This window comes from Flavobacterium bomense (assembly GCF_003970355.1).
Genome location: NZ_RYDJ01000010.1, coordinates 57672 through 115342 on the forward strand (window position 1 = coordinate 57672; position 57671 = coordinate 115342).

General features: G+C 34.2%; 46 protein-coding genes and 1 other RNA gene (1 of these 47 only partly in view). 16 read left to right on the top strand and 31 right to left on the bottom strand.

Annotation, left to right across the window (positions count from 1 at the left end; genetic code table 11):
- Positions 1–239: 239 nt before the first annotated feature.
- From EKL98_RS09860 to pyrR, 6 genes are all read right to left on the bottom strand, one after another.
- Positions 240–743 carry a CAP domain-containing protein gene (locus tag EKL98_RS09860; RefSeq protein WP_126562183.1) on the bottom strand — a complete coding sequence of 168 codons (504 nt, stop codon included), beginning with the start codon at positions 741–743 and terminating at the stop codon, positions 240–242.
- Between the two features lie 165 nt (positions 744–908).
- Entirely contained in the window at positions 909–1553 is a 645-nt protein-coding gene (gene pdxH, locus EKL98_RS09865) for a pyridoxamine 5'-phosphate oxidase (RefSeq protein ID WP_126562184.1), read from the bottom strand.
- Between the two features lie 96 nt (positions 1554–1649).
- Positions 1650–2555, bottom strand: coding sequence for a ribonuclease Z (locus tag EKL98_RS09870; protein WP_126459916.1), 906 nt, complete (start codon positions 2553–2555; stop codon positions 1650–1652).
- Between the two features lie 95 nt (positions 2556–2650).
- Positions 2651–2983 carry a ribonuclease Z gene (locus EKL98_RS09875; RefSeq protein ID WP_126459918.1) on the bottom strand — a complete coding sequence of 111 codons (333 nt, stop codon included), beginning with the start codon at positions 2981–2983 and terminating at the stop codon, positions 2651–2653.
- A 77-nt stretch (positions 2984–3060) separates the two neighbouring features.
- Positions 3061–3987, bottom strand: a complete 927-nt coding sequence (locus tag EKL98_RS09880; RefSeq protein WP_126555712.1) for an aspartate carbamoyltransferase catalytic subunit — start codon at positions 3985–3987, stop codon at positions 3061–3063.
- Positions 3988–4033: 46 nt separating this feature from the next.
- Positions 4034–4573, bottom strand: coding sequence for a bifunctional pyr operon transcriptional regulator/uracil phosphoribosyltransferase PyrR (pyrR, locus tag EKL98_RS09885; RefSeq protein WP_126555710.1), 540 nt, complete (start codon positions 4571–4573; stop codon positions 4034–4036).
- Between the two features lie 210 nt (positions 4574–4783).
- Between pyrR and EKL98_RS17870 the strand changes: the two genes are divergently transcribed.
- The gene (locus EKL98_RS17870) at positions 4784–4957 is read left to right on the top strand and encodes a hypothetical protein (protein WP_199739574.1); all 174 of its coding nucleotides are present in this window, start codon (positions 4784–4786) and stop codon (positions 4955–4957) included.
- Positions 4958–5051: 94 nt separating this feature from the next.
- Here EKL98_RS17870 and EKL98_RS09890 read toward each other — a convergent pair whose 3' ends face one another.
- From EKL98_RS09890 to nagB, 3 genes are all read right to left on the bottom strand, one after another.
- The gene (locus tag EKL98_RS09890; protein ID WP_126453416.1) at positions 5052–6671 is read right to left on the bottom strand and encodes an ABC-F family ATP-binding cassette domain-containing protein; all 1620 of its coding nucleotides are present in this window, start codon (positions 6669–6671) and stop codon (positions 5052–5054) included.
- Between the two features lie 186 nt (positions 6672–6857).
- Complete coding sequence (locus EKL98_RS09895) at positions 6858–8885, bottom strand: beta-N-acetylhexosaminidase (protein ID WP_126459927.1); 2028 nt, start codon at positions 8883–8885, stop codon at positions 6858–6860.
- A 24-nt stretch (positions 8886–8909) separates the two neighbouring features.
- Positions 8910–10847 (bottom strand): glucosamine-6-phosphate deaminase, encoded by a 1938-nt coding sequence (gene nagB, locus EKL98_RS09900; RefSeq protein WP_126562185.1) that lies wholly within the window; start codon positions 10845–10847, stop codon positions 8910–8912.
- 346 nt (positions 10848–11193) lie between these two features.
- Here nagB and EKL98_RS09905 point away from each other — a divergent pair, with 346 nt between their 5' ends.
- The gene (locus tag EKL98_RS09905; protein WP_126562186.1) at positions 11194–12855 is read left to right on the top strand and encodes an MFS transporter; all 1662 of its coding nucleotides are present in this window, start codon (positions 11194–11196) and stop codon (positions 12853–12855) included.
- A gap of 120 nt (positions 12856–12975) precedes the next feature.
- On the opposite strand, the gene fsa is transcribed toward EKL98_RS09905, so the two are convergent.
- The 3 genes from fsa to ffs all read right to left on the bottom strand — a co-directional run bounded on the left by fsa (position 12976) and on the right by ffs (position 14785).
- Positions 12976–13632, bottom strand: coding sequence for a fructose-6-phosphate aldolase (gene fsa, locus EKL98_RS09910; protein WP_126562187.1), 657 nt, complete (start codon positions 13630–13632; stop codon positions 12976–12978).
- Between the two features lie 140 nt (positions 13633–13772).
- The gene (locus tag EKL98_RS09915; RefSeq protein WP_126562188.1) at positions 13773–14576 is read right to left on the bottom strand and encodes an SDR family oxidoreductase; all 804 of its coding nucleotides are present in this window, start codon (positions 14574–14576) and stop codon (positions 13773–13775) included.
- A gap of 111 nt (positions 14577–14687) precedes the next feature.
- An RNA gene (gene ffs / locus EKL98_RS09920) (signal recognition particle sRNA small type) lies at positions 14688–14785 on the bottom strand.
- Between the two features lie 86 nt (positions 14786–14871).
- Here ffs and EKL98_RS09925 point away from each other — a divergent pair.
- On the top strand, positions 14872–15948 hold the full coding sequence (locus EKL98_RS09925) for a glutaminyl-peptide cyclotransferase (RefSeq protein WP_126562189.1): 1077 nt from the start codon (positions 14872–14874) through the stop codon (positions 15946–15948).
- 11 nt (positions 15949–15959) lie between these two features.
- On the top strand, positions 15960–17198 hold the full coding sequence (gene hutI, locus EKL98_RS09930) for an imidazolonepropionase (RefSeq protein ID WP_126562190.1): 1239 nt from the start codon (positions 15960–15962) through the stop codon (positions 17196–17198).
- 48 nt (positions 17199–17246) lie between these two features.
- Here the strand turns inward: hutI and EKL98_RS09935 are convergent, their stop codons facing one another.
- The gene (locus EKL98_RS09935; RefSeq protein WP_126453393.1) at positions 17247–18131 is read right to left on the bottom strand and encodes a hypothetical protein; all 885 of its coding nucleotides are present in this window, start codon (positions 18129–18131) and stop codon (positions 17247–17249) included.
- A gap of 100 nt (positions 18132–18231) precedes the next feature.
- On the opposite strand from EKL98_RS09935, the gene EKL98_RS09940 reads away from it, so the two are divergent.
- Both EKL98_RS09940 and EKL98_RS09945 read left to right on the top strand, forming a co-directional pair.
- Positions 18232–19269, top strand: a complete 1038-nt coding sequence (locus tag EKL98_RS09940) for a formimidoylglutamase (protein WP_126453390.1) — start codon at positions 18232–18234, stop codon at positions 19267–19269.
- A gap of 111 nt (positions 19270–19380) precedes the next feature.
- A complete protein-coding gene (locus EKL98_RS09945; RefSeq protein ID WP_126515627.1) occupies positions 19381–20634 on the top strand; it encodes a DEAD/DEAH box helicase in 1254 nt (417 codons plus the stop codon).
- Positions 20635–21172: 538 nt separating this feature from the next.
- Here EKL98_RS09945 and EKL98_RS09950 read toward each other — a convergent pair.
- The 3 genes from EKL98_RS09950 to aroC form a co-directional block, all read right to left on the bottom strand.
- Positions 21173–22459, bottom strand: a complete 1287-nt coding sequence (locus EKL98_RS09950; RefSeq protein ID WP_126562191.1) for a dicarboxylate/amino acid:cation symporter — start codon at positions 22457–22459, stop codon at positions 21173–21175.
- Between the two features lie 79 nt (positions 22460–22538).
- Positions 22539–23819, bottom strand: a complete 1281-nt coding sequence (locus EKL98_RS09955; protein ID WP_197037191.1) for a dicarboxylate/amino acid:cation symporter — start codon at positions 23817–23819, stop codon at positions 22539–22541.
- 109 nt (positions 23820–23928) lie between these two features.
- The gene (aroC, locus tag EKL98_RS09960) at positions 23929–24990 is read right to left on the bottom strand and encodes a chorismate synthase (protein ID WP_126453382.1); all 1062 of its coding nucleotides are present in this window, start codon (positions 24988–24990) and stop codon (positions 23929–23931) included.
- A gap of 183 nt (positions 24991–25173) precedes the next feature.
- On the opposite strand from aroC, the gene EKL98_RS09965 reads away from it, so the two are divergent.
- Both EKL98_RS09965 and EKL98_RS09970 read left to right on the top strand, forming a co-directional pair.
- Positions 25174–26013, top strand: coding sequence for a UDP-2,3-diacylglucosamine diphosphatase (locus tag EKL98_RS09965; RefSeq protein ID WP_126459977.1), 840 nt, complete (start codon positions 25174–25176; stop codon positions 26011–26013).
- A 103-nt stretch (positions 26014–26116) separates the two neighbouring features.
- Positions 26117–26626 carry a hypothetical protein gene (locus tag EKL98_RS09970; protein WP_126459978.1) on the top strand — a complete coding sequence of 170 codons (510 nt, stop codon included), beginning with the start codon at positions 26117–26119 and terminating at the stop codon, positions 26624–26626.
- Between the two features lie 47 nt (positions 26627–26673).
- Here EKL98_RS09970 and EKL98_RS09975 read toward each other — a convergent pair whose 3' ends face one another.
- From EKL98_RS09975 to EKL98_RS10025, 11 genes are all read right to left on the bottom strand, one after another.
- On the bottom strand, positions 26674–27105 hold the full coding sequence (locus EKL98_RS09975) for a protease complex subunit PrcB family protein (RefSeq protein ID WP_126562192.1): 432 nt from the start codon (positions 27103–27105) through the stop codon (positions 26674–26676).
- Positions 27106–27151: 46 nt separating this feature from the next.
- The gene (gene bshA, locus EKL98_RS09980; protein ID WP_126459984.1) at positions 27152–28285 is read right to left on the bottom strand and encodes an N-acetyl-alpha-D-glucosaminyl L-malate synthase BshA; all 1134 of its coding nucleotides are present in this window, start codon (positions 28283–28285) and stop codon (positions 27152–27154) included.
- A gap of 77 nt (positions 28286–28362) precedes the next feature.
- Positions 28363–30375: a heavy metal translocating P-type ATPase gene (locus EKL98_RS09985; RefSeq protein ID WP_126562193.1), complete on the bottom strand. Its 2013-nt coding sequence runs from the start codon at positions 30373–30375 to the stop codon at positions 28363–28365.
- Between the two features lies 1 nt (position 30376).
- Positions 30377–31558: an MFS transporter gene (locus EKL98_RS09990; protein ID WP_126459990.1), complete on the bottom strand. Its 1182-nt coding sequence runs from the start codon at positions 31556–31558 to the stop codon at positions 30377–30379.
- A 46-nt stretch (positions 31559–31604) separates the two neighbouring features.
- Positions 31605–32225, bottom strand: a complete 621-nt coding sequence (locus tag EKL98_RS09995) for a phosphatase PAP2 family protein (RefSeq protein WP_126459993.1) — start codon at positions 32223–32225, stop codon at positions 31605–31607.
- 144 nt (positions 32226–32369) lie between these two features.
- Entirely contained in the window at positions 32370–35366 is a 2997-nt protein-coding gene (locus tag EKL98_RS10000; RefSeq protein WP_126562194.1) for a glycoside hydrolase family 3 N-terminal domain-containing protein, read from the bottom strand.
- 13 nt (positions 35367–35379) lie between these two features.
- Positions 35380–35862, bottom strand: a complete 483-nt coding sequence (locus EKL98_RS10005) for an ABC transporter ATPase (protein ID WP_126459999.1) — start codon at positions 35860–35862, stop codon at positions 35380–35382.
- A gap of 90 nt (positions 35863–35952) precedes the next feature.
- On the bottom strand, positions 35953–36744 hold the full coding sequence (locus tag EKL98_RS10010; RefSeq protein ID WP_126562195.1) for a (Fe-S)-binding protein: 792 nt from the start codon (positions 36742–36744) through the stop codon (positions 35953–35955).
- A 111-nt stretch (positions 36745–36855) separates the two neighbouring features.
- Positions 36856–38187 carry a (Fe-S)-binding protein gene (locus tag EKL98_RS10015; protein ID WP_126562196.1) on the bottom strand — a complete coding sequence of 444 codons (1332 nt, stop codon included), beginning with the start codon at positions 38185–38187 and terminating at the stop codon, positions 36856–36858.
- Positions 38188–38192: 5 nt separating this feature from the next.
- A complete protein-coding gene (locus EKL98_RS10020) occupies positions 38193–39158 on the bottom strand; it encodes an MlaD family protein (RefSeq protein WP_126562197.1) in 966 nt (321 codons plus the stop codon).
- Between the two features lie 563 nt (positions 39159–39721).
- Positions 39722–40879: an N-acetylmuramoyl-L-alanine amidase family protein gene (locus EKL98_RS10025; protein WP_126562198.1), complete on the bottom strand. Its 1158-nt coding sequence runs from the start codon at positions 40877–40879 to the stop codon at positions 39722–39724.
- Between the two features lie 83 nt (positions 40880–40962).
- Between EKL98_RS10025 and EKL98_RS10030 the strand changes: the two genes are divergently transcribed.
- Both EKL98_RS10030 and EKL98_RS10035 read left to right on the top strand, forming a co-directional pair.
- Positions 40963–43713, top strand: coding sequence for a putative LPS assembly protein LptD (locus EKL98_RS10030; protein ID WP_126562199.1), 2751 nt, complete (start codon positions 40963–40965; stop codon positions 43711–43713).
- Between the two features lie 49 nt (positions 43714–43762).
- Positions 43763–44143 (top strand): RidA family protein, encoded by a 381-nt coding sequence (locus EKL98_RS10035; RefSeq protein ID WP_126460017.1) that lies wholly within the window; start codon positions 43763–43765, stop codon positions 44141–44143.
- A gap of 155 nt (positions 44144–44298) precedes the next feature.
- Here the strand turns inward: EKL98_RS10035 and EKL98_RS10040 are convergent, their stop codons facing one another.
- From EKL98_RS10040 to EKL98_RS10055, 4 genes are all read right to left on the bottom strand, one after another.
- Positions 44299–45150: an N-acetylglucosamine kinase gene (locus EKL98_RS10040; protein ID WP_126460020.1), complete on the bottom strand. Its 852-nt coding sequence runs from the start codon at positions 45148–45150 to the stop codon at positions 44299–44301.
- Between the two features lie 140 nt (positions 45151–45290).
- Positions 45291–46295: a type I glyceraldehyde-3-phosphate dehydrogenase gene (gap, locus tag EKL98_RS10045; RefSeq protein ID WP_126460023.1), complete on the bottom strand. Its 1005-nt coding sequence runs from the start codon at positions 46293–46295 to the stop codon at positions 45291–45293.
- A 75-nt stretch (positions 46296–46370) separates the two neighbouring features.
- On the bottom strand, positions 46371–47357 hold the full coding sequence (gene pfkA, locus EKL98_RS10050) for a 6-phosphofructokinase (RefSeq protein WP_126460027.1): 987 nt from the start codon (positions 47355–47357) through the stop codon (positions 46371–46373).
- Between the two features lie 377 nt (positions 47358–47734).
- Positions 47735–52204: a translocation/assembly module TamB domain-containing protein gene (locus tag EKL98_RS10055; protein WP_449404008.1), complete on the bottom strand. Its 4470-nt coding sequence runs from the start codon at positions 52202–52204 to the stop codon at positions 47735–47737.
- 166 nt (positions 52205–52370) lie between these two features.
- On the opposite strand from EKL98_RS10055, the gene tsaD reads away from it, so the two are divergent.
- From tsaD to EKL98_RS10085, 6 genes are all read left to right on the top strand, one after another.
- Complete coding sequence (tsaD, locus tag EKL98_RS10060) at positions 52371–53393, top strand: tRNA (adenosine(37)-N6)-threonylcarbamoyltransferase complex transferase subunit TsaD (protein ID WP_126555958.1); 1023 nt, start codon at positions 52371–52373, stop codon at positions 53391–53393.
- A 3-nt stretch (positions 53394–53396) separates the two neighbouring features.
- A complete protein-coding gene (locus EKL98_RS10065) occupies positions 53397–54101 on the top strand; it encodes a 16S rRNA (uracil(1498)-N(3))-methyltransferase (RefSeq protein ID WP_126460036.1) in 705 nt (234 codons plus the stop codon).
- A 77-nt stretch (positions 54102–54178) separates the two neighbouring features.
- Positions 54179–54817, top strand: coding sequence for a DUF4159 domain-containing protein (locus tag EKL98_RS10070; protein WP_126460039.1), 639 nt, complete (start codon positions 54179–54181; stop codon positions 54815–54817).
- A 509-nt stretch (positions 54818–55326) separates the two neighbouring features.
- Entirely contained in the window at positions 55327–56274 is a 948-nt protein-coding gene (locus tag EKL98_RS10075; protein ID WP_126460042.1) for a zinc metalloprotease, read from the top strand.
- A 260-nt stretch (positions 56275–56534) separates the two neighbouring features.
- Entirely contained in the window at positions 56535–57479 is a 945-nt protein-coding gene (locus EKL98_RS10080) for a zinc metalloprotease (RefSeq protein ID WP_126453317.1), read from the top strand.
- Between the two features lie 75 nt (positions 57480–57554).
- A protein-coding gene (locus EKL98_RS10085) for an AI-2E family transporter (RefSeq protein WP_126460045.1) crosses the window boundary here: on the top strand, positions 57555–57671 show its 5' end (the start). 975 nt of this gene lie beyond the right edge of the window; only the first 117 of its 1092 coding nucleotides appear in the window; its start codon is at positions 57555–57557; its stop codon lies off the right edge, out of view.

Genomic DNA, 57671 nt, shown 5'->3' on the forward strand with positions numbered 1-57671 from the left:
GGACGTAAACCAAAAATGAAAGAGCTACTTTAGAATAAAATTAGTTGTTTTTTTTATAAACGAATAAAAATTCCGTAAGATTACACAAATACAAAAAGTCCAATGAAAGTAGATTCATTGGACTTTTTGTAAATAAAAAAATAGCACTAAACCTTTTTAAAAATAATTGGCTATTCATAAAAAATAAAAGGCCGTCTTTTGGGGGAAGACAGCCTTTTAATTATAAAAAAATACTCAACTTAAATTTTTGCGAAGATATTTGTGTAATATTTTTTACCCGTTGCAGGATCCTCTTTTATTGCAATTCCAAAATGGGTAAAATTACCCTCTATATTTTCTTTATGACTAGGACTGGCTAACCAAGCATTTAAAGCCGCTTGTGGTGTATTGTAATTATAAGCAATATTTTCGCTCACGGATGTGGCTCCTAATGTTTTCATTATATTTTCGGAACGAGCCACAAAATCATTATGATTCACTACATTATTTGCAATCATATAATGATCATGTTCTTCTGATTTGTAAGACATGTGATTAATTTTTTCTAAAGGTGTTAAACCCTTGCGAACTCTGTGAGCATTAATCAAATTCATCGTTTCTATTTCGATCGAATTGTATGAATAAACAGTTACTTTCTTTGCTACGGCATCAGCTGTTTGAGTATCAGAAGAGTCTGAAGAACAGGAATTCATAGTGCATATTACAGTCACGAGCAATAACGCACGAAGTAATTTTAGCTTCATAAGAGTAGTAGTTTAAGTGTAAAGTAAATTGTGGGGCAAAAAACTTTAAGAATAATTAATAGATGCTTTTTATTATTAATTAAAATTACATCTTTTATCGTTAAACTACCAAAAATAATCGACTAACTACATTATAAAGATATTTATATATGTATATTTCCTACTTTAAGGAGAGAGTCTGTCCATTTTCCAAGAATAATCGTGTTGACTTGTATAACGAATTCTATCATGTAATCGATTGGGCCTTCCTTGCCAAAACTCTACTTCTAAAGGAGTTACTAAAAATCCGCCCCAGTGTTTGGGTCTCGGAATTACAACACTCTCAAAATCTTTTTCTAACTGCTTCAGGTTTTCCTCTAAATAGCCTCTGGAAGGAATCACTTCACTTTGGTTAGAAACTATTGCGCCTAATTTACTGCCATCAGGTCTGGATTCAAAATAACTATCAGAAGTCATTTCCGATGTTTTTTTTGCAATTCCTTTAATGATTACCTGACGCTCCATAGTATGCCAAAAAAAAGACAGGCACACATTAGGATTTTCAGCAATAGCCTTACCTTTTTCTGAATTGTAATTGGTATAAAAAATAAAACCTTCTTCAGTAAATTTTTTCAATAAAACAACTCTAGACTTGGGAAAACCATCTAAACCTATTGTAGCAACCGTCATAGCATTTACTTCGCTTTCGCCACCATAATCTTCTACTTCATGAAACCAGCGATTAAACAAATTTATTGGGTCTTCCGGAATATTCGATTCTAATAATTCACTCTTTTCGTATGATTTTCTGTAATTACTTAAGTCGTTCATATTTCATTGTTTTAAAAATGTTTGATTGTTGAATGATTTGATAAAAATTATCAAAAAATCCAAATACTATTTTATACTCTAAATTGATTTCTGTATTTAAAACTCAAAGCTTTTTCCATCATCTGCTAAGAGTACTGAGGGGAAAATAGTTTCGGCTTCTTCTTTAAACAATCCGATATTTTCATATCGGGTGGAATAATGTCCTAAAACTAATTGTTTAGCATTTGCTTTCAAAGCTATGGTTGCAGCTTCTTTAGCTGTAGAATGTAATGTTTTTTTTGCCAGATTTTCCTCCGATTGAAGGAAAGTAGATTCATGGTACAACACATCTATATTTTCAATTATAGGAAGTATCTCCTCATTGTAAGCAGTATCTGAGCAAAATGCATAATTCTTTGCCGGAATAGGATCAAATGTCAATTTGTCGTTTGCTATGATTCTTCCGTCTTCCAACGCGATGTCTTTCCCATTTTTTATTTTTTGGTAATAGCAACTCTCTATTTCATAATTTTGAACGGCATCCAAATTCAGTTTTCGGTCTCCTAATTTTTCTTGGAACAAAAAACCATTAGTATACACGCGGTGTTTTAATGGAATGGTTTTCACCAAAACCTTGTCGTCTTCAAAAATAATTTCGCTTTCCAGCGATTCCAATTCATGAAAGAACAAACCGTAATTGGTCCAAGAATTAGACAATCGCAATTGTAACTTGATAATTTCTTTGATGCCCTTTGGACCATAAATATGCAAATCCGTAGTTCTGTTGAGCAAAGTAAATGTGGATACTAAACCCACTAATCCAAAGAAGTGGTCTCCGTGCAAATGGGAAATAAAAACATGGTTTATTTTAGAAAATCGTATTTTATTCTTCCGCAATTGCACTTGGGTTCCTTCTCCGCAATCAATCAAAAAAAGTCTGTTTTTTATGTCTAAAATCTGGGAAGTAGGATTGGTAAAGGTTCGTGGAGTGGCTGCATAGCAACCGAGGATTGTTAGTTTCAAGTTTAATTTATTCGGTTATTTGGTTAACTGTTTAATCGTTATTTCATATTTGTTTAAATAAATTTGGCGGTTAAAAAGTAACCGAGTGTTCTAACTTAAAAACCTAAATCTCTTTCAATCTCCTCCATTTCAATAATATCATGAGACTCTAATAGTGAAGGCACCACAGTTAATTTCTCAGGAATGGCATTGTAATCAAAATCAGAAGTGACAATTACAAAAGATTTTTTAGCTTTTTTATGTTGTTTTGACAATGGCATAAATAATTTAACATCATTTGTTGACAAATCGTTATGCAACAAAAGATCAATTATTATGTTGTGTTTTTCGAATGTTTTATATTGATGGGTAACCTTCATTAAAAAAGAAGTAAAATCACCCTGAGTATCCCTAATCGTTATCGTATGTCCTTTTTGATCTACTTTCATTGTATTAAATTTCAGAGACTGCATCTTTAATAGCAGTATGGTTTATAAGTAGCTAATTTACAAAGTTTTAAATTAGTTTATTGAATTTTTGAAGCCAAAAGATAAATAACCGCCATTCTAATTGCTACACCATTTTCTACTTGGTTCAAAATCACGGATTGATGGGAATCAGCCACTTCACTTGTAATCTCTACACCGCGATTAATAGGTCCGGGATGCATAATTATAATTTCTTTATTAAGAGAATCCAAAAGTGGTTTATCAACTCCATATAGTTGTGCATATTCCCTTGTGGATGGGAAATAATTGACATCCATACGTTCATTTTGCACACGTAACATATTGGCAACATCACACCATTCTAATGCTTTTCTTAAATTAGGTTCCACAGTAACGCCAAGCGATTCAATATGTCTTGGAATAAGTGTTTTAGGCCCGCAAACTTTGACCTCAGCGCCTTGCATTTGCAACGCATAGATGTTGGACAAAGCGACTCTGGAATGCAAAACATCACCTACAATGACCACTTTCTTTCCGGCTACTTCACCTAGTTTTTCTCGAATGGAATAGCTGTCTAACAACGCTTGTGTAGGATGTTCGTGTGCACCATCTCCTGCGTTGACGATGCTGGCTTTTACGTTTTTGGACAAGAAATAAGCAGCGCCTGGATTCGCGTGCCGCATCACCACCATATCTACTTTCATCGAAAGGATATTGTTTACGGTATCTATTAATGTTTCTCCCTTTTTGACAGAAGATTGTGCTGCCGAAAAGCTAATAACATCTGCAGACAACCGTTTTTGTGCTAATTCAAAAGAAAGTTTTGTTCTGGTACTGTTTTCGAAGAAAATATTGGCAATGGTAATATCTCGTAACGAAGGCACTTTCTTAATTGGTCGATTAATGACTTCTTTAAAATGATCGGCAGTTTCAAAAATCAGGTCAATATCATTCTTGTTGATGTATTTTATCCCTAATAAATGATTTACGCTTAATTCTTTCATTTTTATTTACGATTATAGTTTTTAATAGGTGGCTTTTGTTTTAAATCTAACTTGTAATTAAATACACACCATCTTCTCCGTCATTTTCTTTCCAGCTCACTTTTACTTTTTCATCATTTATTGCGTCTACCTGTCTGCCTCTATAATCCGGTTGAATGGGTAAATTGCGACTGAAACGTCTGTCTATCAAAACCAGCAGTTCAATTTCCGAAGGTCGCCCAAAAGATTGTATAGCAGTCAAAGCTGAGCGTATGCTTCGTCCGGTGAACAGGACATCATCTATGAAAATGACTTTTTTATTTTCAACAATAAAATTAATCTTGGTTTTATTGGCTTCTAATGGCTTATCTGTTCTTCTAAAATCATCTCTGAAAAAGGTAATGTCCAGATAACCTAATTGAATTTCAGGAGTTTGATATTCTTTTTCCAGAATTTGTTTCAATCGCTCCGCCAAAAAAACACCTCTTGGTTGGATTCCAACTAATATTGTATCTGAAAAATCTAAATGTTTTTCTATTAATTGACAGGCCAAACGATGTAATATGATAGTAACTTCTTTTGCAGTAAGTAATACTTTTTGACTCATAGTAATTGTGTAGTTTGGTTTGGCAAATATACAAATTCCAATTTATGATTTTATAATTAAAAAGAGAGAAAATGCTAATTCAAATAATTCAAAAAAAACAGTATATTTATAGTACTTAATTTTACAAGAAAGAATGAAAATTATGTAATAGCGACCAGAAGTGATACCCTAATTTTACATTTTAACATTTAACATAAAAAACACAAAATCATGCAAAAAGGACTCACCAGATTATTGATGCTTTTTATAGTACTAATATCATTTTCAAGTTGTTCAATAATAGGAGGAATATTCAAAGCTGGAGTAGGTGTTGGTATATTTATAGTTGTTGCCGTTATCGTTATTATCATTTTTATCATTAATAAGATTTTCGGTAAGAAATAATGATCGTTTAATTAAGATTGACAATTAAAAACTTCTTTTAATAAAAATATCCCGCAATTGCGGGATATTTTTAATCTTAAATATAAATTACTTTTTATACAATATACATTTTAGCTCTCAATTCCTGAACTTTTTCATCATCTAGGTAATCATCAAAAGTCATGTAACGGTCAATCGCTCCATTAGGCGTTAATTCAATTACTCTATTAGCAACCGTTTGCGAGAATTCATGATCATGAGTGGTGAAAATCACAGAACCTTTGTAGTTTTTTAATGAATTATTAAAAGCTGTAATGGACTCTAAATCCAAGTGATTGGTAGGTTCATCCAGCATTAAAACATTCGCTCGTTCCATCATCATTCGAGACAACATGCAACGCACTTTTTCTCCTCCGGATAATACTCTGCAGGTTTTTAAGGCTTCTTCTCCTGAAAAAATCATTTTTCCAAGAAAACTACGAATATTTACTTCATCACGCTCCTCTTCAGTTTTTACCCATTGACGCAACCAATCTACAAGAGAATAATCGTTTTCGAAAAACGAATGATTATCTCCTGGTAAATACGCTTGGTTTGTTGTAACTCCCCAATCATAAGTTCCGGAATCCGCTTTTTGATTTCCATTTAGAATTTCGTAGAAAGCGGTAGTGGCACGTGAATCTTTGGAGAAAAGAACGATTTTATCGCCTTTGGCCATATTCAAATCTACGCCTTTAAATAAAATATCTCCATCAACAGAAGCGCTTAAATTTTGCACATTCAAAATTTGATCTCCTGCCTCACGCTCTTGGTCAAAAATAATTGCCGGATAACGACGACTTGATGGTTTTATTTCGGAAATATTCAGCTTGCTAATCATTTTTTTACGAGAAGTAGCTTGTTTTGATTTGGCTACATTCGCACTAAAACGACGAATAAATTCTTCTAATTCCTGTTTCTTTTCTTCTGCTTTTTTGTTTTGTTGCGCGCGTTGTTTTGCTGCTAATTGACTTGATTCATACCAGAATGTATAGTTTCCGGAATAATGATTTATTTTACTGAAATCTATATCCGAAATATGTGTACAAACGGAATCCAAAAAGTGTCTGTCGTGAGAAACTACAATTACGGTATTTTCATAATTGGCCAAGAAATTCTCTAACCAGGCAATGGTTTCAAAATCCAGATCATTGGTAGGCTCATCCATAATAAGTAAATCCGGATTTCCAAAAAGCGCTTGTGCCAAAAGGACACGAACTTTAATTTTTCCCTCAAGATCTCCCATTAAAGTATAATGATGTTCCTCTGTAATGCCTAGATTTGATAACATCGATGCCGCGTCGGAATCAGCATTCCAACCGTTCATCTCTTCAAATTGCACTTGTAGCTCGCCTATCCTGTCCGCATTTGAATCATTGTAATCTAAATATAAAGCATCCATTTCTTTTTTGATCGCATACAAGGTTTTATTCCCCATCATAACGGTCTCCAATACGGTGCTTTCGTCAAACATATTGTGGTTTTGGTTTAAAACCGACATACGTTTTCCTGGTTCCAAATGAATATGTCCCGAAGTTGGGTCCATTTCCCCGGCGATTATTTTAAGAAAAGTAGATTTTCCAGCGCCATTGGCTCCGATAACTCCGTAGATATTACCGTGAGTGAAGGTAGTATTTACTTCGTCAAACAAAATTCGTTTGCCAAACTGAACTGATAAATTATTTACTGTTAACATGAATATTTATTTTATAAAATTTTTGCAAAAATACGAAAAAAATAACGATTTACTGAATTCCAAAAAAATCCATTTTTAACGGTTTTAATTTACGGATTAGAACAACAATTAACAGAAAAAAATCCTGACACAAATTATCAGGATTTCAAAATTCTTACTTCATAAAGCCAATGTTACTTTTCTTGTTTACAACAATTTTTTTAAACTGCCGTAAACTGCTAATTCTACATCGGCGGGACTTCTGGTATTGCATTTCTCTAATAAATCTTCCAATACAGTTTGACTTACTTTTTGTTTTTTATCTATTAAAAGCAATAGCTGCTGGGATACATCACTCAAACTTTTAGACAAGGGCAAAAGAGGTTGCACCAGCGGCGCATTGGCACTTAAAGCAATTAAATCGGAATTTAGGACGATCCACTTCTTAAAAAAGTCAGTCACTATCCCTTTATTCTCCTTGCTTTTATTTGCTAAATATGTATTGACTGCAACATTAAAATCTAGTGCTTCCGAAGCATCCGCATTACAAGCATCCGCAAATAAGGTCAACGGAGAATGCATGCGGTATTTCTTTCCGCCACCATTACGTTTGTAATTTTTCAGTGGTTCACAAAGGTTTGAAAAATCATTCAATGCACGCGTATCTTGATTGTTGCTGATGTTTCTTAAAATCACTTCTTTGTTTCTAATGTGAGTAATTCCGAGTTCTTCTAATCGAAAAGAAATCGTTTTCAACCTTTTGCGTAAGCTGTTCATATCGGTAACAGATTCATCAGACCATAATCGCTCGGCTATCGCAGCGGTTCGTGGCCAAATTCTGGAATCTATATTTAATGGCGTTACGAGTTCACTCCACATCGCTGCTTCTCCTCCTAAAACCCTTGCTTTTTCCTCTGGACTAAGAATTATCTTTTTGGGTATGGGATCATTCAAATAATGACTTTCAATACCAAGCATCAAATCAATATAATATCCATTTGACAACACTGTATTGTAACCGCTTTTTGCAGCTTTGATCAATGCTCCACCGGCTTCTTGCCCTTCGTTAGTTCCTCGCCAAGCATGAATTATGGCGTCTTTAGACATGTTTTCAGTCATTATTTCTTCCCAACCCATTAATTTTTTGTTGTATTTTTTCAAGATTGGAATCAACTTCATATTAAAATAAGTTTGCAAATCATGATTACTGGCCAGATTATTATCCTTTTTAAATTGCTGAATAGCAGGATTTGCATTCCACTCCTTCCCATTGTTTTCGTCACCTCCAATATGAAAATAACTACTTGGAAATAACGGGCACACTTCATCAAAAATCGAACTTAAAACTTCGTAGGTTTTTGGATTTATAGGGTCTAAAGTCGCATTAAAAATTCCTGAATTTCTTTGTACTTCATACGTGATTTCCCCCTCACCTACTTTACTTCCTATTTCAGGATAGGCAGTCAGCAATGCCGATGCATGTCCAGGAACATCTATTTCAGGAATAACCAGAATCCCTCTTTCATCAGCATATTTTACAATATTTTTAATTTCTTCCTGAGTATAAAAATTTCCATCTGAGGCTAATTCTGTCAATTTTGGATGATTTTTTAATTCAATTCTCCAACCTTGATCATCGGCTAAATGCCAATGGAAAACATTCATTTTCATCGAAGCCATAGCGTCCAGATTTCTTTTGATAACATCTACCGGTTGAAAATGTCTTGCCGCATCAATCATCAGGCCTCTCCAGGTAAAACGTGGCGAATCCGAGATTTCAACAACCGGAAAGTAAAATGACGTACTATTATTCTGAAGCAATTGTAATAACGTCTCCAAACCATGCAAAGCCCCTAAATCACTTGTGGCATTAATGGTTATTTGATTAGAAGCAATTTTCAATTCGTAACTTTCATCTTCATTTATTTCTATTTTTCCGTTGCGAACACAATTTATCTGCAATTCAGCTTCCGGACTTTCGTTGACTTCTGTCAAAAAACTTTGTTCGAGAAACAATCCCGTTCTGCCATCTAATCGTCGCAGGAAATTGGTTGCGCCTATAAAAATTCTGGGATTAGGATTCCCGGTAATATTCACTTTAAATTTTTTGCTTAAAGCAAAAGTGCCAGCGGTCAACTTTATATTTTGTGGCCAAGGCATCAGGTTTAATTGCTCGGTGGTAATTTGTGCATTCGAAACAAAACTTACTAATAATAGGATCAAAAAGTATTTCATAGTTTATAGGTATTCAATATGTTTTTAATAGTCAAAACGTTTAAAAGCTTCGATGGCTTCATATTCTGCCAGTCCTAAATCATCATATAATTTTGCTGTATGTTTATTGCGGTCTTCGGCACGCACCCAAAATTCTCTGGAATCATTACCTTGAAACATCACGCGGTCTTTTTGCGATTGATGGTATAAAATTGCGTGTCTTTTTAGCATTACTTCTTCTGGACTTAATGGTACTGCCATGTCTATTTCATGAATTTCCCATTCATGCCAAGCACCACGATATAACCACAGCCAGCAATCATTCATAAACGATTGTGGTTTCAACGCTGCCATAGCAGTAAAAACAGCATTAAGACAAACTTCATGCGTTCCGTGCGGATCCGCAAGATCACCAGCGGCAAAAACCTGATGCGGTTTTATTTTTTCGATAATCGCTTTTACAATAGCAATGTCATCCGCGTGGATTGGGTTTTTCTTTATTAGTCCCGTCTCATAAAAAGGCATATCCAGAAAATGGATATTCGATTCATTTAACCCAATGTATCGAACGGCTGCATACGATTCTCTGCGTCTGATAAGTGCTTTAAGTTTCCGAACTTCAAGAGAATCTATTTGATTTTCTGACTTATTATTCAAAAAATCAATAACGGATTGAAAATCAATTTTAGTTTTAGCATCTCCAATGAAATCAGTACAAACCTCAGCAAATTTTAAGGCTTCGTCATCTGTAACAGCGATGTTTCCTGAAGTTTGATACACTACATGAACATCATGTCCTTGCTTTATTAATTTAGAAAAAGTTCCTCCCATGGAAATCACGTCATCATCTGGATGCGGACTAAAAAGAATCACTCTTTTCTTATCAGGATTAGCCCTTTCCGGTCTATGGGAATCATCAGTATTAGGTTTACCTCCTGGCCATCCGGTTATGGTGTGCTGCAACACATTGAACATGTTTATATTCAAGTCGTAAGCTGAACCTTCTAATGCTAAAAGATCAGACATTCCATTATTATTGTAATCTCTGTCGGTCAATTTCAAAATAGATTGATTGGTACTTTGACACAGCCAAACAATTGCTTTGCTTTTTAACTCTTGAGTCCAAATACATTCGCCCACTAACCACGGTGTTTTGAAACGGGTTAATTCTGAAGCTGCCAATTGATCTAAAACGAACGTAGCATTAGCATGATTTTGCAAAAATGTCGCAGGAACTTCAGAGCTAATATCGCCTTGAATTGTTCTTTTTATTATATCTGCTTTGTTTTGGCCCCAGGCCATTAATACAATTCTTTTAGATCTGAGAATCGTAGAAACTCCCATGGTAATTGCTCTTTTAGGAACATTGTCAATCCCATTAAAATCAGATGAGGCATCGACTCTTGTAATGTGATCCAAAGTAATTATGCGAGTGCCCGAGTTGATATGGGATCCTGGTTCATTGAACCCAACGTGACCCGTACGACCAATTCCTAATAATTGAAAATCAAGTCCGCCAGCATTTTTAATATTCATTTCATAATCAATACAGTATTGATTCAGCTCTTCAATAGCTATCGTTCCATCCGGTATATTTATATTTTCCGGTTTAATATCAATATGATTAAAAAGATGCTGATGCATAAAATAATGATAGCTCTGATTGTTCTCTTTAGTCATCGGATAATATTCATCCAGATTAAAAGTGACTACATTGCTAAAACTAAGTCCTTCTTCTCTATACATTCTAACTAGTTCTTCATACACTTTAATAGGTGAAGAGCCAGTAGCCAAACCAAGAACACAAGATTTATTTTGCTTTTCTTTTGATTTAATCAATTCAGCAATTTCCTGCGCTACAATTACAGAGGCTTCTGTTGAGTTTTTGAAAATTTCATTATGAATTTTTTCAAATCTAGTTTCTTCGAATTTACCGGCACTTTTATAACTGATATCTTTTTTTCTTCTTAAATCACTTTTCATATCGTGTTTTTCATACTGAATTATAAAGATAGTTTTTTTAAAAGAGTAAGGAAAATAAAAAATACCATAAATCAGATTGCTTCGAGTATCCAAAAAAATGGAGATTATGAAAATCTTAAACTATTTCTATAGATAAAGTACATTTAATCCCAATTTCAAAGTTACCGTCGTTTTAGAATTAGCAAAAAGGTTAAAAAAAAAGCATCATTTTTTAATAAAACGTGGTGATTCAATAATTATAACAATATTTAGTCTAAATTATTTTTTTTTAATTTACTTAACAAATATATTTACGGTCTTACAGCTATAAAAGTATTTAGTTTTAATCATTAACCAATGTATACTTATGAATTCAGAACAAACAAAGTCTAACAATTCCGCGCTTTACACGCTCATAACCGTATTTTTCTTTTGGGGTTTTATTGGAGCATCAAACGGAATTTTTATTCCATTTTGCAAAGCTAAATTTGGCTTAGACCAATTTCAAAGTCAACTTATCGATTTTGCTTTTTATGGGGCTTATTATATCGGAGCTTTATTGCTTTTTATTTTTAGCAGTATCGCCAAAAAAGATATTTTAAACGGTTGGGGATTCAAAAAAGGAATTATTTACGGATTATTGATAAGTACGTTTGGAGCTCTGCTTATGATTTTAGCGGTAACACAAGGAAGTTATTTGTTTATTCTTGGTGCATTATTCATTGTAGCTCTTGGTTTCTCACTGCAACAAACATCGGCACAGCCGTTTGCTGCTTCACTGGGCGAACCACATTCAGCATCAAGCAGACTAAATCTTGCTGGTGGAATCAACTCATTGGGCACCACAATAGGACCGATAGTGGTTTCTATCGCCTTGTTTGGTGTTATTGCAGGAGTTAATATCGAAGAATTTGCTCAAAAACCAGATTCATTAGATTCTATGAGAATCCTTTATGTATTTGTTGGCGCACTCTTTTTATTGGCAGCAGCCTTATTCCATTTTTCTAAAAAGTTACCGGCCGGAAAAAGTGATTCTACTTTTGAAACGGCGAATAAAGCAATGAAAACGCTAATTGCGATCACTGTAATTTTGGTTGCTATTTTTGCCTATATCTTTTCTCGTTATGAAGATGCTGAATTTATTACTCGTTTTATCGAGAACAAAGAAAAAGATTACTTAGGATTAGCCTTAACGGTTTCTACACTTTTGGTAGTTGTTATTGGATTATTTTTCGCCAATACAACGGCTCAAAAAAATCCTGAAGGATGGGGAGCCATGAAATACCCACAATTAGTTTTGGGAATGTTAGCCCTTTTCGCTTACGTAGGTGTCGAAGTAACTATAGGAAGTAACCTTGGTGAATTATTGGTGACTGCTGATTTTGGTTCAATAGCTGGACCTGCTTTAGCGCCCTATATGTCTATGTATTGGGGAAGCTTAATGATTGGGCGTTGGGCTGGAGCCATTACAGTTTTCAACCCGTCATCTCAACTAAAGAAAATTTTACTTATCGTAGTTCCTTACATAGCTTTTGGAGTCGTATTAGCCGCTAACGCTATTTCCGGACAAGATGTAACACCTTTATATGCTTATGCATTTGTAATTTTGTTCCAAATCGCTGGTTTCTTTTTAGGAAAAGATCAACCGTCTAGAACCTTAATGATTTTTGGTTTAATGGGAATGACAGCCATGCTTATTGGTTTATTCACTACGGGTACAATCGCTATTTTTGCTTTCATGAGCGGTGGATTATTCTTAAGTATCATGTGGCCTTCTATTTTCTCATTAGCAATTGCAGGTTTAGGAAAATATACCTCCCAAGGTTCAGCCTTCTTGGTGATGATGATTTTGGGTGGTGGTATTATCCCGCCATTACAAGGAAAACTAGCAGATATTATAGGAATTCATGCTTCTTACTTCATTCCTGTTTTATGTTTCGCATTCATCGCATTCTACGGATGGAAAGTAATTGGAATTTTGGAAAAACAAGGAATCGGAAAAGAAGTAGAAGTTGGTGGCGGACACTAATCAAAAATATAATACCAAACCATATTGAAACCAAACCAATAAAAAAAATCCCATTTCAAATTTGAAATGGGATTTTTTTATTCAATTCGCTGAGACTCAAAATGGCTCACCGAGCATTTTTTATTTATTTCCTTTCTCGAAATCAGCCACAAACTGCGCCAATCCAATATCCGTCAATGGGTGTTTTAATAAGCCGTAAATGGCAGAAAGTGGTCCGGTGATCACATCAGCACCAATTTTCGCACAGTTTACAATGTGCATCGTGTGACGCACTGAAGCAGCCAGAATTTGAGTTTCGTAACCGTAGTTATCATAAATTAATCTTATTTCTTCGATCAAAGCCAAACCGTCTGTAGAAATATCATCTAAACGACCAATAAACGGAGAAACATAAGTAGCTCCCGCTTTAGCAGCCAATAAAGCCTGACCAGCCGAGAATACTAAAGTTACATTTGTTTTTATACCTTTATCCGAAAAGTATTTAGCAGCCATCACTCCCTCTTTAGTCATCGGCAATTTTACCACGATTTGCTCGTGTAAATCCGCCAACTCTTCACCTTCTTTTACCATTCCGTCGTAATCCAAAGCATTTACTTCGGCACTAACATCACCATCAACAAGATTACAAATGTCAACATAATGTTTCAAAATGTTGTTTTTTCCTGTGATTCCTTCTTTTGCCATTAATGTTGGATTAGTTGTAACACCATCCAAAACGCCCAACGCCTGTGCTTCCTCAATCTGAGCTAAATTAGCCGTGTCAATAAAAAATTTCATATTATCTAATTTAATTGTGTGTTTCTAATTCTTTGGGCGTGACCCAAGGGTCGGGCTTTCCGCTTCAATCTTTTATTTTTTAAAGAAAAAATAAAAGGATTTTCACTGTAATCCCTCACGCTAATAAATTCGGTGCAAAATTACAACTTATAATGGCTCATCAGCATTTTTTCATATACTTTATCTGGTAAAATTCTTTTCAAAACAATTGAAAATTTTTGCATAAAAACGCCCACTTTATAATGAATTTTAGGTTCTGGAGTTTGGATAATCTGATAGACCGCTTCGGCCATTTCATTTGGATTACTGCCGCTGTCCACATGTTCATCCATCGTTTTCAAGGTGTTTCCGTACGGAGTTTCGTAAGCGGAACCCTTTAGCACCGGAGCATGAAAACGTCCCGAAGCAATATTTGTCGCAAAATCTCCCGGTGCCACATTCGTAATATGAATACCAAAGGATTTCACTTCCATTCGCAACGCTTCAGTGATGAGTTCAAGGGCACCCTTTGAAGCAGAATAAACACTTCGATACGGCAAACCCATATATCCCGCAATAGAAGTCACGTTGATGATTAATCCTGATTGTTGTGTACGCATTTGTGGTAACACTGCTTTCATTACTTCAATTGGGCCAAAAAGATTAGTCTCAAAATTATTCTTAATTTCATGCATCGGAATTTCTTCCAATGGTCCCGTAATCCCAACACCAGCGTTGTTAATGACAACATCAAGCCTTCCGGAGGTCGCAATCACTTTGGCTACAGCTGCATGAATCGAATCCGAATCCCGAACATCTAAAGCAATTAGAGGAAAAACCGAATTTAAAATTCGTTCCGGATTTCTACTAGTTCCGTACACAACAAAACCTTTATGGTGTAAAAATTCGCCAATAGATTTCCCTATTCCTGAAGAACCGCCTGTTATTAAAACTACTTTATTCATGATTATTGATGTTTATTGTACGAAAGATCCAAAAATAAAAAAATCCTCCCGAAGGAAGACTACTTATTTGTGTGAATTTAGAAAAGAATCTGAAATAAATTTAGATTAAAAAAATGGCAAGCGACCTACATCGCACCGCTCAACCACGTACCCTTGCTATGTTCCCATCCTGGGGGAGTCTGCAGGAGCTGGTCGTGTAGGACTTGCCGGTGCAAATATACAATCTTTTTATATTTTTACAAGAGCTTTAATCATTAAAAAATAACGTTATATTGGGGTATCAAAAATTCAAACAATGAAAAATCATAACTTCCTATCTATCATTTTATTAGGAATCACTTTAGCAAGTTGCAACGAGGAAAAAAAAGGCCAAAACACTTTATTTACCTTTGATAATTCTAAATTTTCAGCATTATATACCCCACAAGAAGTCCTTTCTTTAGCGGTTTTGAATCCCAATTCAAAAAAAGTAGATAGCATTATTTACTACGTCAATGATAAAAAAATTGCTTCTAAGAAAGGTCTTGATAAACTATCATTGGAATTAAAAGATCAAAAATTAGGAAACCAAGACCTGAAAGCCCTTGTTTATTATGAAGGACAAACCGCTGAGGCTACTGGAAGAGTAGAATTAGTTTCCGGCATTCAACCAAAACTATTAAAATATACCATTGTAAATACCTATCCGCACGACATTCAAGCCTACACGCAAGGATTAGAGTTTTACCGTGACACGCTGTATGAAGGAACTGGAAACGGTTCTGGAAACAGTTCTGGAATAAAAGGGATTTCGAGTTTAAGAAAAACAAACTATAAAACTGGAGAAGTATATAAAAAAGTAGAACTGGCTGACAATTATTTTGGGGAAGGAATTACGATTCTCAACAACAAAGTATACCAACTGACTTGGCAAAACAATGAAGGATATGTGTATAATGCTGATACTTTCAAAAAAGAAAAAACGTTCCCCTATTTCAAATCAATTGAAGGTTGGGGATTGACAAATGACGGAACTTATTTATACCAATCAGACGGAACCGAAAAAATTTGGATCATTGATCCAATCACATTCAAAGAAGTAGATTACTTGAACGTATATTCCTTTGAAACAAAAATAAAAGCAATCAATGAACTCGAATGGATTGATGGTAAAATTTATGGAAATGTGTACCAGAAAGATGCCATTGCAGTCATCAATCCTAAAAATGGAGCCGTTGAAGCAATTATCAATCTTGCTGATTTGAAGAAAAAAATTACCCAATTACCTGATACAGATGTCCTAAACGGAATTGCCTACAACCCAAAAACCAAAACCATTTTTGTGACCGGAAAAAACTGGGATAAAATGTTTGAAATCAAAGTTTCTGAATAATTTTATATAAAATGACAACGCTACTTATCAATATCAAAGAATTACTCCAGATTAGGGAAACTGCTATTGCTAAAGTTTCCGGTGCTGAAATGGCAATTCTTCCCACCATCAAAAATGCCTTTTTGGTCATTAGTGACAACCTGATTGCTGATTTTGGATCAATGGATAATTTGCCGGAATTACATGCTGACAAAATAATTGATGCCACTGGCAAAATAGTTTTACCTTCATGGTGTGACAGTCACACGCACATTGTGTATGCGGGAAATAGAGAACAGGAATTTGTAGATCGGATTAATGGCTTGTCGTATGAAGAAATCGCCAATTGTGGTGGTGGAATTTTAAATTCAGCTACAAAACTTAACGAAACTCCCGAAGATGAAATTTATAACCAATCCAAGGTGCGTCTGGAGGAAGTCATGCAACTGGGAACCGGAGCTGTAGAAATCAAATCAGGATATGGCTTGACGCTGGATGGAGAATTGAAAATGCTTCGCGTGGTTCAGCGGCTATCAAAAAATTATCCCATTACTATAAAAGCAACTTTTCTGGGTGCTCACGCTTTTCCATTGGAATATGCAACAAACCATCAAGGTTATATCGATTTAATTATCAACGATATGCTTCCTGAAATTGCCAAAAACAAACTGGCAGATTTCATCGATGTGTTTTGTGAAGCGGGTTATTTTACTGTTGAAGAAACCCGAAAAATTATGGAAGCCGGAATTAAATTTGGCTTAAAGCCAAAAATTCACGTCAATCAGTTCAACTCAATTGGCGGAATTCAAGCAGGAATTGAATACAACGCGTTATCAGTAGATCATTTAGAGGTTATGAAACCGGAAGATATCAAAGCGTTGAAAAATACCGACACAATGCCTGTTGCATTGCCTTCTTGCTCATATTTTTTAAGCATTCCTTACACTCCCGCACGAGCAATGATCGCGGCAGGACTTCCTATTGCCCTTGCAACGGATTACAATCCGGGCTCTACTCCTTCAGGAAATATGAATTTTGTTGTAGCAACGGCATGCATCAAAATGAAAATGACTCCCGAAGAAGCCATCAATGCTGCCACAATAAATGGAGCTTACGCCATGGGAATTTCTGAAACTCATGGAAGCATTACTATTGGCAAAAAAGCAAATCTAATTATTACAAAACCCATTACATCCTATTACCAGCTTCCATACGCTTTTGGCAGTACTCTAATTGAAACGGTACTGATTGAAGGTGAAATTATTTCATAAAAAAAGAGGAACAGCATGTTCCTCTTTCCTAATTATTTCAATTTTTGATTATCTCAACACAAAACTTGTTTTTGAAACTAAAACATCTTTATTAAAAATATTGATAAAATACGTTCCTTTAGCAAAATCTTTCCCTTTTAAATCCTCAGAAACTAGAATTGTTTTGTTTTCATATTTCACATTAGTTGCAAAACTGTATGTTAACGTATTCTCACCAAAATTTTCCGTTTTCTTGTCTCCTAATACATTATTTTTGCTGTCAATTACTTGTACGTAATACATTTTGTCACCGGACATAGCAATTTGATTTTCAGCAATCGTAAAATTAACTCTTAAAACATCGGCTCTACTTGCTTTGTCTGTCTCAATTTGTTTTCCAGAACTTCTTAATTTAAAAGCTGTTCCTCTAGTATTTAAAACCGTTAATTTAGATCCTTTTTCAACCGCTTTAGATAATTCTTCGTTTTGTCCAACTAATACTTCGTTGTATTTTTTAGATTCTCCCAAGACCACTACAGTACTGTCTCGTTGTGTAGTTAAGGTTGTGTTTTCTTTTTTCAACCCTTCATTTTCAGCCATTAAAACTTTCATATTTCCCTGCAAAGCATTGAATTGAGTTCTGTATTTAGATAATGAAGCTACATCCCCTTTGGACTTACTCAAATCATTCATCAAGTTTACTACTTTATCTCTTTCTTGAATTAACTCATCAGACATGGATGTGTTTTCAGCAATTGCGGCATCATACGTTGATTTTAATTCCTGCAAATCTTTCATAACCGATTCTTTTTCGGTCAATGTAGTTTTCAATTCTGTTTTAACGGTATCTGCGTCGGAAGTCATTTTAAAAATGTAAACCAAACTCCCCACTAATAAAATAGCCAACACTGCTATAACCGCCTTAAGACTTGAACTGCTTTTTTGATTTTCCATCTTTTAATTAATTTAATTTTTACAAATTTAACAATATATAACTAATGAATAACGCAAGTTGATACATTTATATTATTTTTGGGAAAAAATATTTTTTTTAATGGAAAAAATTATACGCTTTACAATTCATGATCTTGCAAAAATTACGAACCACAGAAGTGGCGAGATAAAGTTTGGAGAAAAAATGATAACCATCCCAAAAGATGTTGATTCAATTGATTTTCTAACAACCTGTGAGGCTAAATATGTATTATTTGGTATTCCCGAAGACATTGGAATAAGAGCTAATTTTGGCCGACCCGGGGCGGCTTCAGCTTGGGACAGTGCCATAAAAAGTATTGCTAATATTCAGCACAATCGTTTTTGTAAAGGAAGTCAGTTAATTATTTTAGGGCAATTAGACGTAAGTGACAAAATGCAGGAAGTAGAACACCTTGATTTTAATGATATTGATGATCGTTTTAAATTAAGCCAATTAGTTGAAAAAATAGACAAAGATGTCTCTCATATCATTTTTAACATTATAAAATCAGGTAAAACTCCAATAATCATTGGTGGCGGACACAATAATTCATACGGAAATATAAAAGGAACTGCACTCGCCAAAGGCAAACCTATTAATGCAATCAATTTTGATGCGCATTCTGATTTTAGGATTATAGAAGGACGTCACAGTGGCAATGGTTTTTCGTATGCTTATGAAGAAGGTTTTTTGAAAAAATATTTTATTTTTGGACTACATGAAAACTACACTTCAAAAAGTGTGTTGGATATCATTAAGAAAATAGAGGATCGAGTTCGTTTTAACACCTATGATAGTGTAAGTATTAGAAGAGAAAAAAACTTTGATCAGGAAATGGCGCTCGCTTCGGAATTTATAAATGATGATTTTTTTGGAATAGAGATCGACTTGGATGCGATTCCTAATATTGCCTGCAGTGCCATGACTATGAGTGGATACTCTGTGGAGCAACTTAGGCAATTTATATACTATTTTGCCAAAAATAAAAATGCTGCCTATTTACACATTTGTGAAGGCGCACCGGATTTAGGCGAAGAAAAAAACAATCATTTAATAGGTAAACTGATAGGCTATCTGGTGACTGATTTTATTAAATCGAACCAGCAGATTGTCTAACTGGTTAAATGATAAATTGCTTAAACGAATACCTATTAACCTAATCGATAAATAACACTACCTTTGCAGCACTATCTATGTACTTAATACATGATATTTAATATTTAAAATATGTTATTCGAAGATTTACCACTTTCAAAAAGTATACAAAAAGCCGTATTTGAACAAGGCTATTTAGAAGCAACTCCAATACAAGAACAAGCCATTCCAATCGTATTATCAGGTAGAGATATGATTGGTTGTGCCCAAACCGGTACCGGAAAAACGGCCGCATTTGCCATTCCTATTATTCATCAATTGCATAGAATAGTAGGGTCCTCTAAAAAAGCAAGTCCAATCCGTGCTTTAGTCATCACCCCAACCCGAGAATTGGCCGTTCAAATTGGACAAAATTTTGACCAATATGGAAAATACACAAACTTAGTGCAACTTACTATTTTTGGTGGCGTTTCTCAAGTGCCACAGGTAGAAATGCTGAAAAAAGGAATTGATATCCTGATTGCTACTCCAGGACGTTTGCTAGACTTAGTCAAACAAGGTTTCATCGATTTAGACCATTTGCATACTTTAGTCCTTGACGAAGCGGACCAGATGCTGGATATGGGATTTGTAAATGATGTCAAAAAAATTGTAAAACTGACCCCTAATAACAGACAAACCTTATTTTTCTCGGCTACAATGCCAATGGCCATAAGAGAATTAGCCGAAATGTTTCTGAAAGATCCTGCAACAGTTACCGTATCTCCTGTTTCTTCTACAGCTGAAAACGTAGAACAACGCGTATATTTTGTTGAAAAAGCAGAAAAAAGAAATTTGCTGTATCATTTAATTAAAAACGAAAAACTGTCTAATGTTTTGGTTTTTTCAAGAACAAAACACGGAGCTGACAACGTTGTAAAAGCATTGCGCAAACACGATATTGCTGCCGAAGCGATTCATGGTGACAAGTCTCAAAATGCCAGACAACGCGTTTTAGAAGGATTCAAGAATAAAGAAGTGAATGTTTTAGTGGCTACTGATATTGCAGCCAGAGGAATTGATATTGATCAATTACCATTTGTCATTAATTTTGATTTACCCAATATTCCCGAAACGTATGTACACCGAATTGGCAGAACCGGTCGTGCCGGAAATGAAGGTGTTGCAATTTCTTTTTGTAGCAAAGATGAGCACCAATATTGGAAAGACATTCAGAAATTAATAAAAGTAGATGTAAAAACCGTAAGTGATCACCCATACGGTTGGCATTCAGGAAGTCCTGAAACCGCTCCCGCGGGAACTCAAAAGAACTCAAACCGCAGTGGTGGAGCTCATAAATCAAGAAAATCAGAGGTTTCCAAACAAAATAAAAAACGCTGGTATTAAATTCGTTATACTGACTTACATCTGTAATAAATCACTTTTTAACTGTCGTTAAAAAGTGATCTATCGTTAACATGTTGTTTTTAAGTGTTTTAATGAAAATATTATTTGAATTAAATGACCTTAATCTTCTTGAATTTCAATACTATCTATTTTTGTCATGTACTAAAGAAATTACTATAGAAAATTTATCCTTTTGAGTAATGGCTTTGTACAAGGCAATTTTCGAAATTTTAAAGGATTTTTTGAAATCAGCATTCTTCAGGTATTGTGACGCGTGATCCGTTAATTTTACGATCTCATTGTTTCATGCCGTTTACGTTTGTGCAAGTACGTCATCACTGAAAAAGTTAAATACAAACACTATTAATAACACAATATACACCTGATTCATAAGTGATTAAGTTTAATTAAATATAAATTTATGCGCCAATAAATAATAATTTATTTTAATCAATTAAGTGTCAAAAGTGAACTATTTTGAAGTCTCATGAATTTCAAATATATTAAATCCACTTCATGGTGTACAAAGAACTATTAGTTAAAAATTAATTTCTTTTGGTTTATTTAATTTCCCTACAGATTTGGCGACAATAGTTGCAATAGTTGCATCACTTGTTACATTGACTACAGTTCTGCACATATCCAAAGGTCTGTCAATAGCAAAAATAAGCGCTAGCCCAGCTTCTGGAATTCCAGCTTGACCAAGAACAATAACAAGCATCACCATTCCGGCACTAGGAACCGCTGCTGATCCTATAGAAGCCAGTGTTGCAGTAACAACTATCATCAATTGTGTATTGAGGTCTAAAGCTTCCGGAAGCATTGCTTGAGCTATAAATATCGCAGCTACTGCTTGATACAAGCTAGTTCCATCCATGTTTACTGTTGCTCCCAGAGGCAAAACAAAACTAGAAACCTCTTCATCAACTCCTAAACGCTCGGTAACACATTCCATGGTAACGGGCAGTGCAGCTGCACTTGAACTTGTTGAAAAAGCCAATAATTGGGCGGGCGCAATGGCGTTAAAAAACTGTATTGGATTTACTTTTGCAAAAATCATTAATAAGCTTGGATAAAACACAAACATCATCAAAAACAAGCCAAGCAAAACCGTTAATCCATAGATTCCCAGCGCTCCTAATGTTGAAAAATCTGGAATTTCGACCATCAGTGCGGCCATCAGTGCGAAAACACCAACTGGTGAAAAAAGCATGATAATGTCAATAATTTTCAGAATTACATCATTCAATCCCTTAAAGAAATCAACGACAGGTTTTGATTTTTTTTCTTCAATTAAAATGAGACCGATCCCAATTAAAATAACAAAAAAAATGACTTGCAACATACTTCCATTATCACTTAAAGCTTTAAAAAAATTATCTGGTACAATATCTATCAAAGGTTGCAGTGGCCCACTATTTTTAGCTTTTACCGCCAATTCAATTTTTTGAGAAGCATCAACCGAAAAATTTTCAAGTAAGCTTATTCTGGATTCTTCGTTAATGTAAGTTCCGGGCTTAATTAAATTGGCTAACAACAAACCAATAATGACTGCTATTACTGTGGAACATAAGTAAAAAAAGACTGTCCTTCCTCCTAATTTAGAAAGTTTAGAAATATCTTTTAAATCTGCTAATCCAACAATCAATGAAACCACAATTAAGGGAACAGCAATCATTTTGAGTAAGTTTATAAAAATAGTTCCAAAAGGTTTTATCCAGTCAATTACGATTCCTTTTTGTTCTAAGTTTTTCATTACTAATCCAAAAAGGAGTCCTAGAATCATTCCTAAAAGAATTTTCCAATGTAAAGCAAGTTTTTTCATAATTTTAAATTCATTTGAATCAGACAAACTGATATTTTACAAAAAAAAACTCCTCATTATTTGAGGAGTTTTTTATTATTTAGTCTAATGAAACCGGTTCGGAATCCTCGTCTTTTTCCCAGCTTCCAACTACCGATGTTGCTAAAGCATTTCCTAACACATTGGTTGCGCTACGAAACATATCACAAAAATGGTCAATAGGTAAAATTAAAGCAATTCCTTCGATTGGAATGTCAAACATACCACAAGTTGCAGCAACAACCACTAAACTCGCTCTTGGTACTCCTGCAATTCCTTTACTGGTAAGCATCAAAACTAAAAGCATGGTCATTTGCGTACCCAAATCCAAATCAATTCCGTAGGCTTGCGCAATAAAAATACTGGCAAAAGTCATGTACATCATACTTCCATCCAAGTTAAAAGAATACCCGAGCGGCAACATGAAAGAAACAATTCTGTCCTTGACTCCAAAACGTTCTAATTCTTCGGTCAATTTTGGAAAAACAGCTTCACTGCTGGTTGTTCCAAAAGCAATAATCAATGGACTTACAATTCTTTTTAGCAAAACGGTCATTCTGCTTTTTAGAAATACATACCCCACAACAATCAACACGACCCAAAGTGAGGAAATTCCAATTAAGAAAGAACCAAAGAACTTGAAATAGGTAATTGCCAATTCCTGAAAATCTCTAACCGCAAATACTCCTGCTATAGCACCAAATACTCCTATTGGGGCAAACTTCATAACGTAGTTTACCATTTTCAGAACAATATGAGATATTTTATCCAAAGCATTTGTCACTGGCTTCACATAATCACCTAATGCAGCCGCTGCCAGACCAAAGAAAATCGAAAATATTACAATTTGTAAAATTTCATTAGTAGCCATTGCTTCAAAAATACTTTTAGGTACTATATGCTCAATAAAGTTTTCAAAAGATATGTTTTGTGTTTTCGCTGTGACTTCTGAAACTGATCCCATATCAACATTTGATAAATTAAGGCCAACTCCCGGTTCTAGTATGTTTACAAAAAACATCCCCAATAACAAAGAGATAAATGAAGCTGTAAAAAACCATCCCATCGCTTTTCCTCCAATTCTCCCCACCGCTTTGATATCCCCAAGTTTCGCAATTCCTACCACCAACGTCGTAAATACCAATGGCGAAATAATCATTTGAACCAGTCGAATAAAAATAGTAGCCAGAATTTTAATTTTGTTACTAAAATTTTGAGCTGCTTCCGGTGAAATAGAATTATGAATGATAATGCCTAAAATAGCACCCAAAACCATAGCTATTAATATTTGCCCTGTTAATCCTGAAAAAAAGGACGGCTTTTTAGTTGTATTCATATTCATTAAATTGGTTATAAGATTGTAGGATCAACCTTGATTATAAAAAATAATTTTTTACTCGCAGTCAGGTAAAAAATGGTATTGTAAAAAACATAAAAAGTATCAACAATTACTACTGATATGTTTTATTTATCAAATAAAAATCAGCTAATACAATGGCTGCCATTGCCTCAACAATAGGCACAGCACGCGGTACTACACAAGGATCATGACGCCCTTTTCCAGTCATTTCTGTAATATTGCCTTTATTGTCCAGTGATTCTTGTTTTTGCATAATGGTGGCCACAGGTTTGAAAGCCACGCGAAAATAAATATCCATTCCGTTACTGATTCCTCCTTGAATTCCACCTGAAAGATTGGTTTTTGTCGTTCCGTCAGCATTGTATAAATCATTATGCGCACTTCCTTTCATCTTAGCGCCTTCAAAACCACTTCCAAATTCAAATCCTTTTACGGCATTAATAGAAAGCATTGCTTTGCCAAGTTCTGCGTGAAGCTTATCAAAAACGGGCTCTCCTAAACCAATAGGTACATTTTGAATCACACAGGTTACGGTTCCGCCCACAGTATCCCCTTGTTTTCGGATATCACGAATATATTCTTCCATGATTACCGCTGCCTGTTCATCTGGGCAACGAACCGGATTATTTTCGGTTTTCGAAAAATCTAAATCTTGGTAGGGTTTGTCTAAAAAAATAGGTCCTACAGAAGAAACATACGCATTAATTTTTATGTCTGGCAACATTTGTTTTGCTACAGCTCCCGCCACAACTCTACTGGCAGTTTCCCGCGCAGAACTGCGCCCACCGCCACGATAATCCCTAACCCCATATTTTTTTTCATACACATAATCCGCATGACTGGGTCTGTAATTGTCTTTTATATGAGAATAATCATCTGATTTTTGATTGGTATTAGGAATAATAAAACCTATGGGTGTACCGGTAGTTTTACCTTCAAAGATTCCGGAAAGAAATTGAACGTCATCCGGTTCTTTGCGTTGAGTAACTATTGCTGATTGGCCTGGCTTTCTGCGGGACATTTCAAATTGAATTGCTTCTAAATCTATTGTTATTCCGGGAGGACAACCGTCTATTATCCCTCCTAAAGCGTCACCGTGAGATTCTCCAAAAGTTGTTATTCTAAATAGTGTTCCGTAGCTATTTCCTGCCATACTGATTAGTTTTGAACAAAAGTAGTATTTTAGTTTAAAGTTCAAAATTTTAACCACTAAACTTTTGAATAGCAATATCTATTTATTGACTTTAAATTAATATTGAAAACTATTTATTAACCTTTAATCGCATTTCAATTCAGTAGAATTCCATTAATTTGATAAAATTCAAATTCAAATACCTTGAAAAAAAGAAAAGTCGAGTTAGTGGTGATTTCTGATGTACATCTGGGGACTTATGGAAGTCATGCTAAAGAACTTTATAATTATTTATCTGCAATTAAACCTAAAATTTTAGTCTTAAATGGAGATATTATTGATGTATGGCAATTTAGAAAATCCTATTTTCCCAAAGCGCATTTAAAGGTTATCCAAAAAATCATCAGTTTTGCTTCAAAGGGAACAAAAGTCTATTATATTACTGGAAATCATGATGAAATGCTCCGAAAGTTTAGCGATATGAGTATGGGTAATTTTGCATTGGTGGACAAGTTAGTCTTGGATCTTGATGACAAAAAAGCCTGGATATTTCACGGTGATGTCTTTGATGCTTCCGTACAACACTCAAAATGGATTGCAAAATTAGGCGGTTTAGGATATGATTATCTGATACTTTTGAATCGATTTGTAAATTGGTGCTTATCAAAAATAGGGAAAGAGCCCTACTCTTTTTCTAAACAAATAAAGGCTGGTGTAAAAAAGGCAGTAAAGCACATTTCGGATTTTGAAAAAACAGCCACGGAACTCGCCATCGAAAACAACTACGATTATGTAATTTGCGGTCATATTCACGAGCCAAAAATAATCAAAAAAGAGAATAAAAACGGAGCTACTTTGTATTTGAATTCCGGGGATTGGGTGGAGAATTTAACCGCATTGGAATACAATAAAAAACGTTGGAAATTATTTCACTACTCAGAAACTAATTATGCTGAAGATGAAAATCTTTTTGAGATGGAGGATTTAATCAGTACTCAGTATGTTACACCTGCTATTTTCTTTAAAAAAACTATTTTAGATTAATGGTGGTTTTATATCAAAAGTGTGAATTATGAAACATTTACAATTAATTTTGTAAATTTAATCACAAAGTTAGTAATATCTTTGTATTTATAAAAATTTACTTATGAAAAAAATTATTTTATCGGTTATAATGCTAATTGGATTAGCATTCACCTCACAAGCACAAGAGATTTCAAAAAATGCACTAGGCCTTCGTTTTGGTGACAGTGGTGGTTTTGGTACTGAGATCACCTATCAAAGAGGTTTAGGCGATAACAATCGTTTAGAATTAGACTTAGGTTGGAGAAACAGAAATAATTATAACAATGATAATTATGATGACAATGCCATCAAATTAACTGGTTTGTATCAGTGGGTATGGAACATTGATGGTGGATTCAACTGGTATGCAGGTATTGGTGGTGGTGTAGGAAACTACAATAGAGATTATTATGATAATAGAAATTATAATAATGGAACTTTCGCATTTGTTGCCGGAGATATAGGTATCGAATATAATTTTGATATTCCATTGTTAATCTCTTTAGATTTCAGACCAGAGTTTGGTGGTAGCGATTATTACAGAAACAATTACGGTTCTGATGTAGCTTTAGCTCTTAAATACCAATTCTAATATTTCAAAAAGAATAAAAAAAATGCCACTAGAAATAGTGGCATTTTTTATTTTATAAGAATCTCTTTCTTGGAATTAATTTTCACAATACAAAAAGGAGTCGTAAAAGCTTGTGTCACCATACTACCCGGCTCAGGATTTGTTTCTTGAACTGTTATAATTATATTTTTATCCGTTTCAATTACCTTATCAATTCCTATGGCATATCCGCCAGTGGTTTTCTCTCCCATATTCAAAACAACAAAATTAGCATTCAGAATATCATTAGCATTAATCTTATTTTTTAAGTTTTCATCATTCTGCAGCATTTTAATTTCGCTTGGTTCAGAAAGAATCTCAAAAAAACGGATACTAGCTCCACCATTAGTTTGCTGAGTCAAAACTTCAAATAGCGCTGTAGTGGCATCTGTACTTTTTAAAGAAACGCTACCGCAGGAAACGACAGTTATAGCAAGGAACGACAGCATTACTTTTTTCATTTTTATGTTTTTACATTTAATAATTTCAAAAATAATTCCTGTGTGTCTATAAGTATTTATTAATGGCTTTTTGATATAACTCTTCGTAAAGGGGCAAAATATTTTTTATGTCAAATTGTTTGGCAACAGCTAATGCGTTTTCTTTAAATTTAGCAAGCGTCAAATCATCTTTTAGAATTTTCAATGCGTTTTGAGCCATTTCCTCTGTATTTCCTACATCACTTAAATAGCCGGAAATGCCTTCAAAATTAACTTCGGGTAAACCGCCTGAATTACTAGAGATAACAGGAACTTTACACGCCATAGCTTCAAGGGCTGCCAAACCAAAACTTTCTGTTTCAGATGGGAGTAAAAACAAGTCAGTTAAGCACAAAATCTTATCAATTTCGTTGCTGTTACCAAAAAAGATTACCTTGTCTAGTATACCCAATTCCTGACATAAATATTCTGCTTTTTCTTTTTCAGGGCCATCACCAACCATCATCAATTTAGCCGGAATCTCTTTTTGAATATTATAGAAAATTTTAATGACATCCGGAATTCGTTTTACTTTTCTAAAATTACTGATGTGCGTTATAATTCGTTCATTTTCCTTGGCCATGACTGAACGTTGACAAGGAATGTTCAGGTTATTTGTATTTTTATTCAATTCAATAAAATTAGGAATAACCTCAATTTCATTTTTTATATTGAATAATTTAAGCGTATCGTCTTTTAAACTTTGGGATACTGAGGTAACAAAATCTGATTTATTGATACTAAAAGTGACTGCTGGCTTATAAAACGGGTGATTCCCTACCAAGGTGATATCTGTTCCGTGTAATGTTGTCACCATTGGAATATCAATGCCTTCGTCTTTCAGCATTTGTTTTGCCATATAGCCCGCATAGGCATGAGGAATAGCATAATGTACATGAAGCAATTCTATTTTATATAATTTTACCATATCGACTAATTTGCTCGATAAGGCCAATTCATACGGTTGGTAATGAAACAATGGATATTCAGGCACATTTACTTCGTGGTAATGCACATTTGGACTTAAAAGTGCCAAACGTACGGGCTGACTGTAAGTTATGAAATGTATTTCATGCCCACGACGAGCCAATTCCAGTCCTAATTCTGTAGCGACAACACCACTACCTCCAAAGGTAGGATAACAAACTATTGCAATTTTCATGTATTTAATTTAATGAAACGAAATTAAGAAAAATAGGAATGTGTTTTATGGAATTTTAAGTTAAATGCAATACAAATTTAAAATTTCATTCGCTGAATTCGAACGGCATTTAAAATCGCCAATAAGGCCACCCCCACATCTGCAAAAACCGCCTCCCACATAGAGGCAAGTCCAGCAGCTCCCAGAATGAGAACTATTAGTTTTACGAAAAAAGCCAATCCAATATTTTGCCAAACGATTTGTTTTGTTTTTTTTCCAATGGTGATAGCGGTAAAAATCTTAGTGGGCTGGTCATTTTGAATGACAATATCAGCCGTTTCAATAGTAGCATCGCTTCCTAAACCACCCATAGCAATTCCCGCATCTGCCAGAGCAATGACTGGAGCATCATTTACTCCGTCTCCAACAAATGCAACTTTTAATTTTTGGTTTAAAAGTGCGGTTACTTTATTGACTTTATCTTCTGGCAACAAATTTCCGTAAGCTTCATCAATATTTAATTCTTTGGCTACAGCCAAAACTACCGCTTGATTGTCCCCAGAAAGTAATATTGTTTTGATATTTATTTTATGTAAACTTTCAATAGCCACTTTTGCATCTTCTTTTATTTCATCGGCAACAAGAAAATAACCTGTATATTTTTGATTGATGGCAACTACAACAATAGTGTACGGAATAGCATCAAGATCCGTGTCATAATCAATATGGAATTTTTTCATCAGTTTAGGACTTCCCACCAAGATTTCATTTCCATCTACAACACCTTGCAAGCCAAGGCCTGGAATCTCAGTGAAATTAGAAACAACAATTTCATTTTTAGGATTTTTGGCAAATTCTACTATTGCGGAACCAACCGGATGCGTCGATTTAGCTTCAATTACTGCAGTATAGTTAACTAAATCAGACTCCAGAATTCCTATCGACACTACTTTCTGAACTTTAAAAACGCCTTTGGTTAAAGTCCCTGTTTTATCCATCACCACTACCTGAATAGCTGCCATAGTATCCAGAAATGTAGATCCTTTAAACAATATTCCGTTTTTACTTGCGGCGCCAATTCCGCCAAAATACCCTAACGGAATGGAAATCACCAAGGCACACGGACAGGAAACCACCAAGAACAGTAAGGCTCTGTACAGCCATTCCTTAAATATATACGTTTCTGCAAATAAGATTGGCACTACACATATAGCAATAGCGAGATACACTATTATTGGCGTGTATATTTTAGCAAACTTCCTAATAAATAATTCTGTTGGTGCTTTTTTAGCAGTGGCATCCTGCACCATCTGGAGGATTTTAGATAATTTGCTGTCTGTAAATGCAGTAGTCACTTCTACTTGAGCAATAGAAGTGCCATTGATCATTCCGGCAAGAATTGTATCTCCTTTTGACTTAGAATCCGGTTTGCTTTCGCCTGTTAATGCAGCAGTATTGAAAGTGGCATAATCCGAAAGCAACATTCCATCTAATGCTAATTTTTCTCCGGGTTTTAATTCTATGACAGCTCCAATAGCCACTTCCGAAGCTTTAATTGCAATCACATTTTGTCCCATTACAACGTTTGCAACATCAGGTCTTTGATCCAGTAATAATTTTATATTTAATTTTGCTCTTTTAACGGCGAGCATTTGGAATAATTCACCAATGGAGTAAAATAACATGACAGCCACTCCTTCGGCATATTGACCAATTCCAAACGCACCTAATGTAGCTATTCCCATTAGAAAAAATTCAGAAAAAATAGCTCCTTTACCAATGCTATCGTAAGCTTCTTTCAAAACTGGAAGCCCTACCGGAATGTAAGCTGCAACATACCAAACGATTCGAAACCAACCATTAAACCAAGATTGAGGAAAGTAATTATCAAACAATAAAGCAATCAGCAATCCTATAAAACTAATTATAGATGGTAAAAACATTCTGAGGGTGCTTTCATTTCCGTTAGAATGATCGTGATCTTCCTCATCGTGATTTTCTGACTCACTGTGAGAGGAACAACATCCTGCATCTTGCTCTGCTTTATTTACTTTTTTTTCTTCTACTGCGCAACATTTGTTGTCAGGTAAAGTTTTATGTTGGGATGCCATTTTAAATTGTTTTATATTTAATGAAAAACGAAAAATAAATAATAATAAGTAATGTGGTTATCCCAGTAATAAAAAATGTAGTATTCGCACCAAATTGATACCAAAGGACCCCGGCAAAAGAACTGGCCAATAAGGCGCAAATACTTTGAAATCCAGAATAAGTTCCAATAGCAGTCGCAGTATCTTTTTTATCAGAAATATTACTGATCCATGCTTTCGAAATCCCTTCGGTTGCAGCAGCATACACACCGTAAATTAAAAATAATCCACCAATAATATAACTGTTTTTAGTAAATGCCATTCCAAAATAGACAATTGCAAATAGAAAAAGTCCAAAAGTAAACATTTTCTTCAATCCAATTTTATCAGCAAAAATTCCTAATGGAAATGCACAAAGAGCATAAACCAAATTGTAAAAAATATAAATCTCTATTACCACAGTATCATTTAAACCTGCTTGCTTCGCTTTTAAAAGTAAAAAAACATCGGAACTATTGAATAAGGCAAAAGCTAATAGTCCTGTTACTACTCTTCGATATTGTGCAGGACTTGTTTTCCAATAGCTAAGAAACGAGAAAAACGAAATCTGTTTTACCTCCTTTGCCTGTACCTTAAGTTTATCGTTAAGCAAAAAAGAAGCAAATACCGCTAGTAAACCTGGAATAAAAGCAACATAAAAAAGCATTTTATACTGTTGTGGATAAAAATGCAGATAAATCAAAGCCATAACAGGTCCTAGAACGGCACCAAACGTATCCATTGATCTATGAAATCCAAATATCTTTCCTTTCGTTTCAGCAGTTGCTTCATCAGATAAAATCGCATCTCTTGCACCAGTACGAATTCCTTTTCCGAAACGATCAATTGCTCTGGCAAAAAATATCCAAAGAGGGAAGACGAATACCGCCATCATGGGTTTTGAAATAGCACTTAAACCGTAGCCCAGACGCACAAATGGAACACGTTTACCTGAACTATCAGATAACTTACCAAAATATCCTTTACTTAATCCAGCTAAAGCCTCGGCAAAGCCTTCTAAAACACCAATTAATACTATCGAGAACCCAATCGATTTAAGGTATATAGGCATTATTGGATAAAGCATTTCGCTCGCTGTATCCGTAAATAGACTAACCAGTGATACTATCCAGACTGTTTTTGAAATATAATTTAATCTTTTCATTTTGAATTATTTTACGTTTTCATAGAACAGTAAACAGTATAAACCGTTATTTTTCCATTCTTGATCTTTTCTTGTTAAGCCATTTATTAGCCTTATAGGTTAGGTAGGCCGACCCACTTCCTAAAACGGCTCCTGCCACTACATCGCTTGGATAATGAACGCCTAAGTGCATTCGAGAATATCCCACGGCACTTGCCCATACAAAAGACGGTGCAATAACATACCATTTATGATACGCTAAACTAAGTGACGTTGCCGTTGCGAAAGCTGACGAAGTATGTCCCGAAGGAAATGAATAACCCACGGTCGACGCTGCTTGATCAATATCAGGATAGGTTTTAAATGGTCGCTGTCTTTTTATAGTATGTTTCAAAGCGGTAGTAATAAATGCATTTACTAAGAATGCTTCTCCAACAAAAATTGCCTGTTTCTTGGCGGCATTATCTTTCTTTAATAAACCAACCGAATATATAATAATAGGAGTAACAAGACCGATGGGAACCGCACTATTCGTTATTAATTTAAAAGTAGGATCTAAATTCTTATTTCGATCAACATTGATATCTCGTAGAATATTTATATCATTATTTTGAGCATTTACAAAAGTCATGCAAAAAAGCCATACAATTAAATTGATTTTTGCAATTACAGTATTCTTATTTTTCATCCTATTGTTTTTATCTCAAATATACTATAATACAGGTGAACTTTGTAACGAAACACTTCTAACAAAATCATTTTAAAAAAAATAGTTCAAATGAAATTGACTATAATTTCATTTGAACTATTTTATTATTACGTTAACGTTTGCTTAGTTTATAATCGCTTCATAAATTACCCTTTGGATATCTTCCCGAATATTTTCTTTCGATAATCTATTTTCACTTGCAATTGGGAAAGTTCTATTAGATAAAAACACATAAACAATTTGCGTTTCAGGATCAGCCCAAGCCATTGTACCTGTATAACCAGTGTGACCAAAACTCGTCATTGAAGCACAACCGCACGTAGGTCCTACAGCACCTAATTGTGGTTTATCAAAGCCCACTCCTCTCCTATTTCCGGCGGCACAAAAATAGCACGTATTGAAATCATCAAATGTTTTTTCAGAAAAATATTGCCGGTTTCCATAATTTCCTTTTTGTAAATAAAGTTCCATTATTTTAGCCACATCCATAGCATTCGAAAAAACACCTGCGTGACCTGAAACCCCACCTTCTAAAGCAGCGGACAAATCATTGACATATCCTTGTAAAAGTTGACGACGGAAATAGGTATCTGTTTCCGTTGGCGGAATTCTGTTTTTATCAAATTTAGTCAATGGATTGAAACTTGAATTGTTCATCCCGAGTGAACGATAGAAATTTTCTTGAATTAAAACATCTAATGGTTTACCCGTTGTCTTTTCTAAATAATCCTTCAGAATCATAAAAGTAAGATCACTGTATTTGTATTCTTTTTTTAATGACAGTTTACTCTCAACAATCATTTTCATAATTGTGTCACTAAAATCATTTCGTATAAAAAGACTGTCTCCTAGTTTTTTCGAAAACTGCTCTTCAGCAATTTTTCTAAAATAAACATCAGAAGGAGATTGCGATTTATTCATTGTAGCCTTGTAAAATGGTATTCCTGCTGCTAAACCTGCATAATGCGACAATAAATCCTTGAAATTAATATTTGCCTTATTGGAATCTTTAAAAATAGGAGACATTGATCCTAATGTTGTTTCCAAATTTATTTTTTGCTGGTCGTATTGCTGCATCACATTAGGCAATGTAGCTATAATTTTCGTTAATGAGGCAACATCATAAATATCGGAGTCTTGCACTTTAATCGTTCTATCATACGTATGATGACCGAATGATTTTTGATAAATAACTTTTCCTTTTCTGGCTACCAATACCTGAATTCCAGGAGTCATTTTAGCGTCAATTGCTTTAGTAGCAATACTGTCAATTTTTGATAAAATCGTTGAATTCATCCCAACATTTTCTGGAGTTGTGAATCCCAGCCGATTCAATTTTTCTGTTGGCAAACCATCATTTACATTAAAACTAGTATTAATAGAAACCGGTAGTTTCCCTTTGGCTTCAATAGCCCCAAAAATTAGTTCTGCCGAAACGACCTGTGCAACTGCACTATTTTGATAAGAAACAACTAAACCTTCAATATCTTCAAAATTTATAATTGGTAATAAAGCGTATGGTTTTGCAAAAACATCCAGAATTACAGTATTATTTTGGGCTAGAAATTTAATTTTTGCCAACTCATCCAATCTTAGATCATGATTACTAAAAGCAACATCTGATTTGTGATAACCAATGATTACGGTTGTAAAAGGGTGTAATTTCACTTGAAGACTATCCAAATTCACATCTGAAATCACAGTTACTTCAGTGTATTTTTTTAAAGTTGAAACAAAAACATCATTGTTGTCATCTCCCATTTTTACATAAGCGATTTTTTGTTTGTCCAAATTTTTAATCGGCAAAACAGCAGCCGTGTTTTTTAGAACGGTAATTGCATTTTCATACAACTCATAGTGTAAAGCTTCATTTTCAACTGAATTCAAATCGGTGTATAAATTTTCAGTGGCAATTGGTTTAAAATTATTCAAATTCGCTTTGTACTTGAATTTCAGAATTTTTTTTACGGAAAAAGCCAATCGTTCCTCCGTAAATAAATTTAGAGAATACGCAAATTTAAATTTCTCAATAGCAGCAGGAACATTTTCAGGAAACAGCAGCACGTCATTACCGGCTATAAAAGCTTCAAAATTAATTTCACTGGGTAATTTAAATTCGCTTACACTTTTCATATTCAAAGCATCTGTAAAAATAAGTCCTTTGAAACCCAATTCTTTCTGAAGAATATCAGTAACCACATTATAGGAAATTGAGGAAGGAAAATTAGGTCTTGGTTCTATGCTGGGAACGTTTAAATGGGCTACCATAACGGACGAAAGTCCTTCATGAAACATTTTTTTGTAAGGATAAAACGCTAGGTTTTGTAATTGTTCTTTTGAGGAATTTATGGTCGGTAATTTTTTATGAGAATCCGTATCCGTATCGCCATGTCCCGGAAAATGCTTTCCTGTTGAAAATATGCCTTGACTTTGCACCCCTTTCATCAAAGCAATAGCATGTGCTGTAACCTTGAATTTATCTTCACCAAAAGAACGAAAACCTATGATAGGATTTTTAGGATTGGAGTTGATGTCAAGAATTGGAGCAAAGTTAAATTGCAATCCCAATCGCTTGCTTTGTTGTCCTATTTGAACACCTACTTTCTCCAATAATTTCATGTCTTGGATGGCTCCAAGAGTCATATTCCAGGGATAACTGTAGGTAGAGTCCAATCGCATGCCCAAACCCCATTCCGCATCACTACCAATAAACAATGGAGTTTTTGACTTGGATTGAAAACGGTTGGTTAATTTTGCCTGACGAACAGGTCCACCTTGAAAGAAAATTAATCCTCCAATTTTATGATCTGTTATGAGTGTATCAATAGCTTTAATATGCGTCGAATCTTTATTGGAATAAGCGGCAACCATAAACAATTGTCCAAATTTTTCCTCTAAAGTCATTGCACTGTAAACACTATCAACCCATTTGTTGCCTTGAGGAGACAACTCAAAAAGTGTGGGCATATTACTTAAAGCAATACTGTCTAAATTTTCAATTTTGGACGGAATGTTGGTTACAATTACTTTATTCTTATTTGTTTTTGTACCAACACAACCAACAGCAATAAAAAGAAATAAGACATAAAAAAAACTATTTCTGATGCTTATCTTTTTCATCTGACTATTTTGTTTAAAAAAAACGACTGTGCCAGCTATCAATGGCAGGAACTTCCCAGGATTCATTGTATTCTTCTATATTATTAACTAAATTATTGAAAACGATGGTATTTTCAGTAACCGCTTTATCTTTTACCATTTTCTTGAAATCAATCAACGGCTTGTGTGCTATATGTTCTCCAAGTTTGAAGGTAACGTTCATTTTATCCAATAAATCTACGGTATATTTTTGTTCTAAATTTTGAATAAATTCTACAGAGGAATCTATAGAGCATCCTGTTGCAGCTTGTACATCCTGATTTACGGCAATAATGATAAACCGGTTGTATTTTAATTGGTACGAGGATTCTAGACTAGTACCATGCGCAGCCCAACCTTCCAGAAAAGATTGCAAGGCGCTTTCTATTTCAGAAAATTCGGCATCCGAAAATTTTCTGTTTGATTGATAAATCCAGATTTTAGATTCTTCGGGTAAATTTTCAAATGGAACGTACATACGATTTTAGATTTGTGATTTTAGATTGTAGATTTATGAAGTTAGGTGTAATAAATTATAGAGCATTGCTGATTACTTAGACACTGTACACTAAAGATCCTGCGCATTAGCAATTAGTTCCGCAATATCCATCACTTTTACTTCGCCTTCTTTTTCTTTATTTTTAATACCGTCCGTCATCATGGTATTACAAAAAGGACAGCCTGCGGCAATAATTTCTGGTTTTGTTTCTAATGCCTCCTCGGTTCTTTCTATATTGACTTCCTTATTTCCAGGTTCAGCATCTTTAAACATTTGGGCTCCACCTGCACCGCAACATAAACCGTTAGCTTTAGAACGCTTCATTTCAACTAATTCAGCATCCAATTTAAGAATCAATTCTCTTGGTGCTTCATACACATTATTAGCTCTGCCTAAATAACAAGGATCGTGAAAAGTAATTCGTTTACCCTTGAATTGTCCACCTTCAATAGTCAGCCTTCCGTCATCTAACAAGGATTTCAAAAACTCCGTGTGGTGAACCACTTCGTATTTTCCGCCTAATTCCGGATATTCATTTTTTAGTGTATTGAAACAATGTGGACAAGCGGTAACAATTTTTTTTGCTTCGTATGCATTCAAAACCTCAATATTCATCATGGCCTGCATTTGAAACAAAAACTCATTACCAGCTCTTTTGGCAGGATCACCTGTACAGCTTTCTTCAGTACCTAAAACGGCAAAAGAAACATTAGCCCGATTTAAAATCCGAACAAAAGCCTTCGTTATTTTCTTCGCTCTATCGTCAAAACTTCCTGCACAACCCACCCAAAATAAAACTTCTGGTTGTTTCCCTTGAGCTAACATTTCGGCCATGGTAGGCACTATTAAATTCTCTGACATACTATCTTGTTGATTCGGTTATTTGCTTATTTGGTTAATGACAAAATCTTCATTTGTAAATCGGTTATTCGTTAAACAAATAGCCTATTAAACAGTGACGCGATTTAACGCCTATTCGTTTTTCCAATTCAATCGGTCTTGCTGATTGTATTGCCATGGCGCACCGTTATTCTCTATATTAGTCATCATGGCGTTTATTGGCAGTGGGGCCGCACTTTGTTCCATTACTAAATAGCGACGCATATCCATAATAATTGAAAGCGGGCTAATGTTTACAGGACATTCTTCCACGCACGCATTACAAGAAGTGCATGCCCAAAGCTCTTCTGGTGTGATGTAATCGTTTAATAATGTTTTGTTGTCCGGAATAAAAACACCTTTATTGGCATCAATATTTCTTCCTACTTCTTCCATTCGATCTCTGGTATCCATCATAATTTTACGTGGAGACAATTTTTTTCCTGTAATATTGGCTGGACAAGCTGACGTACAACGACCACATTCTGTACAGGTATACGCATTCAATAATTGAACCCAGTTTAAGTCCTGAATATCACTGGCACCAAATTTACTTGGAACCGCATTCTCATCCACTGGTGCTGCCGCAAAAGGATCAGCATTAGGATCCATCATTAACTTCACTTCTTTAGTAACGGATTCTAAATTATCAAATTGTCCTTGCGGATTTAGATTTGCAAAATACGTATTTGGGAATGCTAACAGAATATGTAAATGTTTTGAAAAATACAAGTAATTCATAAAAATTAAAATACCCACAATATGCAACCACCAGAATATCTCTGAAAGCAACATTACCAATTCATTTGACATTCCGTTAAAGATAGGTTCAATAAATTGACTGATCGGAAACCAACCGGCTTTTATAAAATGAGAAAAACCTCCGGAGACATTTTGTAAATGCAAATCAGAAGCGTTCATCAATAAAAATAATGTCATAAGAACCACCTCAAAATACAAGATATAGTTTGCATCATTTTTTGGCCAGCCTTTTAAATCAGAGCTCACAAATCTTTTCAATTTGATGGCATTTCTTCTGCTCCAAAAAGCAAAAACTGCTACTAAAACTAAAAAAGCTAAAATTTCGAAAGAAGCAATCAGCACATCATACGTAGTTCCTAAAAAAGCAAAAACACGATGTGTCCCAAAAAGTCCGTCGATAATAATTTCTAACAATTCAATATTTATAATTATAAAACCCACATAGACAATAATATGCAATGCTCCAGCGATAGGTTTTTTGACCATTTTTGATTGACCAAGAGCTATCATGGCCATATTAATCCAGCGCGCTTTAGGATTATCAAAGCGATTTACATCCGTTCCAAGATTGATATTTCGTCTGATTTTTTTAACACTGTTGAAAAAATAACCAAAACCAATTACCAATATAACGGCAAATAAAATGTTGTCTAAGTAGCTCATAATTGCTATTTTATTTCATTAGATATAGAATCATTTACAGGACCTACATACGGTTTATTTTTCTTTCCAAATAAAGAAATATTGACATATCGAGTGGGATAAAGTCTAATATCTTGTAATAATAATTCTAATTCTTTTGTGGCGTTTTTTATGTTTTGGTAGAAAGCCTCGTCGTTTAGCAATTTACCCATAGAACCTTTCCCAGATTCTAAACCACTCATAATACCATCAACTCTTCCTAGAGTTGCATTGAGATTTTTTACCGTTTTTCCAAGATCGGCTTTATTCAAGGAATCTGATATTTTAGAAAAATTACCCGATATTTTAGAAAAATTGCTAACGACTCCGTTGATTTGTGCTTTATTCGTTTCTAATAAAGTATTGACATTTAAGGACACTTTATGAAATTGTTCAATGGTTTTGCTCAATTCAGCTAGAGTGAGTTTTAAATCCCGCTGCCCTTTTTGATCCAGAACGTTATTAAAACCGGAAATTAATTTATCCGTGCTTAACAATAGTTTTTCTAGTTTTTCCTGAAGAGGTGCTAATTGATCCCCTACTTTATCAGTAAGTCCTAATTTCACTCCGCCTTGCAATTTCTGACCATCAAGTGCCAAGCTTTTATCTTTAAAATTAGGGATAATTGCAATTTGTTTTCCTCCAATAAATCCTGGCTCATAAATAGAAGCCCTACTGGATTTAGAAATAGGAAAATCAGTTTTCAATTGCAATTCGACTAATAATAGTCCTGTGTTTTCATTTATGGTAATACTATTTACTTTACCAACCACCAAACCGTTCAAGGTAACAGGTGAGGATGTGGCTAGGCCTTCAACACTTTTATATTCTACATAAAATGTTTTATAATTTGTGAAAAGATCTCTTCCTTTCAAAAAACTATAGCCCCAAATAAATAATAAAATAGAAGCAATTACTAAGATAGCAGTTTTAATTTCTCGTGTTATTTTCAAAATTCAAGTATTTTTTACAAATTTAATGTAAAATATTTTAAGTTGTTGTTATTATTTAAGAGCTTAATTCTACACTTATTTTTTCTCCAACATTAAATGCAATTAAGTGTCCGGACGTATCTTTTTAGGTTTAACCATATCGATTTTTTTTTGCTAAATAATAATCTGATATTTAGATTTATAACTAATACTAATGATCCTGTCATCCGCTATCAGTAGAAGCTCTTCAGACACTTTGAAATTAGATACATTTAACTTTTTATTTAATAAAACCAGTTATAGTTTAACAAATATGTTGTTTTGGGATAGACTACTTGAACATCGTACGCATCTTTAGATCTGTTTTTTTAACTTTAATATTGTCGTAAGCGCATTTGCTTTTCAACAAAACTATTGTGCAAATTTACTGGGTTTTTACCGCCGTGACCACATTAAAATAAAATAAATCGGTCTGAGAAAAAAAGTTCAACAAGACCAATAAAAATACTTTTAGAATTGCGAATTCGCTCGTATTATTTTCGAAATAAAACTTATTTTTTTAATCAATACTACTGTAGCACTTGTTATTTAATCGCTTCTTGAATGCTTATTTTTTCTCCATTTTTAAAAGCGATCAAAAAAGCAGTATCATATCCTTTCTCTTTTGCCTCTGTTAATTGCTTTCTTGCTTCATCGTAATCCGTTGTTTCTCCATACATATATTTGTAGACTCTATTTTCATAGGCAACAGAGATATTTTTTAATCCTTTAAAATTTCTAGGCAGGAGCGCTACTTTTTTGATACTAGCCAAAAGTTGCACTTTGAATGAGATTTTAGTATTATCGATTGCTTTTTTAGTTTCAATAACTTGAAGGTTTGTTTTTGATTTTAAAGGCGTTGCAGTATCCTTAACTTGTTTTTCAATAATTTTTTGCGAAGGCTTTACTTCAAATGCTTCCGATTCTCCACTTCCAAAATATTCTTTTTTATAATCGATTATAGCTCCTGCAATGGCTTTGGCAATTTCGTTCTGGCCTTCTTCTGAATTTAATCTATTTCCTTCAGTCGGATTAGAAATAAACCCCATTTCTATCAATACTCGTGGCATGTAGGCTTTATGAAGCACCATAAATGGCGCTTGTTTAACTCCTCCTCCACGTATTTTTTTTCCTAAATCTGCAAAAGCATCTTCTACCTTACTGGCCAGTGAAATACTGTTGTCTAAATATTCTTCCTGCATCAAGGTCATCCCAATCATAGTTTCCGGAGAGTTTGGATCAAATCCTTCATATTTTTGTTTGTAATCTTTTTCAAGAGTGATTACAGAATTCTCTTTTTTAGCCGCTTCTAGGTTAGAGGCTATCTTACTTAAACCCATCACGTAGGTTTCTGTGCCATCGGCAGCGGTATTTCTGTTGGCATTACAATGAATTGACACAAAAATATTAGCATTAAATCTGTTAGCAATATTGGCTCTTTCAATTAAGTCAATAAAAACATCTGTTTTTCGTGTAAAATTCACATCAATTTGTGGAGTAGCTTCTAATAACTTACCAACTTTTAGAACGACAGCCAAAGCTATGTTTTTTTCTATTCGTCCTTCATATACAGCACCAAAATCATGATCGCCATGCCCCGCATCAAGTGTTACTTTAAAAACATTAGATTGACAAAAGGCTGATAGCGATATTATCGTCATCAAAAAAGTTATTGTAATTTTAATTTTATAGGTGTTGTGCATAAAGCTATAAGTTAATTTAATTAGAAGACTAAGGGTATAAATTTATTTATTTGACTATTTTTGACAAAAATTTATATGTAAGTTTGACATCTCAAAAAACAGGCCATAATTTTACAAAAATAGCATTTAAACCTTTGCATACAAACTTATTTAATATCGTTTTATTATCAATCTTCCTATCCTTAGGGTCTGGAAAATTATATTCTCAAGATATATCAAAAAAAAAGACGGCGATTTCCGTTAGTAAACAAATAGATAGTACTACTTTAGGAACTATCAAAAAGGTTCCTACTGTTGCAACTACTACAAAAGAGAAGGATTCAATACAAAAAGACAGTATAAAGCCTACCAAAGCATTCCTTGACGGAAAGGTAAAATACAAAGCCGATCAATATGCTAAAATTGATCAAAAGAAAAAGCTCATTACTTTGTATAATAACGCAGAATTGTATTATCAAGACATTGAATTGAAGTCTGGTATAATTGTAATGAATTATGAAAAAAATGAAGTTTATGCCGGTCGCATCAAAGATTCTACAGGAGCATATACACAGTTTCCAAATTTCAAACAGGGCACTAATGTTATTGAACCTGATTCTATCCGATTTAATTTTAAAACAAAAAAAGCTTTAATTTGGAACTCACGATCAGATCAAGGCGAATTTAAAATAAAAGCAACGCAGACCAAAAAAGAAAATGATTCTGTTTATTTTCTAAAAGGAGCCCGTTTTACTACTTCAAAAGATGTAGACAATCCAGAATATTATTTTCAAACCAGCAAAGTAAAATTCATCCCAGGCAAAAAAGTAGTTACGGGATTGACTAATATGGTTATTGCAAATGTTCCTACTCCAATTGCATTGCCTTTTGCTTTTTTTCCAATGAGCCAAGAAACCAGCATTTCAGGATTAATTTTACCAAGCTATAACGACTCCAACAACCGAGGGTTTTCGTTGCAAAATTTAGGGTATTATTTTGCCATGAGTGATAATTATGATTTAACCGTATTAGGCGATTATTATACTAATGGCAGTTACGGGTTGCGTTTTGAATCCAGTTATGCCAAAAGATACAATTATAGAGGAAACTTAAACATTCGATTTGAAAACTTAATTACCAGCGAAAGAGGCTACCCTGATTACTTAAAACAAAATATTTATAACATACAATGGTCCCATTCCAAAGACTCTAAATCGAATCCTAATTCTAGTTTTTCGGCCTCTGTGAATCTTGGAAGTAGTAAATATTTTCGACAATCTATCAATCAGATAAATATTGGTTCAAATCTAAATAATACCTTAAGTTCTTCTGTGTCGTATTCAAAAACATTCACTTCAATTCCACAAGTTAGAATGTCATTGACTGCAACTCACTCGCAAAACACACAAACCGCAGAAATCAATATGACACTACCTACACTACAACTGAGTGTGGATCGGATTTATCCTTTTGTGGGGAAAGACGGCGTAAAAAAAGGGTTTTTCAAGAACATCAATTTACAATATAATCTGAATGGCCGAAACAGCATTGTTACTACCGATTCTTTATTCTTCAAGCCACAAATGTTCCGGGATGCAAAAATTGGTTTCCAACACAGTATTCCGTTAAGCACCAATTTTAAATTATTTAAATATTTCAGTGCGTCTACATCCGTAAATTATGAAGAAATTTGGTATACCAAAACAATTGAAAGAAGTTTTGACCAAAACCAAAGCACCGTAGTCGATAAAACGGTTAATGGCTTTGATGCCTTTAGAACCTATTCCTTCTCTTCAAGTCTGGGAACCACTATTTATGGAACTTTTAACTTTGGTGAAAACAAAAAGATAAAATCAATTCGGCACGTCATGAGACCATCTGTTTCGTATGGGTATACCCCAAGTTTCGAAAAATATTATGACACCTACGCATCCGATGCAACCGGGACAATGACAAAACAATATTCCAGATTTGAAAGCGGGATTTTTGGAGCCCCAGGATTGAATAATTCGAATTCGTTAGGATTTGATTTGAGCAACACTATTGAAGCAAAAGTTACTGATAGCGATAGCACCAAGGTTGAACCTAAAAAAATAATGCTGCTGAATAACTTAAACCTATCTACCAGCTATAATTTAGATGCAGATGGTGTCAATTCATTAGCTTTTGCGCCGATACGAGTTAGTGGTGGTACCCAACTTTTTCAAAATAAAATGAATGTCAATTTTGGCGCAACGTTAGATCCCTATGCGATTGATAACTCCGGAAACCGAATTAATGTCTTTAATATTAACAACGGCGGCAGCCTTTTTAGAATGACAAGTTCTAATATGACTTTAAATTACTCTATTTCCAGTAAAGGAAATGATAAAAAAGAAAAAGACACAAATGAACAAAGTCGAAGAAATGGGGGCCGTGGAGATGATCTGTTCGGTACCAATACGGACTTAGGAGACAACAGGAAAAGTCAGTTTGACGAAGAAGAGGAAGATGATGGAGAAGATAAAATTTCTGAGTTTTTTAATTCAAAATTACCATGGGATATGACCTTTGCCTATTCTTTGACCTATGGAAACAATAATAGAGAGAATCAAATAATTGGTAACTCGATAATGATTTCAGCTAATGCTGATATCACTCCAAAATGGAAAGCAGGAATATCAACCGGGTACGATTTTGTTCAAAAAGGAGTTACCTTTACTCAGCTTCGTTTTGAAAGGGATTTATTAAGTTGGAGAATGGATTTTAACTGGTCTCCATTTGGTGATAATGCAAACTGGGGATTCTTCATTGGAATAAAATCAGGCGTGCTCAGCGATATCAAATGGGACAAACGAAGTACTATAAATCGGTAATTAGGCCAGGAGACTTTTAAACTAAATTGAATTACATAAAATAGAACGTATGAAAAAGATAATTTTTACAGAAAATGCTCCTGCACCAATTGGCCCGTACAACCAAGCAGTCCTAAAAGGAAACACATTGTATGCATCAGGTCAAATTGCAATAAATCCGGCAACTGGAACGTTAGTTCTTGATTCAATCGAAGCCGAAACAGAACAAGTCATGCAAAATATGAAAGCAGTTCTGGAAGCCGCCGGAATGACATTTGAAAACATAGTAAAAACCACAATATTTATTATGGATATGACCGATTTCGGGAAAATAAATACGGTTTATGGTTCCTATTTTAACGAGAAAACTGCTCCGGCACGGGAAACAGTTCAAGTGGCCTGTTTGCCAAAAAATGTGAATATTGAAATCTCAATGATCGCTATTCTTTAGTGCTTTTTTTCCGCTTTCATTATTAAAACAAGAAAAACGGTTGAAACGATTTCAGAATGTCCGTTATCAATTAGTTATAAATTAAAAACCACTGTTGATTTACTTGCTCTAAAGTAAATTAACAGTGGTTTTTGATAAAAATAAACTCTGAAAAACTATTTATTTGCAATATGATATGCAATTAAACCATCAATAGGTCGTCGCAATACATTGCCTAATTGCAACTCATATTTATCAAATATTTCTTGCAGCTCTTCTTTGAGATAAAAGGCTATGGACCCCACAAAATGAACTGGAATTTCTTTGCAGTTATCGTATTGTTTTATGTAATTTTTTACAAAAGATTTCATTCCTTTGAAAATAATTTTTCTGCAGAACTCCGTTTCTTTGTGCTGAATCAGGAACTTCGCAAAAGTCGCTAAATACGCATTTGGATTGGGTTCTTTGTACAATTTGCTTTTTATAGCATCTGGATCAAGGTTGTATTCTTTCTCGAATTCAACGGCCAGTTCTTTTGGCATTTTATTAAAATAGTACTTTCTGATTAATTCTTTTCCAAAAACATTTCCGCTGCAATCATCCATGGCGATATATCCCAATGACTGTACTTTTTGATGGAGTTCTTTGCCATCAAAATAACTGCAGTTTGATCCGGTCCCCAGTATAGAAACAATTGCTTTTTCTCCCTTTGGAGTCGTTGCATAAACGGCGGCATAGGTATCTTCTTTGACATCTATAATAGCATTAGGAAAATACTTTTGAAAAACCTGAGACAGTGCAATTTTCATTCTTTCAGTACCACAACCTGCTCCATAAAAAAACAAATGGGTTGCATTTTTCTTGTTTTGCAAAATATCAAAACGATCATTTAAGCGTTCAATAATTTCATCTTCTTCAAGTACTTCAGGATTCAATCCTAAGGTTTGAGTTGTAAACAATATTTTACCATTTGTATCTATTGCAATCCAATCGGCTTTGGTAGAACCACTATCAACTATTAATCTCATTTTTTTCTGGTTTTTGGTTTTGTTGTTATATTTCCTAATACTTTCATAAAGGAAGGTATTAACAAAATATAAATGAAAAAGGGAATAAAAAATAAAGTCCCGTTACTATAAAGATAACGGGACTTTGTAAATATAATTAATTATTTTAAACCTGCAATATGTACTGATAAATCGATCAATTTGCTTGAATAACCATATTCATTATCATACCAAGATACAATTTTGAAAAAAGTAGAATTCAAACCAATTCCTGCATTAGCATCCACAATTGAAGTACGGGGATCCGAAACGAAATCTTGTGATACTACAGCATCTTCGGTATATCCTAAAACACCTTTCATAGTGGTTTCAGAAGCTGTTTTTAGAACAGCCATGATTTCTTCATAGGTTGTTTCTTTTGCTAATTTAACGGTCAAATCTACTACTGAAACATCTACAGTAGGAACACGCATAGACATCCCTGTTAGTTTTCCGTTCAATTCCGGAATTACTTTTCCTACTGCTTTTGCAGCACCTGTACTAGATGGAATCATGTTGACTAATGCTGATCTACCGCCACGGAAATCTTTTCTTGATGGTCCGTCATTTGTCATTTGAGTTGAAGTTGTTGCATGAATAGTAGTCATCAAACCTTCAACAATTCCAAAATTATCATTGATTACTTTGGCCAAAGGAGCCAAACAATTTGTAGTACAAGAAGCATTAGAAACCACTGTATCTGAAGCTAACGCTTTGTCATGATTTACACCCATTACAAACATTGGCGCATCAGCAGAAGGTGCAGAAATAATTACTTTTTTAGCACCACCGGTGATGTGTGCTTTTGCCGTTTCAATAGTAGTGAAAAAACCAGTACATTCCGCTACAACATCTACATCTACTTCATTCCATTTTAGATTTGCAGGATCTCTTTCTGCAGTAATTCTGATGTGTTTATCGTTTACAAAAAGTTTTCCGTCTTTCACTTCTACTTTTCCGGCGAAACGTCCGTGAACTGAATCGTATTTTAATAAGTAAGCTAAATGATCTACATCTAATAAATCGTTAATTGCAACTACTTCTACATTATCTCTGTTGTACGATTCTCTAAAAACTATTCTCCCTATTCTTCCAAAACCGTTTATTCCTAATTTAACTTTTGACATTTTACTTTAATTTTTGTTTATTTAAATATTAACTTGCTCTAAAGTCTAATTTCCTCACTATAAACTTTAATCCCTTTATGTAGACATTATGTCTGAAACTCTTAATAATTCTCTATCAATTTCTGTTTTGCCTTTAATGGCTTGTTCCAAAGGTGTCAATGAAACTGTATCGTTCTTTAACCCTACCATGAACTTTGACTTGCCTTCCAGCAAAGATTCAACTGCTTTTACGCCCAATCTACTGGCAAGAACCCGATCAAAACAAGAAGGGGAACCGCCACGTTGCATGTGGCCCAGAACAGAAACTCTAACATCATATTCCGGCAAATTAGCTTCTACGTAATCTTTTAATTCAAATACGTTTTTCCCTATTTTATCTCCTTCTGCTATTACAACAATGCTGGATGATTTACCAGAAGCCTTGCTTTTTTGCAGGGATTCTAATAATCGCTCTAATCCTAAATCTTCTTCTGGAATCAGAATTTCTTCGGCACCGGCACCAATACCGGCATTCAAAGCGATGTGACCGGCATCTCTACCCATCACTTCTACAAAGAATAAACGATTGTGTGAACTTGCGGTATCTCTAATTTTATCAATGACATCCACAACGGTATTCAAAGCGGTATCATATCCTAACGTATGGGTGGTCCCAAAAATATCGTTATCAATAGTTCCCGGAATTCCCATTACTGGAAAATCAAATTCATTATTGAACAACAAACCACCGGTAAAAGTACCGTCGCCCCCTATTACTACTAGAGCATCTATTCCTGCTTTAATCAAATTATCGTGTGCTTTTTTTCTTCCTTCTGGAGTTTTAAATTCTAAAGAACGTGCTGACTTCAAAATTGTCCCTCCTTTATTAACAATGTTGTTTACGCTACGAGGTCCCATTTCTTTGAAGTCGCCTTCAATCATTCCCTGATATCCTCTGTATATTCCTATACATTCAATAGCATGATACGCACATGTCCGAACAACGGATCGAATTGCTGCATTCATACCTGGTGAGTCTCCTCCCGAAGTAAGAACACCAACTTTTTTTATTGTTTTTGGCATTATTTAAGTATTAAAGTGTAAAACTAGCAAACATTCAGCACTTACAGAGCCGTGTTTTTTATAAATTAGTTAAGCAACCAAAATTCAAACGTTTTCGTTAATAAGTTTTCGAAAAATCAAAATAAAACGAATTTTATTTAACAAAATAAAAAAATAATGAATTTTTATTTGATAATTAACAATTTAAGCGTTTTTATGATTGTTTTATGACAATGATCCATTACGTATTTACAAATGAGGAATTAAAAAAAACGTCCTTGTGGTAAGTCTGAAATTCTTTTAATTGGTACTGAAGCAGATATCGTTAATCTCCTATCCTGATTCTCATTCTCATTTGTATGAATTCTTGGTTCTGATTCCTCCTGTTTACAAAAAAATTAGTTTTCCTCCGGGACTAAACCTTCTTGATTTTTTTTGGTTTTTTCTGTTTTGGGTTTTTTAGATTTCATAAAATTAATATAATCCGGAGATAAGTCAGAATCTTGATCTTCAGCGGCGGGCACTGTCACTCTGTCTATTTTTAGATTTGTAAAAATTTTATTGACTAACTCCTTGAACGTATCAAAATCTACTTCGTAAGAAACTCCTAAACCTTGGGTATAACCAATCCCTTGCCCAATATAATTGATATCATTTTCTTTATTAAACAATCGTAAATTAAGTGTTCCATCTTCATTAACCCTATATAACACTTCAACATCTCCTACGATAGCGGATTCATTAATCCCACCAAAAGGAACTCCTAGCTTTCCATTGATCGTTATTCTTTCGTTTATTTTGGATGAAATTGTTGCAACAAACCGTCCATCTGTTTCTCTTCCTATTCTTCTGTCGGCTCCAATGAAATTCAGACCCACTTTAAATTTTTCATCGTCAGATTGTATTATTCCTCCTAAAAGACTAGAGGCGGTCTCAAACAAACTTCCTGAAAAATCAGATTGACTTACTCCTTCCGGACTTAAAAATCCACCGGAAGATAATAAGTACAATGCTTGAGTTTGTCTCACGTCCTTATCATTTAACTTATATTGGATTTCCGATTTTAACACCGTGCTGACTGTTGGAAATTCAATATTAAAATCGGGTTCCGGACTAGTCAAATCGCCTCTAATTCCTATAACTACTTCCACGGGGACTTTCGTATTAAAAGAAGCATTTTCTAACAAAATTGCAGGATTTGCAGTAGTTTTGTATACTGCTTCAAGATTTAACTGTGCGCGCATCGGATTCCCTTCCCAGGAAATTGACCCTCCTTTTTTGACCTCAAACTTCTTGTCTATCAGTCCTCCATATTTAAAATTATAAGTCCCTTCATACGCTTGAAAATCACCCCACATATTGAATTTCCCCGTCGTGTTTATTTTAAACAACAAAGAGCCAAAACCTTTTCCCTTCATTCCGTGACCTGTGTTTCGGTCTAGAATTACCTCTACTTCGGCATCCGGTGTAATATCAAAATCAAACTCCAATTCAAGGCCATTATAATTCCGGGTATTTTCTACAATGCCGTTCCTTACATTGTATTTTTCTTTAGCAGTCAGGAAATGAAGAAAAATATTATCACTTACACTTTCGGCATTATTAATAGGAATTTTTATGGCTGTTCCTTTCTCTGATTTTGCAGCTACTTTTATAAACAATGAATTAGTTGGTCCTTTTATAGTGGCAACTCCATCTATAAATGCAGTACCATAATAAGCTGAATCTTCAATATCCTTAGTATCTAATGCTAAAAGCCTTTTTGAATTAACGGTTAAATCTAATTTCCAATCCGAAAAATTAGTATGCCCAATACTTCCGTTTAACTTCCCTACACTGCCAAATTTTGTGTCTGTCAAGGTATTGTTTCTAAACAAGAATCGGTCATCGGTCAGGTCTATAATTGTGTTATCACTTAAACCGTAATCCACATTCAGGTAGGGTATGGTTATTCCTGCTTGGTCAAGGTACAGCCTGCCATTTATACTAGGTTTCTTAAGATTTCCTTCTATGGTAGCATTCCCGGCTATTGAACCTCGTATATTAGACAATACTTCACCACCCAAAGAGTTCAAGGTTGCGATATTAAATTTATCAAATTTTAGCCTCAAATCTAGAATGGTTTCTTTATTGACAATTTCAAAACTACCATCCGCATTAAATGATTCAAAATTTTTGTTCTCTAAATTAGAATTTATGGTAAACTTGCTAAGATTTTCATCACCTTCAATTTCAAAATTTAAAGTTCCTAAATCTATTTTATTTAAATTCAAATTATCAATAACTATAGAAGATGTAGGCTGAAAAACATCTTTATTTTGCTTGAAATTTACTTCTCCATTGATATTTCCATGTGCAATAAATTTATCATTAGCAGGCGTGATTTTGTTTAGATCCACATCTTTAAAACTCAGTTGTAAATCCTTAATTGTAGTATCTTTAAAAAGTCCCACTAAAGAAATTTCCTGTTCTTCATGTGACAACACAATGTTATCAATGTTGAAATTTTGAAATGATTTATCAAAAACAACGTTGTTATCAGTTGCTCCTTTTTCGTTCAAAAACCACAAATAGTCTTTAAATTTCACCTCTGATTTACTAATTCCAACTACATTATTGTTATCCTCATTAATAGTATGGTATAAATTCAGATTAAAATAATCCTCTGCTTTTGGTCCCCCTTTAAACTCCGAACGAAAATAAAGCGTGTCTTTCATTGTGACATTTATCAGACTAAAATCACGTACTTTATAGTATTTTGTTTTTATGCTGTCCAGTTCTATGTAGGCATTATAAAGCGGATTTTTATTGTCTACCGAAACTCTTATATTATCAAGTGTATTGTTTGAAGCTATAATTTGAGGCGAATTAAAATTGAGTTTAAATTCCTGATTATCGGAGTTTATATTTCCTTTTATAATAGTGTTGGGTGCAATAGAAATATCAGGGTAAAATATTTCAATTATTTTATTATATATAGAGAAATTAAACTTAAGAAACTGTCCTTTTTTTACCTTGTTAGGTTTGAAATTCGTATACAGACTTCCCAAAGAATTCTTTGCCAGGTTTTCCAATTGGTTGAATTCATATTTACCTACAATTTCACCCTGAACAATATCTGGTGAATTTACAGTTATGGTTCTCACTCTATTTTCATCAAAAGTTGAATTTATGGTAAAATCATCAAAATTATACGTGTCTTTTGCATTTTGATAGGAGGTTTCGTTGATATACACATTTCCTTGAAAATTTTCTACAGTATTTCCTGATGCCTGAACTACCACATCGCCTCTAAATACAGCAATAGAATCCTTAATTAACTTTAATTTATTCAAATCTGCGTTTTCAACATTAATGTGAAAATCGTATCTATTGTCTTTTTTGCTTAAATCCAATAAACCTTCAAAATTCATACTTAAATTAGGATCTTTTATGGCAATTTGTCCTTTGTAATTGGGATTTTTAAGGGCTCCATTGACATCAATATTCGTGTAATTGTATTTTTTATACTCTATTTGGCTAATGCTCCCTTTGATAGCTGTGTCCAGGTATTTTTCTTTGAATCCTTTACCATCGATATCCATATTCAAACTTACCTTTCCTAGTTCTTTTTGATCCAATAAAGTTCCAATATCAAAATTTTCTAAAATAACGTTCCCAATATAAGAAGCCTTATCAATAACATTTATATTTTTTATTTCTAAATTAGAGATTACTTTACCTAACGCCGTTATCATAGAAAAATCAGCTTTGACAACAGTTGTAGAAACATTTGAAACTCCAGAAGCTGAAAATCGTCCTAACTTTTTTAGAGAACTGGGTAATTTATTTCCAAGAATATTAGGTAATATAACTATCAAATTATCATAGCTAGAGGTTAATTTGTCAAATCTGGCATACATCGAAAATTTCTGCCCTTTTTTGGCAAACAAGTTTTTAAAATTAATAGCACCGTTGATCTGTGTTTTCCGATCATCAACTAATTTTAAATTTTTGAATTTCAAATCATTAAGCGTTCCTTTAATAGATGCTTTGATATAAAAATGTTGATTTTTCCCTATTTCTTTATAAAAGCAACGAATATCATTTGAAGCAATTGAGGCAGCATCCAGTTTAATATCAAAGAGTACTTTATCGGTAAAATTAGAAAAATATTCAATTTTATAATTTAACAATACAGTCCCTTTTAAGGTGGATTCTTTGGTCAACAAATTCAGATTTTCTAGTTTTAAGTTTTTTCTGGAATAACTGAATTTTGAGTTTAAATTTTTAACATATAAACCCCGAAAATCTAAAAATGACATTTTATCAATCATAGTCGTTACATCCTGACCGTAAATTTTAAAATTCGTTACGGAAGCATTCAGTTTAGTAAAATCCAAGTCTTTTGGAATTTCACGATTTAGATCTGTCAAAATAAAATGACTATCGTAAATTTTTAATTCCTTTACGGTGAGCAGAAACTTTTTTGTTGATGGTCTTCCGGTTTCAAAAGCGGCTATAAATTTATCGAGATTAGACTCTTTTTCATTTTTGTACGTTTTTAAATTAAATACTAAACCACTCAACCGCAAATCACCAAAAATCAGATCACCGTCCAGCAATTTTTTACCTTCTAAAATAGTCGTTGCAATTCTATCCGAATAAATTAAAGTGTCTTTGTGGTGATCCAGAATCAATACTTTTTTGAATTTTACACCTCCAAAAACAGATATAACAACTCCGTCAATAGCAATATTAGTTCCAAAGTCTTTATTGAGACTTCGGGTGAAATACTGTGCTATTTTAGTTTGAACAAATGGTAGGGTAAGAGCAATACCAAGTACAAGTAAAAGTAGGATTAGTCCAAGTAGAGACCGAAATACTATTTTTTTTATTTTTTTGATACCTACTATATATTTAAATTTTCTAAAATTTCATTTTACCTCTGGAAACTCCTGTGCCTTAAATAAAAATTCTTTAATTTTGGCCTTTACAAAATTGTTGTTTTTTGTAAACTAATCATCAAATGTAACTCCAAATTTATGCCTTTTTATGCAAAATCCCGAGGTTTTTATTCTTGCCATTGAAAGTTCTTGTGATGATACTGCAGCGGCCATTTTACACAACGATAAAGTATTGTCAAATGTTGTTGCAAATCAGCTAATTCATAATCAATATGGTGGCGTAGTTCCTGAGCTCGCCTCACGTGCACACCAACAAAACATAGTTCCGGTAGTCGATGCGGCGCTTCGAAAGGCAAATATACAAAAAGAACAGTTATCTGCAATTGCATTTACACAAGGTCCGGGACTCATGGGTTCGCTACTGGTAGGGAGTTCGTTTGCAAAATCACTTGCCCTGGCCTTACAAATTCCTTTGATTGCTGTAAATCACATGCAAGCTCATGTCCTGGCACATTATATAGAGGAAGAGGGCTATGAAAAACCCACTTTCCCGTTCTTGGCCTTAACTATAAGCGGTGGACATACACAAATCATCAAAGTAGATCATTTTTTTGACATGACCGTAATTGGTCAAACCACTGATGACGCAGTTGGAGAAGCTTTTGACAAAAGCGCTAAAATTTTAGGACTTCCCTACCCTGGTGGCCCCTTAATTGATAAATATGCGCAATTAGGAAACCCAAAAGCATTTGTGTTTACAAAACCTAAAGTTCCAGGATTAAATTTTAGCTTCTCCGGTTTGAAAACTGCTATTTTATATTTTATTCAAAAGAAAAAATTAGAAAATCCAAACTTTGTTGCTGAGAATCTAAATGATATTTGCGCATCAATCCAACATACTATTATTGAAATTTTAATGGACAAATTAAAATTAGCCGTAAAAGAAACCGGGATCAAACAAATAGCCATCGGCGGAGGCGTTTCTGCTAATTCCGGAATCCGAAATACATTAAAGGAAACAGAAAACATATATGGTTGGAAAACCTTTATTCCTAAATTTGAATACACTACTGATAATGCTGCAATGATAGGAATTGTAGGATATCAAAAATTTTTAACCCAAACATTTGAAACTTCATCTGTTGTTTCTAAAGCAAGAATACAATTATAAATTATGCAATTATTCTTTAACCCTACTATTACAGAATCCACGACAATTTTTTCTTTTGATAAAGAAGAAAGCAAACACATTATCAAAGTATTACGCAAGAAAGATACCGATATATTATTTGTAACCAATGGCTCAGGCTACTTATTTAAAACAGAAATAACACTGGCATCCGACAGTAAATGCACCGTTAAAATCCTTTCGTTCGAAAAAGCCCCAGTTGCAAAATTTCACATACATCTGGCTGTAGCGCCAACTAAAATGAATGACCGTTACGAATGGTTTTTGGAAAAAGCAACCGAAATAGGCATTCACGAAATCACACCTATTATTTGTGATCACTCAGAGCGAAAAGTTATCAATAATGAACGATTTGATAAAATTTTATTAGCTGCCATGAAGCAATCTAACGAATTATACCTGCCGAAATTAAATCAGGCCATATTGATGAAAGATTTTTTAAAACACAACTATGAAGGCCTTAAATTAATTGCCCATTGTGAGGAAACGGATAAAAAATCATTGAAATCCGTTTTGAAACCAAATGAAAATGTGACCCTACTAATAGGCCCTGAAGGTGATTTTTCAGAAAAAGAAATTGCATTGGCAATTGACAACAAGTACATTCCGGTTTCATTAGGAAATACAAGGCTACGAACAGAAACGGCAGCAATAGTGGCTTGTCACAGCATACACTTTGTCAATGAATAATAATAAAACGTGTTTGGATTGCTGAACAATCAAAAAAAAACAATGCACAAAATGGGTGCAAATAATAGAAATTGGCTATGAAAAAAATATTTTATTTACTCTTATTATTTTCGGTCGTTTCATTTTCGCAGGAAATTGCATTGTTAAAATACAGTGGTGGTGGCGATTGGTATGCAAACCCAACATCATTACCCAATTTGATAAAATACTGCAATGCAACTATAAATACCCAAATAAAAACAAAGCCAGCCACGGTTGAGCCTGCTAGTCCTGATTTATTTTCATACCCTTATGTGCATATGACCGGCCATGGAAATGTAGTTTTTAGTGCTGCTGATAGCAACAACCTTAAAAATTATTTGCTGGCTGGAGGATTTCTTCATATTGATGATAATTATGGAATGGACCAATACATCCGAAAAGAAATCAAAAAAATATTTCCAAATAATAGTCTAGTGGAAATTCCAGCGAGTCATGCCATTTTTCAAAAACCATTCTCGTTCCCAAACGGATTACCCAAAATACACGAACATGACGGTAAACGACCCCAAGCTTTTGGACTTTTTATAAAAAATAAATTAATACTGCTTTATACCTATGAATGCGATTTAGGAGATGGATGGGAAGATCCAGAAGTCAATAATGATCCAGCAGCGATTCGAGAAAAAGCATTAAAAATGGGGGCAAATATTATCAATTATATTTTTAATAATTAACACTGCTTACCAATAATTTATTTTGAGTAACAATCATCGTATAATGTCGTGTTTTACAATTAGACAACAAGAAGTAACAAATTGATTTTAAGATACTATTTTTACATTTTTTTTGACTTTATGACTTTTGAACTTTCGAGTTCTGTAGCGCTATAATTCTTAATATCCTTCTTTGAAAGATGCCATCGCTAACAATCAAATAAAAAATACAGATTAGTATTAATTGTGAAAATAAATAGTTTGAAAAATCCACCATTACTTTCTTTTTTCAGAGGTAAAATTAGCATTAAAGAATCATTTAATAAGAATAATATTAATTACAATCTCCCTAAATATATTTTATTAAGACCAGAGGTAAATCAAGAACACGACAGCAGAAAGAGGCTACTAAAAAGTCATAATTGATATTTATTTCATGAAAAAATAGATATTTATTTTTTTTCATGAAATAATTGTTATAAAATTGTTAAATCATTAACCAAATCTATTAATTTATAACAAACTCGATTATGAAAAATTTTTTTTTACCCGTTGCTGCTCTTTTAATGCTTTTCTCTTGTCAAAATGATACAGCAGAAACAACTTCGGAAGCAAGCGCTGTATCTCAACGCGGTTGTGCCACTCAAGAAGTTCTTGCTGCACAAATGAAAGCTGATCCATCATTAGCCTTGAGAATGAATAAAATTGAAGCATTTACTGAAAAAGCAATGTTAGCCGGTCGATTAGTTAACGGTAAAGTAGAAATTCCTGTAGTTGTAAACGTTTTATACAGAACTGCGGCAGAAAACATAACTGATGCTCAAATTCAATCTCAAATAGATGTATTAAACGAAGATTTTAATGCTACTAATTCAGATTTCAGCAGTACTCCCGCTTTATTCTCTGGAGTTGCAGCAAATGTTGGTATTACTTTCGTTTTAGAAACAATAAATAGAAAATCTACTACTAAAACTTCATGGGGCACAAGAGATGCTATGAAAAAAACAAAACAAGGCGGTTTAGACCCTACTTCACCAACAACATCACTTAATATATGGGCTTGTACTATTGGTGGCGGTATCTTAGGTTATGCGCAATTTCCTGGCGGATCAACGGCTACTGATGGTGTTGTAGTTGATTCAAAATATTTTGGATTATCTGGATCAGGGGCTTATCCTTATAACTTAGGAAGAACAGCAACTCACGAAGTAGGACACTGGATGAATTTACGTCATATCTGGGGTGATGCAACTTGTGGAAGTGATTTAGTTTCTGACACACCTACACACAATACTGCTAATTATGGCGTTCCTGCTTATCCTCATTACAGCACATGCTCTGGAACTCCTGTAGAAATGACTATGAATTACATGGATTACACAGATGATAGGGGTATGTATATGTTCTCTAATGGCCAAAAATCAAGAATGGCTGCAATTTTTGTTGCAGGCGGAGCAAGAGCAGGTTTTGGAGTATAATTCCTAAATAAATTTATAAAATAAGCGACCTAAAAAGTCGCCTATTTTATTTATAAGCATTACGTGTTTATATTTCTTCATTACGATAAGTAACCTATTAACAGCATAAATTTTATTTAAATAGTCTTTACTGTTCTTATCCAAAAAGCAAGATTTAAATTATTTAATAAATAAGTAATCATAAAATTTTTTTTTAAATAAAAATTGTTATAAAATTGTGATATAATAAACCAAATCTATTAATTTATAACAAATTCATTATGAAAAAAATTCTTTTATCTGCTGTAGCATTATTAATGCTTTTTTCTTGTCAAAATGACACAACAGAAATTACTCCATCAGCTGATGCAGTTACAAAACGTGGTTGCGCATCTCAAGAGGTGTTAGCTGCCCAAATGAAAGCTGATCCGTCATTAGTTTTGCGAATGAATAAAATTGAAGCTTTTACCGACAAAGCAATGTTATCTGGTCGCTTAGTTAACGGTAAAGTAGAAATCCCAGTGGTCGTAAACGTTTTATACAGAACTACAGCTGAAAATATTTCGCTGGCACAAATCCAATCCCAAATTGACGTATTGAATAAAGATTTTAATGCTGCAAATTCTGATTATAATTCAGTTCCCGCAGCATTTTCAGGAGTAAAAGCAAATGTTGGAATTACATTCGTCTTACAAAGTGTAAAGAGAAGATCTACTACTATAACATCTTGGTCTACAGATGATTCTATGAAAAAATCAACAAATGGAATCGTTCCAACTACACCAACAACTGTATTAAACATGTGGTCTTGTAATCTTGGTGGCGGTATTCTAGGCTACGCACAATTTCCTGGAGGTGCATCGTCTACCGATGGAGTAGTAATGGATAACAATGCATTCGGTACTACCGGGACAGTAACAGCGCCATTTAATCTAGGAAGAACAGCAACTCACGAAGTAGGACACTGGATGAATTTACGTCACATTTGGGGTGATGCTACTTGTGGAAGCGATTTAGTTTCTGACACGCCTACGCACAATACTGCTAATTATGGTGTTCCTACCTACCCTCATTACAGTACATGCTCTGGTACTCCTGTAGAAATGACTATGAATTACATGGATTATACAGATGATAGAGGTATGTACATGTTCTCTAACGGCCAAAAATCAAGAATGGATGCAATTTTTGTTTCTGGTGGAGCAAGAGCGAGTTTCGGAATATAATTTTTAGTTTTTTAGAATTTAAAACTCGCTACTTGTTAGCGAGTTTTTTTTATCTTTAGCCCTTAATATAAAGATATGATTACGTCAAAAACCATTTCTAGCGGCATTATCCGTGCGCTACTTACCTTAGTGCTAGGTGCTTTAGTGCTGTTCTTTTTCTACCAAATTCAATCGGTGATAATTTATCTTGTA

Coding starts and splice junctions, on each gene's coding strand:
- EKL98_RS09860 (WP_126562183.1), bottom strand. CDS start 743: ATGAAGCTAAAATTACTTCGTGCGTTATTGCTCGTGACTGTAATATGC.
- pdxH (WP_126562184.1), bottom strand. CDS start 1,553: ATGAACGACTTAAGTAATTACAGAAAATCATACGAAAAGAGTGAATTA.
- EKL98_RS09875 (WP_126459918.1), bottom strand. CDS start 2,983: ATGAAAGTAGATCAAAAAGGACATACGATAACGATTAGGGATACTCAG.
- EKL98_RS09880 (WP_126555712.1), bottom strand. CDS start 3,987: ATGAAAGAATTAAGCGTAAATCATTTATTAGGGATAAAATACATCAAC.
- pyrR (WP_126555710.1), bottom strand. CDS start 4,573: ATGAGTCAAAAAGTATTACTTACTGCAAAAGAAGTTACTATCATATTA.
- EKL98_RS17870 (WP_199739574.1), top strand. CDS start 4,784: ATGCAAAAAGGACTCACCAGATTATTGATGCTTTTTATAGTACTAATA.
- EKL98_RS09890 (WP_126453416.1), bottom strand. CDS start 6,671: ATGTTAACAGTAAATAATTTATCAGTTCAGTTTGGCAAACGAATTTTG.
- EKL98_RS09895 (WP_126459927.1), bottom strand. CDS start 8,885: ATGAAATACTTTTTGATCCTATTATTAGTAAGTTTTGTTTCGAATGCA.
- nagB (WP_126562185.1), bottom strand. CDS start 10,847: ATGAAAAGTGATTTAAGAAGAAAAAAAGATATCAGTTATAAAAGTGCC.
- EKL98_RS09905 (WP_126562186.1), top strand. CDS start 11,194: ATGAATTCAGAACAAACAAAGTCTAACAATTCCGCGCTTTACACGCTC.
- fsa (WP_126562187.1), bottom strand. CDS start 13,632: ATGAAATTTTTTATTGACACGGCTAATTTAGCTCAGATTGAGGAAGCA.
- EKL98_RS09915 (WP_126562188.1), bottom strand. CDS start 14,576: ATGAATAAAGTAGTTTTAATAACAGGCGGTTCTTCAGGAATAGGGAAA.
- EKL98_RS09925 (WP_126562189.1), top strand. CDS start 14,872: ATGAAAAATCATAACTTCCTATCTATCATTTTATTAGGAATCACTTTA.
- hutI (WP_126562190.1), top strand. CDS start 15,960: ATGACAACGCTACTTATCAATATCAAAGAATTACTCCAGATTAGGGAA.
- EKL98_RS09935 (WP_126453393.1), bottom strand. CDS start 18,131: ATGGAAAATCAAAAAAGCAGTTCAAGTCTTAAGGCGGTTATAGCAGTG.
- EKL98_RS09940 (WP_126453390.1), top strand. CDS start 18,232: ATGGAAAAAATTATACGCTTTACAATTCATGATCTTGCAAAAATTACG.
- EKL98_RS09945 (WP_126515627.1), top strand. CDS start 19,381: ATGTTATTCGAAGATTTACCACTTTCAAAAAGTATACAAAAAGCCGTA.
- EKL98_RS09950 (WP_126562191.1), bottom strand. CDS start 22,459: ATGAAAAAACTTGCTTTACATTGGAAAATTCTTTTAGGAATGATTCTA.
- EKL98_RS09955 (WP_197037191.1), bottom strand. CDS start 23,819: ATGAATATGAATACAACTAAAAAGCCGTCCTTTTTTTCAGGATTAACA.
- aroC (WP_126453382.1), bottom strand. CDS start 24,990: ATGGCAGGAAATAGCTACGGAACACTATTTAGAATAACAACTTTTGGA.
- EKL98_RS09970 (WP_126459978.1), top strand. CDS start 26,117: ATGAAAAAAATTATTTTATCGGTTATAATGCTAATTGGATTAGCATTC.
- EKL98_RS09975 (WP_126562192.1), bottom strand. CDS start 27,105: ATGAAAAAAGTAATGCTGTCGTTCCTTGCTATAACTGTCGTTTCCTGC.
- bshA (WP_126459984.1), bottom strand. CDS start 28,285: ATGAAAATTGCAATAGTTTGTTATCCTACCTTTGGAGGTAGTGGTGTT.
- EKL98_RS09985 (WP_126562193.1), bottom strand. CDS start 30,375: ATGGCATCCCAACATAAAACTTTACCTGACAACAAATGTTGCGCAGTA.
- EKL98_RS09990 (WP_126459990.1), bottom strand. CDS start 31,558: ATGAAAAGATTAAATTATATTTCAAAAACAGTCTGGATAGTATCACTG.
- EKL98_RS09995 (WP_126459993.1), bottom strand. CDS start 32,225: ATGAAAAATAAGAATACTGTAATTGCAAAAATCAATTTAATTGTATGG.
- EKL98_RS10000 (WP_126562194.1), bottom strand. CDS start 35,366: ATGAAAAAGATAAGCATCAGAAATAGTTTTTTTTATGTCTTATTTCTT.
- EKL98_RS10005 (WP_126459999.1), bottom strand. CDS start 35,862: ATGTACGTTCCATTTGAAAATTTACCCGAAGAATCTAAAATCTGGATT.
- EKL98_RS10010 (WP_126562195.1), bottom strand. CDS start 36,744: ATGTCAGAGAATTTAATAGTGCCTACCATGGCCGAAATGTTAGCTCAA.
- EKL98_RS10015 (WP_126562196.1), bottom strand. CDS start 38,187: ATGAGCTACTTAGACAACATTTTATTTGCCGTTATATTGGTAATTGGT.
- EKL98_RS10025 (WP_126562198.1), bottom strand. CDS start 40,879: ATGCACAACACCTATAAAATTAAAATTACAATAACTTTTTTGATGACG.
- EKL98_RS10035 (WP_126460017.1), top strand. CDS start 43,763: ATGAAAAAGATAATTTTTACAGAAAATGCTCCTGCACCAATTGGCCCG.
- EKL98_RS10040 (WP_126460020.1), bottom strand. CDS start 45,150: ATGAGATTAATAGTTGATAGTGGTTCTACCAAAGCCGATTGGATTGCA.
- gap (WP_126460023.1), bottom strand. CDS start 46,295: ATGTCAAAAGTTAAATTAGGAATAAACGGTTTTGGAAGAATAGGGAGA.
- pfkA (WP_126460027.1), bottom strand. CDS start 47,357: ATGCCAAAAACAATAAAAAAAGTTGGTGTTCTTACTTCGGGAGGAGAC.
- tsaD (WP_126555958.1), top strand. CDS start 52,371: ATGCAAAATCCCGAGGTTTTTATTCTTGCCATTGAAAGTTCTTGTGAT.
- EKL98_RS10065 (WP_126460036.1), top strand. CDS start 53,397: ATGCAATTATTCTTTAACCCTACTATTACAGAATCCACGACAATTTTT.
- EKL98_RS10070 (WP_126460039.1), top strand. CDS start 54,179: ATGAAAAAAATATTTTATTTACTCTTATTATTTTCGGTCGTTTCATTT.
- EKL98_RS10075 (WP_126460042.1), top strand. CDS start 55,327: ATGAAAAATTTTTTTTTACCCGTTGCTGCTCTTTTAATGCTTTTCTCT.
- EKL98_RS10080 (WP_126453317.1), top strand. CDS start 56,535: ATGAAAAAAATTCTTTTATCTGCTGTAGCATTATTAATGCTTTTTTCT.